Raw genomic sequence first — 44,220 nt, 5'->3', positions numbered from 1 at the left:
GGGTGCACACCTCTTACGTGCAGACCGGGGCCAACACCGGGCGTATGGCCTCCGCGGATCCAAACCTGCAGAACATTCCGATCCGCTCTGAAGAAGGCCGCCGCATTCGCGAAGCCTTTGTGGCGGAAGAAGGCAACGTGCTCTTGGCGCTCGACTACAGCCAGATTGAACTGCGCATTCTCGCCCATATGGCAGGGATTGATAGTCTCAAACAGGCCTTCGCCGATGGGCAGGACATTCACGCCATGACCGCCTCGGAGATGTTCAATGTGCCACTCGCGGAAATGACCCCAGAGATCCGCAGACAGGCCAAAGCGATCAACTTTGGTGTGATTTACGGCATTTCGGGGTTTGGCCTGGCGCGGAATCTACGCATTCCACGTGCCGAAGCACAGGGCTTCATTGATCGCTATTTCGAACGGTTCCCGGGCATTCGCCGCTATATGGACGAAACCGTCGCCTTCGCAAAAGAGCACGGCTATGTGCAGACGCTGTTTGGCCGAAAGATCCATACGCCAGAAATCGCCGCCAAAGGACCGCGCGCCGGATTTGCAAAACGGGCTGCCATCAACGCTCCGATCCAGGGCACCGCAGCGGATGTGATCCGCAGGGCCATGATCCGGATGCCTGCCGCGATTGCGCATCTGCCCGCGCGTATGCTATTGCAGGTCCACGATGAACTGTTGTTCGAAGTGCCGGAATCTGCTGCGGACGACACCATCGCCGTTGCCCGCAAGGTCATGGAGACTGCCGCAGACCCCGCTGTGCATCTGGATGTCAAACTGGTGGCGGATGCAGGTCGTGGTCTGAACTGGGCCGAAGCACACTAGCGCAGGATCACCTGATCTTGGGGCGCCCGTAGCCAGTTTTACGGGCGTCCCTACACTTTGATACGCTGTGCGGCTCTTGATCACGAGCCCCTATTAGCCCGTCTGTGTTAGCTATTGGCGCTTGCCATCTGTGTCCCGCACAAGGCGCGCAACCAATCGCCGCACCGCCGGGGCCACAAACAACACCACAGCAAAAGCAACCGGCCAGCTAAAGCTCCATGAACTCATCCAGGACGCCACAAAATCCCGGCTGAAACCAACGGTTTTCAGCGTCGCGACACCAGTCACGATACAGGACATGATCCCGGACAGGATCAAACCAAAGAGCACCGGGGCAAAACGGGCTGGCAACATTGCATTCTCCACTGCCGTTCTTTTCCCAAGGCTATGGGCCAAAACTCGGAGGCAATTCAACTCACGAAATCGTTGCCGACGGTGGTCTTTCCTGCTGCGTCACGGCTTCCATCAGCGTCGGCGCTGCCCGAGCTATCGGCGCATCCAGGCCAGGCTGTCTTCGGTGCGGCGGGTTGATGGCGTGTATTCTGCGCTGACCCAACCAGCATAGGAACTGGCATCAATTGCCGCAAACAGCTCTTCGAAATCCACAGGGCCCGTCCCCGGCTCACAACGTCCTGGTGCTGCGCCGATCTGCACATGCACGGCCCGATCTCCAAAAGCGTCCCAGACTTTCACCGCATCACCGTGGATCAGCTGCGCGTGATAGGCATCATACTGCAAGCCCACGTTTGGCCGGTCCACGGACTCCAGGACCTCTACCGCCAGATTGTAATCATCCAAAAAATACCCCGGCTGATCACCGGCGTTCAACGGTTCGATGGTGAACTGCTGGCCAGGCGCAAAATCCGCCGCCCATTTCAGATTGTCGATCAGTGTTTTCTTGGCGACCTCGCCTTTTGCGTATCCAGCCATGATGTGGATCATCTTGGGGCGCAACACGTCCGCATAACGGAGCACCCGTCGAATATCGCGTTGGAACCGATCCGTGCCCATCGGAAGGGCGGCATAGCCGGGCATACCCCCGGTATAGTTGGGCGGCGGCGCATTAATCAGCAACAGATCCAAACCGTTGGCCAACAAGGCCCGCTGGGTTTCTTTGGCAGCCAATTCATAGGGAAACAGGATTTCAACCGCATCAAACCCTGCCTGCATCGCGGCGGGAAACCGTTCCAGATAGGGCAATTCAGCAAACAGCAGCGAAAGGTTGGCTGCGAATTTCGGCATGGGCTCTCTCCTCTGACGCCACCAGATACCCGGCGGCCCTGCTCTCGCGTCGGAGGTTCATTGTGTCCTTATGTGGTCAGATCCTATGGGCAGCCGGACCGCAAACCACAACGCCCCCCAGCGTCTATCCGCAATCTGCCTCAGATCTTTCCGGTTTTTGAGCGGCTTTTCCGTCGAATTTTCTATAAATTGACACGACCGCTCAAAAACGGCGACTTCCCGCGCAAACCACCCGTCGAAGCGGCCATAAATTGCCGCGGTCAGATCAGGTCACGGATCCAGCAGCTCTTCCGACGGGATCACCTGAAAAAACACCCCCCCAGACCAAAGCCCGAACCACCCGTCGTGATGCGTGCCAAGGTCGATCAGACGATAAAAGCTCTTCCTGTCGATCAAGGCTTCCAAACCATCTCGCACCAAGATGTACGGCGATGGCTCGCCGGTGGTTTCATCCCTCACCACCCGAATGGGGTGGCTGGCAGAGGCCGTGATTTCGTCGCCAACATGGGTGACAAATGCCAGGTCCTGGCCTTGCCCCTCGCCCACTGCATCGAAATCCACCGCCACGAAAGGCGCGTCATCAACCGTGATCCCAACCTTTTCCACCGGGGTCACAAGAAAGTATTTTCCGTCCTCCAGTTTCAGGATGGATGAAAACAATTTCACCAGTTCAAACCGGCCAATCGGCGTGCCGAGATAGAACCAGGTGCCATCCCGCGCGATGCGCATGTCCAGATCGCCGCAAAACGGCGGATTCCACAGATGTACCGGAGGTTTGCCGCTTTTGCTCGCAACCTTCGCAGCCGCAGCGAGGCCCTCTGCGCTTGGCTGTTGGGATGCGCCATTTGCACCATTTACCGCTGGTGTTTGCGGTTCATCGGAGTCGGGGGTCACGGGATTTTGTCCGCTCATTGCTTTTGCCATTTTCTGTCAACGCGATACAGTAAGACCATATATTCGCCTATGAGGGAAAGTCATGTCAGGACCCGACGATCTACTGGCCGAAATTGAAGCGCTGGAACAAAAGTTGTCAGAGGCGAAAGCCTCCATCACGCGGCGCTTCATCGGACAGGAGCGCGTGGTGGACCTCACGCTCAGCACCTTGCTGTGCGGTGGACATGGACTGTTGATTGGCCTTCCTGGTCTGGGCAAAACTCGATTGGTGGAAACATTGTCGACAGTGATGGGGCTGTCTGGCAATCGTGTCCAATTCACCCCGGATCTCATGCCTGCGGATATCCTCGGATCAGAGGTGCTGGAAACAGCCAGCGATGGCAGCCGCGGCTTCCGCTTCATGCCCGGGCCGATTTTTTGCCAATTGCTGATGGCCGATGAAATTAACCGCGCCAGCCCGCGGACCCAATCAGCCTTGCTACAAGCGATGCAAGAACGGATCGTCACCGTCGCAGGTGCAGACAGGCCATTGGGGAAACCGTTTCACGTTTTGGCCACCCAGAACCCGATTGAACAGGAAGGCACCTACCCGCTGCCAGAGGCACAGTTGGACCGTTTCTTGTTGCAGATCGACGTGCCCTTCCCGACCCGTGACACCGAACGCGACATCTTGTTGGCCACCACTGGCGTCGAAGAAGCAGAGGTCCACGAAGTGTTCACCGCCGACGAGTTGGTCATGGCTCAGACACTGCTACGCCGGATGCCCGTGGGCGACAGCATCGTCGAGATGATCCTCGACCTGGTGCGTATTTTCCGCCCAACCGAACCGGAGGCAACAGAGCGCGTTCGCCAGACGGTTGCCTGGGGTCCCGGCCCCCGCGCTGCGCAAGCGCTGATGCTTGCGGTGCGCGCACGCGCCCTGCTGCAGGGACGCCTGGCACCGAACGCTGATGACGTGCTGGACATGGCGCAACCGGTGCTCAGCCATCGGATGGCTTTGAACTTCTCTGCACGCGCCCGCGGCGACAGTCTGGCAGATCTCATCTCCATAACCGCCAGTGAACTCAACCATCAAGGAGCCGCCGCGTGAGCGACCGCCTTGCCACCCCAAAAGCCGAGGCGGCCATAACGCCGCCCACCGGCCAATTGCGGCGGCAAGCCGAAGCAGAAGCCAGCCGGCTGCCGCCTCTGTTGGTTCAGGCGAAACACCTGGCGAGTTCCGTCATTCTGGGTGAACACGGGCGTCGACGCGCCGGGATGGGCGATGATTTCTGGCAATACCGCCCGGTTCAGATCGGCGACAGCCGCCGGATGATCGACCATCGCCAATCCGCCAAAAGTGACCAGCAATTTGTGCGCGAACGTGAATGGCAGATTGCGCAGACGGTGCACCTCTGGGTGGATCAGGGGCGATCTATGCAGTTCAGCGCAGACCCAAACCAACCCACAAAGCTGGATCGAGCCCGCATCCTGGCCCTTGCGGTGTCGATCCTGATGCTCCGTGGCGGGGAACGCGTGGGCCTGACAGGGGGCCGCTTGCCCGCACGACGGGGGCAGACACAGATCATGCGGTTGGCCGAACATTTCAGCGTTGAGGACCATAGCCAGGATTACGCCCCACCAGAGGATCGCGGATTGCATCCGCAGTCGCGCGTTGTGTTTGTCTCTGACTTTCTGGGACCCTCTGAGGCCTTGCAGCAAGCACTGGCCAAAGCCGCAGACAGGGGTGTGCAAGGCGTATTGCTGCAGATTTTGGACCCGAGCGAAGAAACATTTCCGTTCGAAGGTCGCACGATTTTCGAAGGCGTCTCGGGCACTCTGCGGCACGAAACCCTGAAAGCCGCCGCTCTGAAGGAGCGTTATCTCGCGCGACTAGCAGAACGCCGGGACATGCTGGATGCGCTCTGTCGATCCGCAGGCTGGCAATTCGGTGTGCACCATACCGGTGAAAACGCGCAGACCGCTTTGATGTGGCTGTTTCATGCTCTCCAACGAGGGCGCGCATAATGGCTTTTTTCGGCATAGGATTTGCAACCCCCTGGTTGCTATCCGCGCTGGTCATGCTGCCGGTGCTATGGTGGCTTTTGCGCGCCGTGCCCCCTGCGCCGAAACGGCTGTATTTCCCGGCAGTGACATTGCTGTTGGGCTTGCGCGATGACGACAGCCTGTCTGATCGCACCCCTTGGTGGCTGATGCTGCTGCGGATGATCATCGTGGCGGCGGCAATTATCGGATTGTCCGGGCCCGTACTGAACCCGCAGGCGGAAACATCCAGCCGTACCCCGTTGCTGCTGGTGCTCGACAGCACCTGGGCCGGGGCTCCGAATTGGACGCGCACACAAGAAGAGCTGGATCAAATCCTCACCTCTGCCGGTCGCGCCGAACGGCCCGTGGCCTTGCTTCGCCTGACCGCGCCGGAACCGGTGGTGTTTCAATCAGCCAACCGCTGGCAGCAGCAGATCGTCGGCGCGGTGCCGCTTCCCTGGTCGCCAGCTGGCGACAGTTTAACGGCTGCACAGGATGCGATCACTGCACTTGATGGCCCGCTTGAAACGTTGTGGTTCAGCGATGGGCTGGACTTCCCTGGACGCCGCGATCTGGTGGACCTTCTCTCTGACAAAGGCGCGGTGACGGTCTATCAGCATCCCACTGCGACCGTTGCGCTGCACCCCGTTCGGACCGTTGATGGCACGCTTGACATCAGCGTCACGCGCGCCGGTTCGGGGCCTGGTGCAGCAGCTGAGGACAGCAGCCAGATATCCGCGGGCACTGCCCCAGGGCAAAGCGACCAGATCACGGTTTTGGCGCGGGGGCCGGATCCCAATGGGACGCCACGCACCCTAGGTTCGGTAACGATAGATTTCGCCACAGCACAGTCTCCAGACATCGCCAGCGCCCGGCTGTCCATGCCCGCTGAACTGCGTGCCCGTGTACGCCAGTTTCAAATCCAGGGCATCGAGAGTGCAGGCGCAACCGTACTGAGCGATGACAGCTTGCAACGCCGCAAAGTGGCGCTGATTTCTTCACAAAGCGGGAATGAAGGGCTCGCCCTTTTGTCGCCGCTCCACTACCTGCGCAAAGCGCTGGAACCAACCGCCACCATTCTTGACGGTGGGTTGACGGATCTGTTGCCCGCCAACCCCGATGTAATCGTCCTGGCCGATACAGCGCGATTGCCAACTGATCTTGAAAACCAACTCATCGATTGGATCGACACAGGCGGCGTACTCTTGCGCTTTGCGGGACCGAAATTGGCCGCCAGCGATGCCGCAAGGGAAAGCGACACGCCACTGTTGCCCGTCCGCTTGCGCGCCGGGGGCCGCAGCGTCGGCGGTGCCATGAGCTGGGGGGAAGAGAAAACCCTGGCGCCATTCCGCGAAACCTCATCGTTTTTTGGCCTTGCGATCCCACCAGATGTTACCGTCAGCTCACAGGTCGTCGCGCAACCGGATCCGGACCTCGCAGACCGGGTGATCGCGGAATTGAGTGATGGCACACCTCTGGTCACGCGCAAGGCAATCGGCGCGGGACAGGTCGTGCTGTTTCATGTCACTGCCAATGCAGAATGGAGCTCGCTACCGCTGTCAGGGCTGTTTGTGCAAATGCTGGAGCGGCTCTCCATCGCCAGCGGGATCAACGCGCCAACCGCCATAGAAATGGAGGGCAGCACCTGGTCACCCGTTCAGGTGCTGGATGGGTTCGGCACTTTGCAGGAGGCAGACGCGCTGCCCGGCGTTGCAGGACCAGATTTGATCACCGCCACGATTGGTCCGGACCTTCGGCCAGGCCTGTACCAGAATGGTGATCGCCAGATTGCCCGCAACATCCTGCAACCGGATGAACGCTTGCAGCCCGCCACCTGGCCCTCTTCAATCCCTGTCAATCGCTACGGGACCAACCCCGAAACAGACCTGAGCGGCCTCTTGCTCAGTCTGGCGCTGATCGCACTGGCGCTGGATGCGATTGCAACGCTGGCATTGTCAGGGAAACTGCGGCGTGGATCGAGCAATACACCCCGTCCTTCTGCGGGCCAGGCCACATTGACCATGGCGATGCTGGGTCTACTGTTGGTTGGGTTGTTGCTGCCCGCAGGCAAAGCACAGGCACAGGATACAGCCCAGGGCACGGCCCCAACTTCAGCCGCGCCAAACTCAGCCGCACAAGACCAAAGCGACCTGGATAACTCGCTGGCTGCGCTGTTGGCCTCGGAATTGACACTCGCGCATGTCATCACGGGCGACAGCCGCGTCGACCAGCTTGCACGCGATGGGCTGCGCGGGCTGTCAAACACTCTGCGCTTTCGCACGTCTGTTGAACCTGCTGAACCTGTTGGCGTTGATCTCAACCGGGACGAACTATCGTTTTTCCCAATCCTTTATTGGCCTGTGACCGCAAACCAGAAGATGCCATCGGGTGAAGCCTACGACAGGTTGAACACCTATTTGCGCACTGGCGGCATGATCCTGTTTGACACCCGCGATGCAGATCTCACCCTGTCGGGCGCCAGCAGCGCAGCCGGGCGACGCCTGCAACAATTGGCGCTGCGGCTGGATATTCCACCGCTTGAACCAGTGCCGCGCGATCATGTGCTGACGCGCACCTTCTATCTCTTGCAGGATTTCCCCGGCCGCCATACCCGCGGCACCGTCTGGGTCGAAGCCGCGCCAGAAGACGCAGAACAGATCGAAGGGCTTCCGTTCCGCAACCTCAACGATGGGGTCACACCTGTCATCATAGGTGGCAATGACTGGGCAGGGGCCTGGGCGATTGATACCAACGGCCGCCCACTGCTGCCAGTCGGGCGCGGCTATGCAGGGGAGCGGCAACGAGAATTGGCCAACCGGTTTGGGATCAACCTGGTGATGCATGTGCTGACCGGAAACTATAAATCGGACCAGGTCCATGTTCCGGCACTTCTGGACAGGCTCGGGCAATGAGGCGCGCAGGATGACACAGGTTGTGCTTTTTGACCCGATGGTGCCCTGGGCTGTCCTCTGGGTTCTGGCGTTTGTTTCGCTGGCCGCAACCGTGCTTGCGATATGGCGGCGCTTGATCGGCTGGCCACTGCGGGCGTTAGCGGCAGCCGTCATTCTGGCAGCCTTGAGCGGCCCGGTCATTCAAACCGAAGACCGCGCCACCTTGAACGATATTGTCGTGGTGCTGGACGACCAGACAGCCAGCCAACAACTGGCAGACCGGCCCGCGCAAATGCAAGACGCCCGCGCCGCCGTGCAAGCCGCTCTGAACAACCGGGCCAACACAGACGTACGCTGGGTGGACATCGACAATCAAAACAGCGACGGCGGCACCGACGACAACAGCGGCACAACACTGATGGGAACGCTGCGCGATACATTGGCAGACCTGCCCAGCAACCGTGTTGCTGGGATCATCGCGCTCAGCGATGGGCAGATCCATGATGCCCCGCTGGCACCCGATCTTCCCGCGCCTCTGCATCTGTTGATGACCGGCCAACCCGATGACTGGGACCGCAGGCTGATCGTCAAGAACGCGCCCAGCTTCGCCATTATTGGCGAACCCGTTACCCTTACGCTGCGGATCGAAGATCAAGGGGCGGCACCCGCCGGTTCAGACTTGGCCGTCTTGGCAATTTCCATCGGTGGCGAGCCGCCTCAGCGCTACACTTTGCCCACGGGCGTTGATCTGGAATTGCCGGTCACCCTGCCCCATGGCGGCCGCAACGTCATTCAATTCACTGTTCCAACCGCCGAGAATGAACTGACAGATCGCAACAACACCGCCTTGGTGCAGATAAATGGTGTGCGAGACAGGCTACGGGTCTTGCTGGTATCCGGGGAGCCACATCCGGGCGGGCGCACCTGGCGCAACCTTCTCAAATCGGACAGCTCCGTTGATCTGGTCCATTTCACGATCCTTCGGCCACCGGAAAAGCAGGATGGCGTCCCCGTAGACGAGCTGTCCCTGATCGCGTTTCCGACACGCGAATTGTTTCTGGAGAAGATCGACGATTTCGATCTGATCATCTTTGATCGCTACCAGCGTCGGGGTATTCTGCCAGCCATCTACCTCAGCAATGTCGCAGATTATGTGATGAACGGAGGGGCTGTATTGGTCGCTGCCGGCCCAGATTTTGCAAGTGCCGACAGCATCTATCGGTCGCCACTGTCGTCTGTTCTGCCCGCAAACCCATCGGCACGGGTCTTTGAACAGGCCTTTCTTCCGCAAATCACCGACCTCGGTAACCGCCACCCGGTGACCGCTGATCTGGATACTGCAGACACCTGGGGACGCTGGTTGCGCCAGATTGATGTCGCCGCCACACAAGGCCAGACCTTGATGAACGGGATCGACGAACGCCCCCTGTTGATCCTGGACCGTGTTGGCGAGGGCAGAGTGGCGCTGTTGGCCTCCGATCATGCCTGGCTCTGGAGCCGCGGCTATGAAGGGGGAGGGCCCCAGCTAGAACTGCTGCGACGTCTCGCTCATTGGATGATGAAAGAGCCCGAATTAGAAGAGGATGTCCTCACCGCCGACGCCAGTGGGCAGTCCATGCGCATCCAACGGCGCAGCCTGGGGGATGATATCGGCGCCGTCACGATCACCAACCCGGATGGCAGCACCCAGGACATCACCCTGTCCGAGCGCGCCCCGGGCCGTTGGGAAGGCAATTACGAGGGCCCAGAGCCGGGTTTGTACCGTTTGTCAGAGGGCGATCAGAACACCGTCATTGGCCTTGGTCCGGCAGCACCCAGAGAGTTTGAACAAACCATCGCAACCGGCGACGTGATGGCCGCGGCCGTGGCCAGCACCCGAGGTGGTATTCGCGCCATGTCGGAGGGCATACCCATTTTGCGCGATGTCCGCCCTGGACGGGTGGCAGCCGGTCGCGGCTGGATCGGGCTGACACCGCGTGATGCCTATCGCACCGTTTCAGTCAGACAGATGCCTCTTTTGCCGGGATGGATTGTCCTTGCTCTGTCGTCCCTCCTGCTGATTGGTGGTTGGCTGCGCGAAGGTCGCCGCTGAGGCGCAATCCACCAGCCTGCAGGAACACCCGCGCTGCTGGGCAACGTCAGAACAGTCATTCTGATGCACCTGATCACTTGTCTATGCATAGCGATCTGGAACCTGAGTTTAAGACAAGCGGTGCAGACATCAGCCAAACACCCTGCCAGAAACCAACAAAAGTTTAACCAGTTTACGGCTGCTGTTTCTGCCAATTCAACCATAGGCTTAAATCACTCCGAAGGAGGACACGTTGGCACCACCGCTAATCTCAATTTAATATCTCAGCCGCATTTTGGGAGGCTGACACCGGTTGGTAGATTCTGGAGACCGCAGGGATGAACCTTGCAGAGAAGCTAATGGAAGAGCGACGCGCGCGTCTCGCCGCGGAACGCCTGCTTGAGCTCAAGCAGGCTGAACTCTCCGCTGCCAACCGGAAGCTCGGCCGCCATGCCCTTGCCCTCACACGACAAATTGGCGCAACCCAGGCAGAGGTTGCCAAAACCCGAGATGAAAACAAAAAGGTCAAACTCGATCTCAGCACCGCCAACGAAAAAGTCGAAAAAGCAGAGCAGCGCCTGTGGGATTCGCTTGGTGCGATCGAGGATGGATTCGCCTTTTTCGATTCTGACGGCAAGCTGATCAGCGCAAATGACGCTTACCTGAACCTCTTTGATGGTCTCGAAGAGGTCACGCCCGGCGTGTCCTATGTGCGTTTGCTGCAAATTCTCACCGACGAGGGGCTGGTTAATACCGCTGATCAGGATCCGGATCTCTGGCGCGCGCAGATGAACGAGCGTTGGCTGTCACCAAATCCCGAACCCATCGTCGTTCGAATGTGGGATGATCGCTATCTGCGCCTGCTGGATCAGCGTGGCAAATCCGGGGATATGGTCAGCATGGCCTTGGATATCACCACCACGGTTCAATACGAAGAGGAGCTGCAAACCGCGCGGGAGCGCGCAGAGGCCGCCAACCGCGCGAAATCCGCGTTTCTCGCCAACATGTCCCATGAAATCCGCACCCCGATGAATGGGGTCGTGGGGATGGCAGAATTGCTGTGCGACACCGGGTTGAGCGAAGAGCAAAGGCTCTATGCGCAGACCATCAAAAACTCCGGCGAAGCGCTGTTGGTGATCATCAATGACGTGCTCGATTATTCGAAGATCGAAGCGCAGAAGCTGATTTTGCACCCCGAACCCTTCAACCTGGAGCGCTGCGTCCACGAGGTGTTGATGCTCTTGCAGCCAACGGCCAAGGACAAGGGGCTGACGCTGCTGCTTGATTACGACCTGTTCCTGCCCAACACATTTGTCGGCGACCCTGGTCGCATTCGTCAGGTTCTGACCAATCTGGTTGGCAATGCTGTAAAATTCACCAACACAGGTCATGTGGCGCTGCAAATCACCGGCATCGGTGACCCAGACGAAGGCACCTGCTCGGTGCATATCACCATCGAAGACACCGGCATCGGAATTCCCGAAGAAAAAGTTCAGCACATCTTTGGCGAATTCAATCAGGTCGAAGATGAAAGGAACCGTCAGTTCGAAGGCACCGGCCTTGGCCTGGCGATCTCCAAACGGCTGCTGGAGCTGATGGGCGGGGAAATCTGGGTCGAAAGCGAAGAAGGCAAAGGATCCTGCTTTGGCTTCCGGATCGAACTGCCCGTTGTGGCCGACAGTGACACATCGATCCCACCAATGCCACCGGGCCTCCACCGTGTCATGGTTGTCGACCAGCCGTCGGTGATGCGGGATATCCTGAACAAACAACTGGCCATGCTCGGGCTGGAGGTAACCCTGATTGACGATGGGGCCAGCGCACTGGCCACGTTGAGCGGCGATATTGATCTGGTTGTCTGCGATGAACATCTCGCCGATCAGGAGGGTGCGGATTTCTGCCAGCAGCTGCGTTCCGGAAGCTGGTCGAACACGCCTGTTTTGATGCTGTCCAGCGATCCGGTCGCGGTTGCAGATCCGCGCAATCAATCGATCACGAATGGCATGTTGCTGAAACCGATCCAGCGGCAGGAATTGTTCAACCGGTTGGCCACGCTGCATGATGATCCCGTACAGGCATCACCGCCGGAGCCCCTGCCAGGCGCTGCTCCCCCCGCTGCCCCAGCGCAGACAGGTCCAGCTGCTACAGAAAACGTCACCCCGCTGCCCTGCGGGCGACGCAAAATGCGGGTCCTCGCAGCCGAAGACAACCGCACCAATCAATTGGTCTTCCGCAAGATGGTGAAGGATCTGAACATCGATCTCCAATTTGCGATGAACGGGATCGAAGCCGTGGAAGCCTATAAGAGCTTTCAGCCAGACCTGATCTTTATGGATATTTCAATGCCATTGATGGACGGCAAGGAAGCCACGCAAAAGATCCGCGAGTTGGAATATGGCACGGAAACCTATGTGCCGGTGGTGGCGCTGACTGCCCACGCCATGACAGGGGATTCCGATGGGATTTTGGCAGCAGGTTTGGACCACTACCTGACCAAACCCCTGCGCAAAGCGCTGATCCACGAACGCATCCACGCCTATCTGCCGGCAGAAGCGGCCCCTCTGATGGACGATCACGCAGCACAATCAGGGGCAGCGTGATCTTACTCGAAGGGGCCTGAGCTTTTTGGCCTAACGCCACATGTTGCCGGTTCCAAACGCTCAATAAAAAAGGCCAGACAGTGTCTGACCTTTGGTAGCTAGGTGTCCAGGCGACCAGTCACGCAGCGGATCGCAGAAACACCGGCTTGTCAGGTTCGGACAGGTCCGGCATGTGGCGATACCCACCGCTATCAAAAGCCAACAGCGACGCCGCATCGGTCAACCGATTTTGAATGATGAAACGCGCCATCGCTCCACGTGCACGTTTGGCGTAGAAACTGACCACCTTTGGCGTGCCATTCTTATCTTCCATGAACACCGGAGTGATAACCCGTGGTTTCAACGCGGACAGATCTACCGCACCGAAATACTCCTGACTTGCGCAGTTCACCAGGATATCGCTCTCCACCGAAGCCGCCTGCGCATTCAGAGCCTCTGCGATCTCTGCACCCCAATATTCATAGAGGTTTTTGCCCTTTGACGTCTTCAGACGTGACCCCATTTCCAGACGGTAGGCCTGCATCGCGTCAAGCGGGCGCAAAAGCCCGTAGAGCCCAGAAAGAATGCGATAATGATCCTGCGCCCAGGCCATCTCCTCAGCGTCCAGTGACGCTGCTTCCAGGCCCTGATAGGTGTCGCCTGCAAACGCCAGCGCGGCCGGGCGGATTTGCTCTGCACTTGGATCTGCCGCAAAATTCTGGAACCGCTCATGGTTCAATGCAGCCAGATCTTCGCTGATGTGCATCAGCTTCATCAGATCAGCCACCGACAGATCGCGGGCCTGCGCCGCCAGATCAACCGCAGCATCATGCAAAGCGGGCCAGGTCATTTCAACCTGCCGCTCGCTCCAATCCAGCTTCTTGGCCGGAGAAGTCACTACCAGCATTTTCTGCCCCCGTTTGGTTCTTGAAATTACTTAGGTCGCGGCACGCAGAACGTCCAGAAAGGCCGCCGCAAAACGTTCCGCACGCCGGTCGCCTAACAGCCTTGTGATGGCCACTTCGTCCTGCGGTCGCATCTGGGCCAATTTCGCAAGCTGCGCAGCCGAACAGCTTAGCGGTTTTTGGGTACCACAGGCACCACGTCCCAGCTGCGCCTGAGCTTCCAGCAGCTCATCATAAACCGAACCGGCATCCCGCCCCGCCAGCTTCCGACGCATCGGGTGCAATTGGGCGGTTTCACCGGTGATCACGCTCAGGAAGTCAGACCCGTAGCGTTCCAGTTTTTTGGCACCCACACCGCCAATCCGTGCCAGTTGATCCAGTGACTGCGGGCGGCTTTCGGCCATTTCGATCAAGGTGCGGTCGTTGAAGATCACATAAGCAGGGACTTTTTGTGCCTCTGCCAATGCACGCCGCTTTGCTTTCAGCGCTGACAAAAGCGGAGCGTCTTCGTCTGACACCAACGCCTTGACCGCTGGGCTGCGTTTGGCAGAGGTGATAGTGTCCCGTCGCAACGCGACATCCTGCTCACCTTTCAGCACCGGCAGCGCGGCTTCTGTCATCCGCAACGCACCGTGACGCTCTGGATCAGGTCGGACCAGATCATGGCCCATCATCTGGCGAAACACGGCCTGCCACTGGCGCTTGCCATATTCCTTGCCGCAGGCAAAAACCGACAGTTCGTCATGCCGCTTTTCCCGCACCCGATCCGTTTCATTGCCAACCAGAATGTCGATCAAATGGCCGGAGCCATAGGTTTCGCTGGTGCGCAGGATCGCCGACAACGCTTTGCGCACAGCCGTGGTGCCGTCAAACACATCCACGGGCTGATCGCAGAGATCGCAGTTGCCGCAGGGTTCTGCGGTTTCTCCAAAATATGACAACAACGTCTGGCGGCGGCATTTCAACGCTTCCGCAAGCCCCAAGAGCGCGTTCAATCGCGCGTGGTCTGCGCCCCGCCGCTCTGCTGGTGCCAACCCTTCATCAATCTGGCTGCGCCGCAACCGGATGTCTTCCGGGCCAAACAGCGTCAACGTCTCCGCCGGAGCCCCATCTCGCCCAGCCCTGCCGATTTCCTGATAATAGGCTTCAATTGATTTGGGCAGATCTGCATGGGCCACCCAGCGAATGTCCGGCTTATCGATGCCCATCCCAAACGCCACAGTAGCCACAACAATCAGGCCATCTTCCCGCGCAAACCGCGTTTCAACAGCGCGCCGATCCTCGGCTTCCATGCCACCATGATAATGGCAGGCCGTGTGCCCCGCCTCGCGCAGACCAGCCGCCAGAGCTTCGGTCTTGGCCCGAGTTCCACAGTAAACAATGCCAGACTGCCCTTTGCGCGCTGCTGCAAAATCCAGGATCTGGCGTCGCGGGCTGTCTTTGACGCCAAAGGCAAGATGGATATTTGGCCGATCAAACCCCCGCAGGAAACTGCGCGGAGCTGTCCCATCAAACAGTTTTTGAACAATCTCTTCGCGGGTTTCCTGGTCGGCGGTGGCCGTAAACGCCGCCAGCGGCACCTGCAGAGCCTGTCGCAACTCACCGATACGCAGATAATCAGGGCGAAAATCATGGCCCCACTGGCTGACACAATGGGCTTCATCAACGGCAATCAGACTGACACCAATCCGCCGCAACATCCCCAGCGCCGATCCAGACGCCAGCCGCTCGGGCGCCATATACAGCAGCTTCAGCCGACCCTCTTCGATCGCGTGCCAGACGGCTTCGGTTTCCTCTTCGGTATTGCCCGATGTCAGGGCACCCGCCGAAACACCCACCTCTTGCAGGGCGCGCACCTGATCGCGCATCAAGGCAATCAAAGGAGAAATCACCACCGTGATCCCATCCCGCATCAGCGCAGGCAGTTGATAGCACAGCGATTTGCCGCCACCAGTTGGCATAATCGCAAGCACGTTCTCCCCTGCCGTGACGGCATCAACGATCTCCCCCTGTCCGGGTCGGAAATCGTCGAAACCAAAAATTTCACGCAGGAGCGGCGTCGCACCTAGAGGGGCGCTCGTTTCCGGCTGGAGTGCGGACATGGGGGCGGTGGGCCTCGTTTTGGGTCATCTGCTCGTCTTGGCAGACACAATCCCACAGACCGAATCGGGCGGCAAGAGGCTCTCGCAAATGCCGCAGCCTTCAGATACGAAAACCGCCGCGCAGAACGTCGCGGCGGTGCCGGGCCAAATGGCAGACCAGAACGAAAGCTGTCAGTAGAACAGCGCTATGTTGTTGGCCAAGATAATCCGCAGCGCATAGACACCGATCAGCACCACCAAAGGCGCCAGGTCCAACCCCTGCATATTTGGCAAAATGCGACGCACCGGGCCATAAAGCGGCTCTAACAAGCGGTTCAGGCTATACCAGATCTGCGCCACAAACTGTTGGTTGAGGTTCAGAACCTGGAAATTGATCAACCAACTCATGATCACATGCGCAATGATGAAGAACCAGACGATATCCAGGATCAGCATCAGAATTTGAAACAGCGACAGCATTTCGTCTTTCCCTTTTTGGAGCTTGTCCACAGGTAAGCCGGGTGCAGCAAAATCGCAAGGCTGCCGCAAGGTTGAGGTTGACGCGCTGTAAACGCAAAGCAACACCCTGAGGCCGGTTTCGAGGAGTGTCGCCACATGTTTCCAATCGTTCGCCTGATCAAAGATGTCATTGTCGCCAGCCGTATGTCGCGCTTGCCTCTGACGGGAACCCATGTGTCGCGCCACATCTGCTGGCCTTGGGATCTGGATATCTGGCTGGAGCTGAACAACGGGCGCGCCATGACGCTTTATGATCTGGGGCGCACCATGCTGGCCCAGCGCGTCGGGCTAATCACGACACTGCGCAAGCGCCGTTGGGGGTTGACCGTTGCGGGCACCTCGGTGCGGTTTCGCCGCCGGATCCGCGGCTTTGAACGGTTTGAAATGCGCACCCGAACCGTGGCTTGGGATGATCGCTTCATCTACCTTGAGCAGTCGATGTGGAAACGCAATGGCGAGTGCGCGAGCCATGTGATGTTGCGCACTGCCGTCACCGACGCCCGTGGCATCGTGGCCCCAACCGAGGTTCTGGCCGCACTGGGCCAACCTCCGCAAACCAGCCCAGCGATGCCTGATTGGATCCAAGGATGGTGCGAAACCGATGCACAGCGCCCCTGGCCGCCCATGCAGGATGGCCATGAACGCGGCCTGTAAACTGACCCGCAAAATATTGCGATTTAATGCCCCTGTTGAATGCCCCGCATCGCAGCGCGCAGGATCATACCGCGCCTGTGTCGGCGGCTCCCTGCCCAAAGGATAAACACCGCATGCTTGCCTAAACCCCTGCGGCCCTGTCATACCAGAAACAGTCGAACCGGACAGAAACACGAACGCCGGTCTCGGCACACGGATAAGTGGCCGCAGATGCACCCGCCCCTAGGCGAAGCATCCTGCAGGTTGGGTAATGAGGGACAGGGCGAGCATGACGCAGGTTTCCATGCGAAAACGCATTTGGGGATGGTGGGCCTTTGATTGGGCGAGCCAGCCGTATCATACGCTTCTCATCACATTCATCTTTGGCCCCTTCTTTGCAGAGGTGGCGACAAACACTTTCATCGGTCAGGGCCTGTCGGAATCGGCGGCGAAGGCACAGGCGCAATCCACCTGGTCGCTATGTCTAACCCTTGCGGGACTGACGATCGGGATCTGCGCGCCGTTCCTTGGCGCTTTGGCCGACATATCCGGGCGGCGCAAACCCTGGGTGTTTCTGTTTTCGCTGATGTATGTCTGCGGCGCTGCTGGGCTTTGGTTCATGGATCCAGGCGGTTCAAACCTGCACCTGATGCTTTTGGTTTTCGGACTTGGCTTCCTCGGCGCAGAATTTGCACTGATCTGTGTGAACGGCCAATTGCCATCCTTGGGCGAACGCGAAAACGTTGGCACCTTGTCAGGCTTTGGCTTTGCCATTGGCTACCTTGGCGGCGTCTGTGCCCTGATCCTGATGCTCACACTGTTTGTCGAACAATCAACAGGGCGCACAATCATCGGGTTAGAGCCTATTTTCGGTCTTGATCCTGCGGCACGCGAAGGCACACGCGCTGTTGGCCCGATCACAGCACTCTGGTTCGCCGTGTTCATCATTCCCTACTTCCTGTGGGTACAAGAGGCCCAGCAACCAAAGGCCAGGGCAACCTTGCGTGACGCTGTTGGTTCCGTCGTGCGAGCGGTCAAAAATCTGCGGTACCGGCTTAGCCTCAGCTGCTACCTTGGCTCTTCCATGCTGTATCGCGATGCGCTCAACGGTCTCTATACCTTCGGCGGGATCTATGCGGCGCTGGTGCTGGATTGGCCGATCACGCTGATCGGCATCTTTGGGATCATTTCTGCCATTTCCGCGGCCTTCTTCTGCTGGGCCGGAGGTCTGGCAGACCGCCGTTTTGGCCCCAAGCCGGTGATCCGGGTCTCCATTCTGGTGCTGGTGCTTGTCTGCATTCTCGTTGTCAGCATGTCGAGAGAGCAGATTTTTGGCCTCCCGCTTCCCGCCGGATCCACCCTGCCAGACTATCTGTTTTTCTTGTGCGGTGTTCTGATTGGTGGTTTCGGCGGCATCCTGCAGGCCTCCAGCCGCAGCCTAATGGTGCGCCACACAACCGCCGACACTGCCACAGAAGCATTTGGGCTCTATGGCCTTTCGGGGCGCGCAACTGCCTTCCTTGCGCCCGCTTTGATCGGCCTGGCCACCACACTCAGCGGCAGCGCACGGCTCGGCATCACCCCAGTTATTTTCCTGTTCCTCGCAGGTCTGTTGATCCTGCGCTGGGTCAATTCCGAAGGAGACCAAGTATGAAACACCTGCTTGCCTGCCTTATTGCCACCCTGATCTGCACGACACCATTGCACGCGGACACCCCTGCAAAGCAGCTCTTTGGTGCCAAACAGCAGGGCTCGGCCCAGGCTCCCGAACCACATGGCTCCTATGCCAAAGGCTGCGTGGCCGGGGCCATCGAACTGCCAGAAACGGGACCAACCTGGCAGGCCATGCGCCTGTCGCGCAACCGCAACTGGGCCCATCCGGAAGCCGTCGACTTTGTCCAGGACCTCAGCCGCTTTGCAGCGCGCCAACCAGGCTGGAATGGTCTCTATGTCGGCGATATGAGCCAGCCCCGCGGCGGGCCGATGCTATCAGGGCACCGCAGCCACCAAACTGGTCTTGATGTTGATATCTGGATGCGACCAGCACAGCGGCTGGACCTGACAAAAAGCCAGCGGGAGTCTTTGTCTTCAATTTCCATGCGCCGCGCCAAAGGGGCGTATGTGAATGAAAATTGGACCCCAGAACATCACGCCATTCTCCGCGCGGCCGCCAAAGACAGGCGGGTGACCCGGATCTTTGTTTTCCCTGGCGCCAAGGTCCAGATGTGCAACGACGAAAAAGGCAACCGACGCTGGCTGCGCAAAATCCGGCCCTGGTGGGGGCACCACTATCATTTCCACGTCAGATTGGCCTGCCCGCGTGGCGCAACAGGATGTATCGCCCAGGACCCGCCACCACGTGGTGATGGTTGCGAGGAAGCCGAAACCTGGGTTCGCGACATCGTGGATCCACCAAAACCCGATCCAAACGCACCCAAAGCCACACCCAAACCTCGCCGCGAATATGTTCTGACCGATCTGCCAACCCAATGCGCCGCCGTCCTGAAATCCGACTAGGTCTTGGCCTGACCGCAGCAATCGCCCTCTGCGTCTTGGGGGTGGTGCTGGCCGTATTGGCGCAAAGGTCCCTTTCCCCGATCGCCGCAGCGACTGCCGCCACACCGCAACAGTCGGCGCACCTCTTGGCAAGCTACCGCTGGGAGCACCCAGCCAAATGGTTCGGCGGCTTCTCGGCCCTGGCTCTTTCCCGTGATGGCAGTCGCATGACCGTGATCAGTGACCGGGCAACCATTGTCACAGCCGATATCGCGCGCAGCAACACGCCATCTGCAACGATCACCGATATCACCACCCGCAAGGCCAACAAGCTGCGCGCCTCCAATGGATCCACCTTGCGTGGCCGCATCGTGGATGCCGAAGGGCTGGCAATTGGCCGAGATGGCACCCTGTTCATTTCTTTCGAAGGCATCTCAAGGGTTGCCCGCCACAGCCGCGGCGACAGCCGTGCGGAAATCCTGCCAAGGCCGAAGGGTTTTCGCAGCCTGCCTCTGAACAAGGCACTTGAGGCCCTTGCCATAGATGATCGCGGGCGTCTGTACACCCTCCCCGAGCGCGCGCTGACAGATGCTGGCACCATACCGGTTTGGCGCTGGAACGGCCGCAGATGGAGCCGGCCATTTGATCTGCCCAGTCGCGGTGATTTTCTCCCGGTCGGCGCAGACTTCGGCCCGGATGGTCGCCTCTACCTGCTGGAGCGGGATTTTGGCCTGATCGGCTTTCGCAGCCGTTTGCGCCGATTTGACATCGGCTCCAAAGGCCCGAGTGGCGAAACCATTCTGCTGGAAACCGGTCTGGGCCTGCACGACAACCTCGAAGGTATCTCGGTGTGGCGCGACGCGACGGGGCATCTGCGGGCAACCATGGTCTCTGATGACAACTTCTTTTCGATCCAGCGCACGGAATTGGTCGAATACCGCCTGCCGGATTAAGCCCGCTGAACCGGCAGCGCCCCACTTGCATCGACACCACAATCTCCGCTACACCACGGGATCTTTCGCGCCGCGAAACAAGTCTCCGCGACCTTGTCTAAAAAACGGACCATTGACATGACACGCTCTTATCTTCCTGGCATCCTCGCCATGGCTGCCATTGTGGTGGCCTCCAATATCCTGGTGCAATTCCTGTTTGGCCAATGGCTGACCTGGGGTGCCTTCACCTATCCAATCGCCTTTTTGGTCACCGACATCACAAACCGGATCTACGGCACCGGCCCCGCGCGTAAAGTGGTCTTCGCTGGCTTCCTCGTTGGCGTGCTCTGCTCACTCATCGGGACGCAAATCATGGGTGAGTTCGGTCCTCTGGTCACGCTGCGGATTGCCATCGGATCCGGTCTGGCGTTTCTCACGGCGCAATTGCTCGATGTGTCGATCTTTGCCGCCCTGCGCAATGGCACCTGGTGGCGGGCCCCGTTGGCCTCCACCTTGATTGGTGCCACCGTGGACACAGCCCTGTTTTTCTCCATCGCCTTCTCGGCAAGCCTCAGCTGGATTGACCCGGCCACAGATGTATCCTGGGCTGGCGAACTGCTGCCAATCCTGGGCAGCGGTCCGATTGCTCCGCTCTGGGTGTCGCTGGCTGTGGCCGATTGGGGCGTCAAAATCAGCTTGGCTCTGCTAGCGCTGATCCCGTTTCGCCTGATCGTCGGGCATCTGCTACGCGGCGAAACCAAAGCCCACTAGTCCTGGGAATTTTTTATTTTGACAAAGCGCCAGACTGTGCCACCTTCTGTCTCAACGGAAACAGATAGAAAAGGAGGTGATCCAGTGTCTAGAAAGGTATTGGAGCAAGGCGCAGCAACAACCGGAGCGGCCCGCCTCTGAGGCAGCCCTCCAAGGCAGTGGTCACCCGGCTGGGACATGTCCCTAACCTGCCTTTGCTCTTACAGACTTTCGAAGGGGCCGCTTGGAAAACGAGCGGCCCTTTTTGCATCTTTCGCGCCCCTCGCCCGCCCCCTCACCCGCTGTCATCAGATGCGTGATCACAACGACCCTTGGAGCCAGATCGCCTGGACAGTATGCTGACCCCATGTTGCGGATTTCAGATGATATCATCCTGCAGGACTGGGAAATGACCGAGAGCTTCATCAGAGCCTCGGGCCCCGGTGGGCAGAATGTGAACAAGGTGGCCACAGCCGTCGAACTACGCTTCGAAGCGGCGCGATCCCCAGGGCTGACACCTGCGGTCAAGGCCCGGCTGAAACGCCTCGCCGGTCGTCGCTGGACCAAAGAAGGCGCCATCATCCTGTCCTGTGATGAAACGCGCTCACAGACCCGCAACCGGGATATCATCCGCGACCGGCTGGCAGAGTTGATCCGCAAAGCGCTGGTCGCACCCAAGCGCCGGATCGCCACCAAACCAACGCGCGGATCCGTGCGTCGACGGTTGGACGCCAAACGCCAACGCAGCGATCTGAAATCGACCCGCGGGAAAATCGACCTCGACTAGCGCGCTGGTTGCGCTGCCCTCCAATCCCGGCCAAGCTGCGACAAAGCCAAGGGAGGAGACCAGCCATGCGTCTGGAGGGAAAGCGCGCCATCGTCACCGGCGGGGCGTCGGGGTTTGGGGCCGGGATTGTCGATAAATTTCTGCAGGAAGGGGCTCAGGTGATGATCGCGGACATCAACCAGGACGGCGCCCAATCCGCCGCTGCCACTGCCTGCGCCAGCTATGGCGCCGACCGCGCACTGGCCCAGACCGTCGATGTATCTAATCGCAGGTCTGTTTCAACCATGGCAGACGCAGCCATGGACCACTTCGGTCAGGTCGACATTCTGGTGAACAATGCAGGCGTCACCCACAGCCCCACCCCGCTGGAGCAGGTCAGCGAAGACGACTTCGACCGGGTTTTTGCGGTCAATATGAAATCGGTCTACCTGACGGCTCAGGCGCTGGTGCCTGCGATGAAATCGCGCAAATCCGGCGTCATCCTCAATGTGGCCTCCACCGCAGGGGTGTCACCGCGCCCCAACCTCAATTGGTACAACGCCTCCAAAGGCTGGATGATCACGGCCACACGCACCATGGCCGTCGAACTTGCCCCCTGCGGCATTCGCGTCAATGCGCTGAACCCCGTTGCCGGAGAAACCCCGCTTCTGAAAAGCTTCATGGGCGAAGACACACCCGAAATGCGGGCCAAATTCCTCTCCACCATTCCCATCGGCCGGTTTTCAACCCCACAGGACATGGGCAATGCGGCCTGCTACCTCTGCTCGGACGAAGCCAGCATGGTCACAGGCGTCGCCCTCGAAGTCGACGGTGGCCGCTGTATCTGACGACACAGGCACGCACCCTTTGTCATCTTTCCCCAAATACTCCCGCCGGAGGCCGCGCGCCCTGGCGCGCTCATCAAAAAGGACAGCTGCCATGACCCCCGGTCGCAAGAATCTGATCACGGATGTCGCTAGTCTGAGGGTCGGCAATGCCCAGGACCAAAACCTGAAATCCGGCACCACTGTGCTGACCGCAGATCGCCCATTTACCGCGGCCGTTCATGTCATGGGCGGGGCACCGGGCACTCGGGAAACGGACCTGCTGGCGCCAGACAAATCTGTGACGCAGGTGGATGCTCTGGTGCTGTCGGGTGGATCAGCCTTCGGGTTGGACGCCTGCTCCGGCGTGGTTGCGGGCCTGCGGGATGCGGGCCGCGGGTTCGCCGTGGGCCCTGCGCGTGTGCCGATCGTGCCCGGGGCCATCCTGTTTGATCTGCTGAATGGCGGCGACAAAGCCTGGCGTGAAAATCCCTATGCCGCCTTGGGCCGCAGCGCCCTGGAAGAGGCCTCAGACCAATTCGATCTCGGCACTGTGGGGGCAGGCACAGGCGCGCTGGCCGCACGCGTCAAGGGCGGGCTTGGATCGGCCTCTTTTGTGCTCCCCAGCGGGGTGACCGTCGGCGCGCTGGTGGCAGCAAATCCTCTTGGTTCTGTCACAACACCAGGAGATCGCCATTTTTGGGCTGCACCTTTTGAGATCGGAAATGAATTTGGCGGTCTGGGGGCAGATCCCCGCAGCGGCTTTGCCACCCCCGAACCCAGCTTGAAAATCGCTGCCATGTTGGACTTGGCCGCAGCTTCGACGTTACCGGCAGAAGGCAGCAATACAACCATCGCCATCGTCGCCACTGATGCACCCTTGACCAAATCGCAGTGTCAGCGCCTGGCAATTGCCGCCCATGACGGCATTGCCCGCGCGATTGTGCCTGCCCATTCTCCCGGCGATGGAGATCTTGTCTTTGCGCTCAGCACCGCGGATGAAGCGCAGGAACAAGAACAAAACGATCTGCAGATGGATCTGGGAGAGCTGTGCCATGCCGCCGCGCTCAGCCTCAGCCGCGCGATTGCCCGCTCTGTCGCTCTGGCAACACCGGAACCAGGTGATCTCTTGCCCTGCTGGCAGGAGCAGAACGCCAAAACGCCCTGACCACATTTCGCGCCAAGGTCAAAGCCCAGCAGAGCCGCCCAATGACCAATTGATGCGGCAAGACGCGCATTTGACTCCTCGGCGAGCACAGCGCCAAGTGCGCAGACAGCAACACAACCGGAGCGCGCCGACATGAAGCTTGGTCCCATCATTGCAACCCTCAGCCTGCTGAGTACACCGGTCTTCGCCGCTGGGGATGCGGCCAAAGGCGAGCAGGGGTTCGCCAAATGCAAAGCCTGCCACAGAATCGTTTCCGATGAGGGCGAGGTGATCGTCAAAGGGGGCAGAACCGGGCCGAACCTCTGGGGTATTGCCGGACGCCCTGCCGCCTCGGCAGAGGACTATCGCTATGGTCAGGGGCTGAAGGATGCCAAGGCCAAGGGGCTGATCTGGACCGCAGAGCATTTTGCTGCGTTCACCACAGATCCACGTGGCTTTCTGCGCGTCTTTCTCGATGACGAGAAGGCAAAATCGAAAATGGCCTTTCGCCTAAAAAACGGCGCAGACGACATTTTTTCCTTCCTGGCACAACACGGTCCAGATGACGTTGATGTCGCAGGGGATGGCCCCACAACTGATTGATCTTGAACCCAGGTTTCAACTGAACCCGCCAAAACGAGCGTTGCGCGGCGTTTCGTGCAATTGCAATCAGGCAAGGTGAGGGCTATCTCACCGGTCTGCAGGGGCGGCGGACACCCTCGTCCCTGCAACGGCAGTACCGCGGCATGTCACCCACTATTGGGTCAAGACGCCGCCTGCGACCCGGACGACACAGCGCAACTTTCTCCTTTGACGAGGGACCAAGATGGACAATATGATCCCCGCCTGGGTCGATGGCACGTTGACCCCCGTCGACAAAATGGCGGTCCACGAACAGGGCCTGAAACACAAAGCTGTCTCTGTTTTTGTGGTGAAGGGCAGCGATATCCTGATGCAACGCCGGGCGCTCAGCAAATATCACACCCCTGGGCAATGGGCGAACACCTGCTGCACTCATCCCCATTGGCAAGAGGACGCCGCCCGCTGCGCCGTCCGCCGTATGAACGAGGAATTGGGGATCACCGGGCTCTATCCGGAGTTTCGCCAAACGCTTGAATATCGCGCCGAGGTCGGCAATGGGCTGGTGGAACATGAGGTGGTGGATGTCTTTCTGGCCCATGCCCATCGCGATCTGGAGCTGTCACCAAATCCTGACGAGGTGATGGAAACACGCTGGGTCAATTATCACGATCTCCTCGCCGAAGTGCATCGCCATCCAAGCCGCTTCACCCCGTGGGTCAAAATTTATCTTGATCGCTATGCCGATGTGATCTTTGGCCCCGCACTTTGCCTGAACAGCGCCTGATACCGTGATCCGCTGATCATCTGGCTGCCCTGACTGTCTGACCACCTGTTCCGCGCGGCCAAGCGCGGTTGCAGCCAATCCGCCCGCCACCCTTGCCCCGCCAAGGCCCACGTGGTTCTTTGGTGTGGCGACAACAGGCAAGGGGCCATGCGATGACTGTCCTGATTTCCGGCGCCGGCATTGCCGGTCTGACCCTTGGGCTGACGTTGCAGGAACTCGGCATCCCCTTTCACATCTTTGAAAGCACGAAGACCCTGAAACCAATGGGTGTGGGCATCAACCTGCAGCCCAACGCTGTGCGTGAACTCTTCGACCTCGGGCTGGAGGCGCCGCTGTCGGCCATTGGCGTGCGGACCCGGCAGTTGGGGTTCTACTCCAAACGCGGCCATACGATCTGGGAGGAACCGCGTGGACAGGCCGCAGGCTACCATTGGCCACAATTCTCGGTTCACCGCGGCGCCCTACAAATGATGCTCTATCACGCACTGCTGGAGCGCGCCGGACCCTCGGTCATCACCACCGGCGCGCGCGCTGTTGGGTATGTTCATGAAGAGCAGGGCGTTGCCCTTCGGCTCGAGGATGGCAGCACCCATCTGGGACGTCTCTTGATTGGGGCCAACGGTATTCATTCGGCCATCCGCGCCCAGATGTACCCAGAGGAAGGAGCCCCGATCTGGAACGGTCGCACCCTGTGGCGCGCAACCACACGTGCACCGGTTTTCCACGGCGGCGCGGCCATGGCGATGATCGGCCATGACCACCTGCGCCTTGTGGCCTATCCGATCAGCCAACCCGATGCCGACGGGCAGGCAACCATCAACTGGATCGCTGAAAAGCAGATCCATCAAACGGCGGCTCAGGCAGGTGCCAACTGGAGCCGCGCCGCAGAGGCAAATGATATCCTGCCGGATTTCGCCAGTTGGACATTCGACTGGCTGGATGTGCCCGCGCTGATCCGCGGGGCCGAGGTCATCTATGACTACCCGATGGTGGATCGAGACCCGTTGCCGACATGGCAGGACGGCGCTGTCTCTCTGATGGGCGACGCTGCCCATCCCACCTATCCCGTTGGCTCCAACGGGGCGAGCCAAGCCATCGTGGATGCCCGCATCATCGGGGCGCAGATGCTACGCCATGGTATCACGTCGACAGCGCTCAGCGCCTATGAGGCAGAGGTGCGGCCCACCACCACCGCTGTGGCACAGGCCAACCGTGCAGGGGGTGGACCCGATGGCATCCTGCAGCAGGTCGAGGATCTTTGCGGTGGGGAATTCACCGACATCAACACCGTGATCCCGCATGAGGATTTGGCCAACCACGCTGCAAAATACAAATCCATCGCAGGCTTCTCCATCGAAGCACTCAACGCGCGTCCCAAAACACTCCCACCAGGTGCAAGGATCGGCTGAACCCGTACAGGCGCACAGAAAAACGCCGCGCAATGCGCGGCGCCACCCCCAACTGTGGGGGTCTTTCTTTGAAAGGGCGCAAACAGGCGGGAGATCCTGCCGCCTGCAATGGCCACCCGCAATGGCCGCCCGCAATGAGGTGTTACACCCCAATCACCGCCTCAACCGCGCGTTTCCAACGTGCATAGGCCGCTTGCCGGGTGTCCGCGTCCATCTCTGGCGTGAATTGGCGTTCCAACGCCCAGGTCGCGGCAAAGCCCGGCTGATCCGGATAGAGACCTGCCCGCATGCCAGCCAACCACGCAGCGCCCAGCGCCGTGGTCTCCTGCATCACCGGCCGATCAACCGCAGCCCCCAGCAGATCTGCCAGACTTTGCATGGTCCAATCGCTTGCGCTCATGCCGCCGTCCACCCGCAGCGTCACCTGGGTGTCCCCCTCCCAATCTGCCCGCATCGCCTCCCACAGATCACAGGTCTGATAGGCCACCGATTGCAACGCCGCGCGGGCGAACTCCGCAGGGCCAGAACTGCGCGTCAGGCCAAACATCCCACCACGACAATCCGGCTTCCAATAGGGCGCGCCCAAGCCTGTGAACGCAGGCACCAAAATCACATCCTGTCCCGGATCTGCACTGGCAGCCAATGCGCCCGTTTCCGCCGCCGATTCGATAACCCCCAGACCATCGCGCAGCCATTGCACAGCCGCCCCTGCGATAAAGATCGAACCTTCCAACGCATAGGTGGGCGTGCCGTCCAGCTGATAGGCAATGGTCGTCAGCATCCGGTTTTTCGACACCACCGGCGTGTCACCGGTATTAAGCAGAGCAAAACACCCGGTGCCATAGGTGGATTTCATCATGCCAGGTTCGAAACAAGCCTGCCCGATCGTTGCCGCCTGCTGATCGCCCGCCACGCCGAGGATGGCGATGGCACCGCCGAGAAACTCCGGCTTTGTGGTGCCAAAATCTGCAGCACAGTCCTGAACCTCCGGCAGCATCGCACGCGGAACGTCAAGCAAACCACAGATCTCACTGCTCCAGCGGCCCTTGCGAATGTCATACATCAGGGTCCGCGCTGCATTGGTCGCATCGGTCACATGGGAGTCACCCCCCGTAAGCCGCCAGATCAGGAAGCTATCAACGGTTCCAAACAGCAGATCCCCCGCTGCGGCGCGTGCCCGAGCATCCGGCACCGTGTCCAAGATCCATTTCAGCTTGGTGCCAGAAAAATAGGGGTCCAACAGCAGACCGGTTTTCTGGCGCACAGTGTCCTCATGGCCCGCAGCCCTCAACTCTTCGCAGATGGCACTGGTGCGACGGTCCTGCCAGACAATCGCGTTATGGATCGGCGCACCGGTGTGTCGGTCCCAGACAACGGTGCTTTCGCGCTGGTTGGTGATACCAATACCGGCAATCTCTGCCGCACTGACACCTTGCTCTGCCATTGCCTTGCGGCAAACCTCCAGCGTCGAGGTCCAGAGATCCTCTGGATCATGCTCGACCCAACCGGCCTGCGGGAAATGCTGGGTGAACTCCTGCTGCGCTGTCCGCACCGCCTGCATCTTTTCATCAAACAGGATTGCGCGGGTCGAGGTCGTGCCCTGATCGATCGCCAGAATATATCTCATCAATGCCCCTCCCTGGGTCGTGTCGGAGCAGAGATTAGACCTAAAAGCGGTATCGCTACCAGCCCTTACTAATCAATTAGTTCGCTTGTCTCGGTCGGGTGTGGATCCACCGCGATGTTGTCGATCAACCGGATCCCATCCAGCCAGGCGGCCACCAACAGGCGGGCCGGGCGGTCCAGCCGCTCCATAGGCTGCAAGCTGTCCGCACACCGCAGATCCAAATACTCTGGCGCATCAAACCCCGCCGCCAGCAAACGCGCCTTGGCATCGGGCAGCAGTGCCGCATAGTCCGCCCCGGCAATGAGCTGATCGGCCAAATTCCGCAACACGGGATAAAGCTGACCCGCCTTGCCCAGCGCCTCCGGCGACAGGCGCAGATTGCGCGATGACATCGCCAAGCCCGACGGTTCGCGCACAGTGGCGCAGCCCCGCACCGCAATCGGGATATCCAGATCGCGCGCCATTCGGCTCACCACCATCAACTGCTGATAGTCCTTTTCGCCAAAAAACGCTTCGTCCGCGCCGCACTGCAGGAACAGTTTGGCCACCACAGTGGCCACACCGTCAAAATGGCCTGGGCGGAATTCGCCTTCCATCACATCGGTCAACCCGGCGACTGATACGGTTGTGGCGTAGCCCTCCGGGTAAATCTGATCCGGATCCGGCACATAAATGGCATCCACTCCAAAAGGCGCCAGCTTTGCCGCATCGTCCAATTCAGTGCGCGGGTATTTTGCCAGATCTTCGGCGTTGTTGAATTGCTTGGGATTGACAAAAATCGTGACGATCACCCGATCACAACGCGCCTTGGCGGCCGCGACCAGCGACAGATGCCCATCGTGCAGCGCCCCCATGGTGGGCACGAGGCCAATCCGCGCGCCGTCTCGACGCCAGGTAGCATGCAGCGCACGCAAGTCGCTCAGGCGGCGCAGAATAGGTGCAGTCATGTTGGTTCAGTCCTTTTGCGAGGCCGCGCTGCGCGCCGCGGTCTTCGCGGCGGGGGCCGTATCGGCAAACACATGTTCGGGCGCGGGAAAGCTCCGCGCGCGCACCTCGGCTGCATACTCGGAAATGGCCGCCTCTGCCAAGGGACCAAGATCGGTATAGCGTTTCACGAACTTCGGCTTGAACGCGGTGAAGAACCCCAACATGTCATCCACCACCAGGATCTGGCCGTCACACCCGGCGCTGGCGCCAATGCCAATGGTCGGGATTGCGACCTCTGCAGTGATCCGGTCAGCCAGCCCCTGCGGCACCTTCTCCAGCACCACGGAAAACGCCCCTGCCTCTGCCACCGCCTGGGCATCTGCCAAAACAGCCTCGGCCTGATCGTCACGGCCTTGCACCTTGTAACCACCAAGCGTGTTGATCGATTGAGGCGTCAGTCCGATATGCGCCATCACCGGAATGCCGCGCTTCACGAGAAAGCGGATGGTTTCCGCCATCTCAACACCGCCCTCCAGCTTCACCGCACCCGCGCCGGTCTCTGCCATCAGCCGGGCCGCATTGCGAAACGCCTGCGCGGGGCCTTCTTCATAGCTGGCAAAGGGCATATCAATGACCAGCATCGCCTGGTTCAACCCGCGCGCGACAGCCTGCCCATGGAGGATCATCATCTCCATCGTGACACCCAAGGTCGACGTCAGCCCATGCAACACCATGCCAACGCTGTCCCCGACCAGCACAAAATCACAATGCGGATCCATCAACTTCGCCATCGGCGTGGTATAGGCGGTCAGGCTCACCAATGGCGTTCCGCCTTTCCGCGCACGCAAATCTTCGGCGTTTGGGGCGGTCTTTCGGGCTGTGGCGCTCATTTCGACGTCCTTTCGTTCGAATAGCGAACGGCTAGCAATTTCCGGGCCCTGCTTCTAGAGGGCGAAAATACCTACAAGCCTTGATTACCCGAGGGAAAACCGGAACACTTTCCCGCAATGGGCGGATGACACCGTCCGCTTGCAGCCCAGACCTGCACCGACCAGGGAGAATTCAAAATGACCAGACCGTCTTTTCTGCTCGCCGCTGGCACCTCATTGGCTCTGATGGCCAGTGCCGCAACCGCGCGTGACACCTTAACCGTAGCCCTGCAGCTGGAGCCACCGCATCTGGATCCCACCAGCGCCGCCGCCGGAGCCATTGACCAGGTGCTGTATGCCAACGTCTTCGAGGGGCTGACCCGGTTCACCAGCGATGGATCGGTTGTGCCCGGTCTCGCCCAAAGCTGGCAGATCTCGGAGGATGGACTGACCTATACCTTCACCCTGCAGGATGGCGTGACCTTTCATGACGGCACCACCATGGACGCCGAAGATGTGAAATTCAGCCTGGATCGCGCCCGCGCCGAAGACAGCACAAACGCACAGAAGGCCCTGTTTGCAGATATCGCAAGTGTGGATGTGGTTGATCCGCTGACCGTGACGCTCACGCTCGCGCAGCCCAACGGCAACCTGCTGTTCAACCTGGCGTGGGGGGATGCTGTGATCGTCGCCCCGGAGAGCATTGATACGATCAAGACTGCCCCAATCGGCACTGGTGCCTTCACCTTCACCAATTGGGTGCAGGGCGACCGTATCGATCTGACCCGCAACCCGGACTATTGGGGCGCGGCCCCGGCACTCAGCGGGGCAACCTTCAAGTTCATCTCTGATCCGACAGCCGCTTTTGCAGCGATGATGGCCGAAGATATCGATGCTTTCTCTGGCTTCCCAGCGCCCGAAAACCTGCCCCAGTTCGAGGCAGATCCCCGCTTTCAGGTCCTCGTCGGTTCAACCGAAGGGGAGACCATCCTGTCGATCAACAACAAACAAGCCCCCTTCGACAATCCCAAGGTCCGCGCCGCAGTGGCCCACGCGATTGACCGTCAGGCCATCATTGATGGCGCGATGTTTGGCTACGGCACACCAATCGGCAGCCATTTTGCCCCGCATAATCCCGCCTATGTCGACCTGACCGGCACCAGCGCCCATGACCCGGACAAGGCCCGCGCCTTGCTGGCAGAGGCAGGCTTGCCTGATGGCTTCGCCACCACGCTGCATCTGCCACCGCCCTCTTATGCCCGCCGCGGTGGGGAGATCATCGCAGCCCAATTGGCCGAAGTGGGCATCACCGCAGAGATCATCAATGTGGAATGGGCCCAGTGGCTGGAAACAGTATTCAGGGGCAAGACCTTCGGGCTCTCCATCGTCAGCCACACGGAACCGATGGACATCGGCATCTATGCCCGTCCCGATTACTACTTCCAGTATGACAACCCTGCCTTTCAGGATCTGATGGCCGAGCTGACCCGCACCACCGATCCACAGGCCCGCACCCGGATGATGCAACAGGCACAGGAAATGATTGCCGCCGACCATGTGAACGGCTTCCTGTTCCAGCTCGCCGCGCTGAGCGTGGCCAGGGCGGATTTGCAGGGCCTGTGGGCCAACTCTCCCACACAGGCCACCGACCTGACAGCGGTCAGCTGGGCCAACTAGGCCGAAATACCTGTATTAGAGCCGAAAGCAGCGCCCAACCCGGGCGTTGCTATCCAGCCCCCATCATCCATCCAAGCCACGTCGGCGGCGCAGTATGGCAACCGACTCGCAGATCTGATCGCGCAGCGGGCCGGGGCGCGGATCATCACGCAATGTGGTGAACCAATGCTCTGGCGGGTTGCGCCCCAAACGATGTCCTTTGAACTCAAGCGCCCGCAACACCGCCTCCGCCTCAAGGGGCAGCCGGTCCGGGATCTCCTGCTCATTGAGGGTCGCCCAAACCCCAGTCCACAAGCGACCAACCGACCAGGGATTGTAGCCGCCACCCCCCAACACAAGATAGCGCGGCGCCAATGAACGCAGCGCAGACACCACCGCCCAATGAGCGTTGTTTGACAGGTCTAGATGGGCCAGCGGATCTTCGGTCACCGCATCCGCACCACATTGCAGGACCACCGCATCCGGCGCGAAATCCGCCACCGCAGGCAGGATCAACTCTTCCAGGATGTAGGCCATTTCGCTGTCATTGAAGCCACGCGGCACCGGCAGGTTCAGCGCGCTGCCCCCAGCGTCATCTGTCAGTGTCCCGGTCTTGGGCCAGAGATTTTCCTCATGGGTCGAAATCATCAGCACGTCGGGATCCCCGGCAAAGCCATGCTCCACCCCATCGGCGTGATGTGCATCAATATCGACGTAGGCAATCCGCTGCGCGCCGTGATGGCGCAGGGACAGCATCGCAAGCACAGGATCATTGAGATAGCAAAACCCATTGGCACGATCCGGCATCCCGTGATGGGTGCCACCAGCCGGGTTGTAGATCACGCCCCCATCCGCCAACAGCTCTCCCGAGAGGATAGAGCCGCCCGCTGCCGTCGCAGGCCTGCGAAAGATCTCGGGGAACACTGGGTTCGAAATTGTCCCGATATTGAACCGCGCCTTGACCTCTTCGCTGACCTCCTGCGCCGCCTCAGCCGCCTGCAAAGCGGCGATATAGTCAGGGCTGTGCCAGCTGTGCAACGCGGAGGGTTTTGCCCGGGGCGAGTTGCGATACTGCTCCGTCGGCAGCCAGCCCAGCGCCCGCGACAGATCCATCACCGTGGACACCCGCGGCACCCGCAAGGGATGGCTGCGACCATAGCTGGAGCCGCGATAGATCTCTGATCCGACAAACATCGGCACGGCACCAAGGCGACTGTCAGGCGATGGATCATCCAGGCCTGCGCGCACAGGCACTGCTGGTTCGGGGCTGGCCGTCAACGGACGACTGGCGTTTGGGGGCATATCTGTCATGCGCCCAGAACTAGCCCAGTTCGACCCCATGCCAATCCACCAAATCGCGGCAAGCCGCCAAATTATCTGCTGCGCGATAGTCGCACATCTTCGCCCATAGGGTACTGTAGGCCCCTGTGGAACCAAAACAATTTTGGATTTTGCCCCTTTGCGGCCTGCGCAGGCTCTGGACCGGATCGCAACGGCCCCCTAACCTGCCGGTGATGGGACGCTATTTCGCCAAACGCCTGCTGTCGTTGTTCGTCAGCCTGCTGGTTGCCTCGTGGGTGATCTTTTTTGTGGTCGAAATCGCCCCCGGCGATCCTGCGTCCTTCATGCTGGGGATCAACGCCCAACCCGACACAATCGCAGCTTTGCGCAGCGAACTGGGCCTGGATCAGAGCAAACTCGCCCGCTACATCAGTTGGGTTGGCGGCATGCTGACAGGTGATTTCGGCACCTCCTATACCTACCGCACCCCGGTGGCGCAGATGGTGGCAGATCGGCTCTGGGTATCGCTGCCACTGGCTCTGTTTGCCCTGATCCTGTCGACACTGATTGCGCTGCCCGCAGGGATTTTCGCAGCCTCCCATCCCGGCAAATCCGGCGATATCGCGGTCATGAGCGCAACCCAGCTGGGCATTGCTGTCCCGAATTTCTGGTTTGCCATGATGCTGGTTCTGATCTTTGCCATCAACCTGCGCTGGTTCAGTGCCGGTGGCTTTGCGGGTTGGGACGCCGGAGCCTGGGCTGCACTTCGCTCGCTCACCCTGCCCGCGATTGCCCTGGCTCTGCCCCAGGCCGCCATTCTTGCTCGTGTCATGCGATCCGCTCTTCTGGATATTCTGGGCGAAGATTTCATCCGCACCGCTCGTGCCAAAGGGCTCAGCCAACGGCAGGTCCTGTGGCGCCACGGTTTGCGCAATGCACTGATCCCGGTGCTCACGATCATCGGGTTGCAGTTTTCCTTCCTGCTGGCGGGGGCGATCATCATCGAACAGGTCTTTTACCTGCCAGGGTTGGGCCGACTGGTGTTTCAGGCAATTTCCGCCCGTGATCTGATTGTCGTGGAAAGCGTGGTGATGCTGCTGGTGTTTGCAGTGATCCTGGTCAATTTCCTCGTTGATCTGACCTACGCACTGGTCGACCCGAGACTGCGGGGCACCCGATGACACTGCCCCGTCCAGCCATCACACCAGCCCCGAACAACGGAGACGGACGATGAGCCGCAGCCTTGTCCTTGGCGGGGTGCTGACCGGATTGGTGCTGATGATGGCTGCGCTGTCATTTGTTTGGACGCCGTTTGACCATACCGCGATGAACATCCCCACCAAACTACAGGCCCCAGGTGCGGAGCATTGGCTCGGCAGCGATCATTTTGGCCGCGACATCCTGTCAATGATCATGGTGGGCGCGCGCACCTCTATTGCGGTGGCGCTGGTGGCCGTTGGCATCGGCATGGGGATCGGCGTGCCTCTTGGTCTGGCGGCCGCGGCCAAGCGTGGTTCCTGGCTGGACGAGGTCATCATGCGCGCCAATGATCTGGTCTTCGCCTTCCCGTCTCTGGTGATCGCGATCCTGATCACCGCTATCCTTGGCGCGGGCGCAATCAACGCCATCCTCGCCATTGGCATTTTCAACATCCCCGTTTTTGCCCGTGTCACCCGTGGCGCGGCGCTGTCGCTCTGGCAGCGCGATTTCATCCTGGCCGCCCGCGTCGCTGGGAAAGGCCGTGCCAGAATTTCGGTTGAACATATCCTGCCGAATGTCGCCAACCTCCTGATCGTACAAGGTACCATCCAGTTTTCGCTGGGCATTCTGGCCGAAGCCGGGCTCAGCTATGTGGGCCTGGGTGCACAACCTCCGGTGCCAAGCTGGGGGCGGATGCTGGCGGATGCGCAGACCATGGTCAGCCTGGCCCCGCATCTGGCCCTGGTGCCCGGCAGCGCCATCATCGTGACGGTTCTGGGGCTCAACCTGCTTGGCGATGGGCTGCGCGACTGGCTGGACCCAAAACTACAGCGGGGCCGCACATGACATTGTTGGACATCACCAACCTATCGCTGTCCATTGGCGCCTTTCCCATCCTGCGTGATGTGTCTCTTTCGGTGCAGACTGGCGAAATCCTTGCCATCACGGGCGAAAGCGGATCAGGCAAATCACTGACGGCCCTGGCCATCCTGCGCCTTTTGCCCCGCTGCACGCAGGTGACGGGCCACCTTCACTTTGAAGACCAGGACCTGCTGGCGATGAGCGAAGCGCAGATGTGTGATCTGCGCGGCGGCCAAATCGGCATGGTATTTCAAGAACCGATGACAGCGCTGAACCCGGTGCAGACCATCGGGGCACAAGTGATGGAGACCCTGCAGCAGCACAGCACCCTCAGCCGCGCCGAGGCCCGCGAGGAAGCCCGCCGCCTGCTGACACGGGTTGGTCTGCCGCCCGACCGCTTTCCGCTCAGCCGCTATCCGCATGAACTGTCGGGCGGGCAGCGCCAACGGGTGGTGATCGCCATGGCCATCGCCATGCGGCCCAAGCTGCTGATCGCCGATGAACCCACAACTGCATTGGATGTCACAACACAGGCTCAGATCCTCGATCTGCTGCGCGATCTGGTCCACGACTATGGCATGGGCATGATCATCATCACCCATGACCTGGCCGTGGTTGCAGATCTGGCCGATCGGATCGTTGTCATGCGCAAAGGCGAAGTGGTGGAAACCGGCAGCACGCCACAGCTGCTGGCCGCCCGCAGGCATCCCTACACCGAACGGCTCTTTGCTGCGTCCAAACACCGCCCGACCCTCCCGGCACGACCACCGGCAAATCCCGCCCAGCCCCCGTTGCTGGAACTGCGCAACGTGGTGAAAGACCACCCACTGCCGCGCCGCCATCTGTTGGCACGGGCAGAGCATCTGCGCGCAGTCGATCACGTCAGCTTCACCCTGCACCCCGGTGAACGGCTGGGATTGGTCGGGGAGTCCGGCTGCGGGAAATCGACCCTAACACGGGCTATTTTGGGGCTTGAACCCTGCCAAGGTGGAGAGATCCTGCTGCATGGCACGCCGATTGATCCCACCGGGCTGACAGCGCAGCAGCGGCGCAAAATGCAGGTGGTGTTTCAAGATCCCTTCGGCAGTTTCAACCCCCGCCATCAGGTGGCCCGGCTGATCACCGAACCCTTCCACAGCGTCACAGATGCCCCCGTGGGCCAGGAACGCAGCGATCTGGTGGCTGAAACGCTACGCGCTGTCGGTCTTACGCCAGAGGATGCCCATCGCTACATCCATCAGTTCTCTGGCGGGCAACGTCAGCGGATTGCCATCGCCCGCGCGCTGATCACCCGGCCAGACCTGATCCTCTTTGATGAGGCTGTTTCAGCACTGGATGTTTCGGTGCGGGCACAGATCCTCGATCTGCTGGCAGAACTCTGCACGGCCTATGGGCTCAGCTACCTGTTCATCAGCCATGATCTCCATGTGGTGCGCAGCATGACCGACCGCTGTCTGGTGATGCAATCCGGCCGGATCGTGGAACAGGGCCTGACCGAAGATCTGTTCGCCGATCCGCAACATCCATACACGCAACGACTGATCGCCGCCGCACCGGTGCTGCCCGATCTGCAAACGGGGGCAGCATGAGCTTTCGACTGACATTGATCCTGCCGCGGGAACGCGCCCGCCTCGCCACGGCGCTGACACGGTATTTCTCTGAAATCGCGCCAACACTGCGGATTGATCCAAGCGAACGTGCAGGCCAGATGCTGCACCGCAAAGATGTGACCGCGTTCTGGATCCGGCAGGGCGATGACCACATCGGCTTTGCGATTGTGCTTAACCTGCCCGATGACCGACGGGAGTTGTCGGAGTTCTACATCGATCCAACCTATCGCAGGCAAGGCCTGGGTCATGCGGCGGCCAGCCTGATCTTTGATGAATTTCCTGGTTATTGGCGCATGGGCATATCTGCGGGATCACCCAATGCGGTTGCATTCTGGGGCACCTGCCTGAGCGCGCTGAAGGGCGTGGAACAGCTGCGCGATGGCGCGCCTTTCACAGAGCATCAGATCAAGAGTTACAGCTTTTTCATCGCAGGAGCCCAGAATGACTGACGCCGCACCGCTTTGGTTTGATCCGGAACTCTGCCTGATCAGCGGGCAGTGGCAACCCGCGACAGATGGCGCAACGCTCGAACTGACCGACCCCTCCAACGGCCGCAGCCTGTGCCGGATCAGCCGGGGTACGGGCGCCGACATCGATGCCGCTGTTGCCGCCGCGCGCGATAGCCTGCAGGGCAGTTGGGGTGCATTGACCGCAACCGAACGGGGCCGCCTGCTGAGCCGGATGGGTCAACTGGTTCTGGAACGCGTCGATACACTGGCAGAGCTGGAGGCCCGGGACGTTGGCAAACCCCTGACACAGGCGCGCGCGGATGCGGTGGCACTGGCCCGTTATCTGGAATTCTACGGTGGCGCCGCAGACAAGGTCCATGGGGACACCCTGCCCTATCAAGCTGGCTACACCGTCTATACGCTGCGCGAACCTCATGGGGTGACCGGCCATATCGTGCCGTGGAACTATCCGATGCAAATCATCGGGCGATCGGTCGGAGCGGCCTTGGCCATGGGCAACGCCTGTGTTTTGAAACCCGCAGAAGAAGCCTGCCTGACGGCTCTGGCCTTTGCTCATATCGCAGTCGAGGCAGGTCTGCCCGATGGCGCGCTGAATGTGGTGCCTGGCCTTGGCGCAGAGGCCGGTGCCGCGCTGGCCTCCCATCCGGGTGTTGACCATATCTCTTTTACCGGTTCGGTGCGGACCGGGATGCTGGTGCAGCAGGCCGCTGGCGCCAATGTGGTGCCCGTCACGCTGGAGCTCGGCGGGAAATCTCCACAACTGGTGTTTGACGATGCCGATCTCACAGCTGCGCTTCCGTTCCTGGTGAATGCGGGGATCCAGAACGCAGGTCAAACCTGTTCGGCAGCCTCGCGCATTTTGGTTCAGCGTGGTGTCTATGATCAGGTCCGTGACGCCATGGCCGCCGCATATGACAAGCTAACAGTTGGGCCGGCGCTGGCGGATCTGCAACTGGGACCGCTGATTTCTGCCCGACAGAAACAGATCGTCGAGACATATCTGGCCAAAGGCGCTGACCTGCAAATCGCAGGCCAAGGCCATCTGAGCGAGACCGCAGAACAGACAGGCAGCTATGTCCGGCCAACGCTGTTTGCTGATGTGCCGCCTGACCATGTGCTGGCTCAGGAAGAGATCTTTGGCCCGGTGCAAGTGCTGATCCCCTTTGACACCGAAGACGAGGCGCTCACCATTGCCAATGCCACGGAGTATGGGCTGGTTGCGGGCGTCTGGACCCGCGATGGCGGGCGACAAATGCGGCTGGCAAAACGTCTGCGCGCCGGGCAGGTGTTTGTGAACAACTACGGGGCTGGCGGCGGAGTGGAATTGCCATTTGGCGGCGTCGGAAAATCTGGCCATGGCCGCGAAAAAGGGTTCGAAGCGCTCTATGGATTTTCGCAATTGAAAACCGTGGCAACCCACCACGGCTGATCATAGCCGCGCAGCAGATTGGGTCAGCATCTGTTACGCGTTGTTTCGCACGCGAAACATTGGGGCAGAGCTGCTGCCGCAACTTATGGAAGAATCTGCAAATCCCGCCCCAAAATCGGCGAAGTGTTTCTAAACTATGACCGCCTGGCTGGCCTGCGCGCCGACGCCAAAAACCCGTTTGTAGCGGTCGATTTCCGTCTCAGGTCCCATCGCTTTTTCCGGGTTGTCGGAGAGTTTCACCGTTGGCTTACCGTTGGCAGCCACTGCTTTGCACACCAGCGAAAAGGGCGCGAGCGCGTCATCTGGCACCAGACCGCGGAAGTCATTGGTCAACAGGGTGCCCCAGCCAAACGAGATCTTTGTGCGGCCCGAAAACTGCGCATGCAGCTCTTTGATCTTGGCAACATCCAGACCATCGGAAAAGATCACACGCTTCTGTTGCGGATCCTCACCGCGCGCCTGCCACCAGCGGATCGCGGTTTCCGCACCCTCCGCCGGATCGCCGCTGTCGATGCGAATACCGGTCCAGCCTGCCAGCCAATCCGGAGCCCGTTCCAGGAACCCTTCGGTGCCGTAGGTGTCCGGCAGAATAATCCGCAAGTTGCCATCATGTTCGTCATGCCAGTCAGACAGCACCTCATAGGGAGCTTGCGCCAACCCGGCGTCATCCTCCGCCAGTGCCGAGTAGACCATCGGCAACTCATGGGCGTTGGTGCCAATCGCCTCCACCTCGCGACGCATGGCGATCAGGCAGTTCGAGGTGCCGGTGAATTTGTCGCCAAGCCCCTCCTGCATGGCCTGCACGCACCAATCCTGCCAGAGAAACCCATGGCGACGGCGGGTGCCGAAATCCGCGATGCTGAGCCCGTCGATCTCCCGCAGGTGTTCGATTTTTTCCCAAACCCGGGTCATCGCGCGGGCATAGAGCACCTGCAGTTCAAACCGACCCATGCTGTTGATGACCGCACGGGAGCGCAGTTCCATCAGCACCGCCAGCGCCGGGATCTCCCACAGCATGACCTCTGGCCATTTGCCTTCAAAGGTCAGTTCGTACTGATCGCCCTTACGTTCCAGCTCATAGGGTGGCAGGCGCAATCCTTCGAACCATTCCATGAAATCGGGACGAAACATCTGGCGTTTGCCGTAGAAGGTATTGCCCCGCAACCATGTGCTTTCACCACGCGACAGCGACAGCGACCGGATATGATCAAGCTGCTCGCGCAGCTCTGCTTCGTCGATCAGATGCGCCAGCGGTATGTGCTTTGAACGGTTTATCAGCGAAAACCGCACCTCGGTGTCCGGCTTGTTGCGATACACCGACTGGCACATCAGGAGTTTGTAGAAATCCGTATCGATCAACGATCTGACAATCGGATCAATCTTCCACTTGTGGTTATAGACGCGGGTTGCAATGTCCACCGGCGGGCCTCATCCATGGCGTTTCAAGGGTTGATAAAACAGCACTGGCGCAGGGGCAAAGAAATTCCGTGTCAGGCCTGTTTCAGCACCTTTGGTGCGTAGCGGCGCAACGCCTGCAGAAGGTCGGAGCGGTTCACCGGTTTGCTGAGAAAATCGTCCATTCCCGCATCCAGGCAGGCCTCGCGGTCGGAGTCAAACGCATTGGCTGTCAGCGCGGTGATCACCGGTTGGCGCAGATCCATGGTGCGGATCTGTTCGGTGGCCTCCAGCCCGTTCATCACCGGCATCGACATATCCATCAAGATCACGTCTGGATCAAAGGAGCGCGCCATTTCCACAGCCTCTGCACCATCGACCGCGAATTCCAGTGTGATAGGCTCCTCCTGCAGGTATTTGCGCATCAACAGGCGGTTGATCTTATTGTCCTCGGCCACCAGGATACGCATGCCATCCAGTGTCGCGCTGTCATCTGCGGCGGCGGCAAAGCCAGCAGACACCACCTGTTCACTGTCAGAGCCAACCGCGTGGTTCATCCGCAAATGCACCGCGAAACAGGCCCCTTCTCCGAGGGTCGAGGTGACCGAGATATCGCCGCCCATCGCCTCACACAGGAGCCGCGCAATGGTCAGCCCCAAACCGGTGCCGCCAAACCGGCGGGTGATGGCGGCATCTGCCTGAGAAAACCGTTCAAAGATATGATCGAGTTTGTTGCGGGCGATCCCGATACCCGTGTCTGTCACGCTGAACTCAAGCCGCAGATGATCAGCGCTCTGCTGGGCGGAGACGGCAACCTTCACCCCGCCCTCATCGGTGAATTTCACTGCATTGCCAACAAGGTTCAACACCACCTGGCGCAGGCGTCGGTCATCCCCGTTGATCCGCTCGGGCACATCCTCTGCAACATCGAGCGCAAGGGAGATACCTTTCTCGCGGGCCTGTGGTTCAAACAGGTTCAGGGTTTGCTGAAAACAGCTGCGCAAATCGAAATCAACATTGCTGAGTTCGACCTGCCCGGCATCCATTTTGGAAAGATCCAGCACATCATTGATCAGCGACAACAATGTACGGGCGGACCCGAGAATGGTGTCGGCATAGAGTTTCTGCTCTTCGTCCAGATTGGTGCGTTCCAACATCTGGGCCATGCCAATCACCCCATTCATCGGGGTGCGGATTTCATGGCTCATGGTGGCGAGAAACTCGGACTTCACCCGCGCGCCCTCTTCGGCGGCGATCCGGGCGTCTTTCAACTGCTGTTCATAGCGTTTTGCCGCGGTCACATCGCGTTCCACCGCGATCACAGTTTCTACGGTGCCATCCTCGCGCAACATAGGAACCTGATTGGTTTCCAGCCAAAGAGTTTGCCCGTCCTTGCGGCGGTTGCAGATTTCCAGTCGAAATGGCTTACCGGTGGCGCGGCCCTGCTCCAACGCCCGTATCACCGTTTGGTCAGTGACATCCGCGTTCAACAGATCCCCGGGCTGCTGACCAATGGCTTCGGAATATTGATAGCCGGTGATCCGGGTAAACGCCTCATTGACCCAGGTGATCCGCCCGGTAGCATCCATCAGAAACACGCTGTCATTGGCGTTCTCGGCGACCACAGCCAGGCGTTCCGACTGCAACTGCTGCGCCTGCAGTTTGGCATTGGTCTGCTGCAGCTGTTTATGCTGCAACGCCACCGCCAACGTATTCTTGCGGGAGCGCTGGAAGCGGGAGTTGATGAAGCTGACAAAAAACACGGTGCTGACATAGAGCACCCCCAGACCGGCCAACTGGAAACCATGAAAAGTCTCCAGCTTCTGGATTTCCATACTGGTCGTCAGCACGGCCAAAACCGGCGCGGCGGCAAATATCAGAAGCCGCAGAATGCCAGCGGCCGGGTGATAAGGCAGGATCACCGCGGAATCGACCGCAGCACCGATCAGGATACCCATGGTGAACAAAGAGGTTTCATCCGCAAACTGCAGCTGCGAGTCCGGATTGCTCATGAACAGGGTGGGCGCGCAGGCCAGCACCGCCAGGGAAAACGCCTGCAGCCCGGCCGTTCCGGTGCTGACGGTCAGGACCCGCCGGATCGATCGGCCCCGCCGCAGTGATGACATCCGGGTGATATACAGGGTATCAAGCGTGTCGCCGAAAAACGCCAGCAGGAAGACCGCCACACCGACCTCAGGCGACAGCAAAACAGTGATCATCGCGGAGACAACAACAACGGTGAGCTGCCGATACAGGAAATACCGACGCCGACCCGCCGCATACCGCTTCAGCAGGCCACGCCGACTGTAGCGTCGATGATAGGTTTCAAGCGGGCCATCCCCAGCAAGATCAACCTGTTCAGTCACTATTTAACACCCTCGCAGACACCACTGTATAGTCGTATCACGAAGACCTTAACAACTCATCGCTGATCTGTCGGCACCAAATTGACCCCTGCCGCGATCATCTGATCCAAAGCGGCCTGCAGTGAACCATCCAGATCAATACCGCGGCAGGCCCGCAGATCCACTGTGACCTCATACCCCAGACGGGCAGCATCCAGGGCCGAGTATGCAACGCAGAAATCCGTTGCCAAACCAACCAATGTCAGCTTGGTCAGCCCACGGTCCTGCAGATAACCATGCAGCCCTGTTTGCGTCGTCTGGTCGTTTTCGAAGAAGGCGGAATAGCTGTCGATCTGCGGGCGGAAGCCTTTGCGCAGGATCAGATCACTTGTGGTCACCAGATCGCTGTGAAATGCTGCCCCTGCAGTGTCGATGATGCAGTGATCCGGCCAGAGCACCTGTGGCCCATAGGGCATGCCGATCACATCATAGGGTGCATGCCCCGGGTGGCTGGAGGCAAAAGAGCTGTGTCCCGAGGGATGCCAGTCCTGCGTTAGCACAACCGCATCAAACTGCGCCATCATGGCATTGATCGGCTGCACAACCGCATCGCCATCCGGCACCGCAAGCGCGCCACCGGGACAAAAGTCATTTTGCACATCAATTACGATCAAGGCCTGGGTCATCAAACTCTCCTGCGGTTTGTGCATCAGGGGTACGCCCCACATCTGTGTTCGTCAATTGCACTGTCGGATCTCGGCGGCAGACCCGCTTGCAGCGTCGCGGTCCGTTGGTGTAAGCCCCTCTTATGTATACGATTGCCGCACTCTACCATTTCACCCGTTTTGACGATCCTGCAACCATCAAGCCTGCGCTGCTGGAGCTGTGCACAGCAAATGACGTCAAAGGATCTTTGCTACTCGCAAGAGAGGGTATCAATGGCACTATCGCAGGTCCCCGAAGCGGGATCGATGCGGTGCTGGCGCATGTGCGCGCTTTGCCCGGCTGCGCTGATCTGGAGTGGAAAGAAGCGCGAAGCGATCATCCACCCTTTGGCCGCATGAAGGTTCGGCTGAAGAAAGAGATCGTCACCATGGGTCAACCGGATGTCGACCCGCGCGCCAGCGTTGGCCACTATGTAGAACCGGCAGAATGGAACGACCTGATCCGCAGCGACGACGTTGTGGTGATCGACACACGCAATGACTATGAAGTGGCGATCGGCACGTTCGAAGGCGCGATCGATCCGGAAACCGCAAGCTTCCGCGAGTTTCCCGCCTGGTGGGACGCCAACAAGGAGCGGTTCCACAACAAACGCGTGGCGATGTTCTGCACCGGTGGGATCCGCTGCGAGAAATCGACCAATTTCCTGATCGGCCAAGGGGTTGAGGATGTCTACCACCTGAAAGGCGGTATTCTGCGTTACCTCGAAGAGATGCCCGAGGAGAACAGCACCTGGCAGGGGGAGTGTTTCGTCTTCGACAACCGCGTCTCCGTCGGCCACGGTCTGGCAGAAGGCCCACATGAGCTGTGCAACGGGTGTCGGCGCCCAATCCTGCCGCAAGACAAGGCCAACCCCGCCTATGAGGCCGGCGTGTCCTGTCACCAATGTATCGAAACCACATCCGAAGCCGACAAAGCCCGATTCCGGGAGCGGCAGAAACAGATGAAATTGGCACGCGACCGCGGCGAGGATCACCTGGGCCACCTGCAACTCGGCTGACAGGTCCCGCCTGGAGTCCAGACAAGACCATGGTGCGTATCGGGTGAACCTAAAGGTTCAGAGCCCTCGCAATCACATGAATAAGCCGATCATGCACCGCTTTGCGATCTGCACCCTGTGGATCGGTGCAGATTGGATCATCGCGCTCCTCCTCAAGCAATGTGGCGGCACCGGGCTTGCAAGTCCCCAGAAAGGTGAAGTGATTTGCTTGTTTTCAAGACTTAACTGGAACTGCCCTCGTGTGACCGCCTTGCGTCCCGTTTCCTCTCGGCCGCGCTTTCAAACACCTTCCAAACACCCCCACTTACTTCCGTCGCGTTTCCAGTGCCGAAGTAAAAGACGGACAGCTGTATGCCGCTCACGAGGACGGAAGCCTGCTACCGTTTTATGAGCGATGATCTCGGTCGCTATCTGATCGGAAAGCGCCCGCGTTGGGGCGGGGCTTTCTAAACTCCCACAATGTTTCC

37 protein-coding genes are annotated in these 44,220 nt (G+C 59.9%); 24 read left to right on the top strand and 13 right to left on the bottom strand.

Going from position 1 to position 44,220, the window contains the following annotated elements; all coding sequences use genetic code 11:
• Window positions 1-830, top strand: an 830-nt coding sequence (locus Q0C28_RS12055; protein ID WP_293576103.1) for a DNA polymerase, incomplete at its 5' end; no start/stop codon positions are given.
• A gap of 111 nt (window positions 831-941) precedes the next feature.
• Here the strand turns inward: Q0C28_RS12055 and Q0C28_RS12050 are convergent.
• The 3 genes from Q0C28_RS12050 to Q0C28_RS12040 all read right to left on the bottom strand — a co-directional run bounded on the left by Q0C28_RS12050 (window position 942) and on the right by Q0C28_RS12040 (window position 2,984).
• Window positions 942-1,184 (bottom strand): DUF2798 domain-containing protein, encoded by a 243-nt coding sequence (locus Q0C28_RS12050; RefSeq protein WP_293576102.1) that lies wholly within the window; start codon window positions 1,182-1,184, stop codon window positions 942-944.
• Between the two features lie 132 nt (window positions 1,185-1,316).
• Entirely contained in the window at window positions 1,317-2,072 is a 756-nt protein-coding gene (locus Q0C28_RS12045) for a TIM barrel protein (RefSeq protein WP_293576101.1), read from the bottom strand.
• A gap of 270 nt (window positions 2,073-2,342) precedes the next feature.
• Entirely contained in the window at window positions 2,343-2,984 is a 642-nt protein-coding gene (locus Q0C28_RS12040) for a DUF1285 domain-containing protein (RefSeq protein WP_293576100.1), read from the bottom strand.
• 64 nt (window positions 2,985-3,048) lie between these two features.
• Between Q0C28_RS12040 and Q0C28_RS12035 the strand changes: the two genes are divergently transcribed.
• The 5 genes from Q0C28_RS12035 (at window position 3,049) to Q0C28_RS12015 (ending at window position 12,553) form a co-directional block, all read left to right on the top strand.
• Window positions 3,049-4,056 (top strand): MoxR family ATPase, encoded by a 1,008-nt coding sequence (locus Q0C28_RS12035; protein ID WP_293576098.1) that lies wholly within the window; start codon window positions 3,049-3,051, stop codon window positions 4,054-4,056.
• Window positions 4,053-4,973 (top strand): DUF58 domain-containing protein, encoded by a 921-nt coding sequence (locus Q0C28_RS12030; protein WP_293576096.1) that lies wholly within the window; start codon window positions 4,053-4,055, stop codon window positions 4,971-4,973. The genes Q0C28_RS12035 and Q0C28_RS12030 overlap by 4 nt, the downstream gene beginning before the upstream one ends.
• Entirely contained in the window at window positions 4,973-7,903 is a 2,931-nt protein-coding gene (locus Q0C28_RS12025) for a DUF4159 domain-containing protein (RefSeq protein ID WP_293576094.1), read from the top strand. Before Q0C28_RS12030 ends, Q0C28_RS12025 begins: the two co-directional genes overlap by 1 nt.
• A gap of 10 nt (window positions 7,904-7,913) precedes the next feature.
• A complete protein-coding gene (locus tag Q0C28_RS12020; RefSeq protein WP_293576092.1) occupies window positions 7,914-9,974 on the top strand; it encodes a hypothetical protein in 2,061 nt (686 codons plus the stop codon).
• Window positions 9,975-10,291: 317 nt separating this feature from the next.
• The gene (locus tag Q0C28_RS12015; RefSeq protein WP_293576091.1) at window positions 10,292-12,553 is read left to right on the top strand and encodes a response regulator; all 2,262 of its coding nucleotides are present in this window, start codon (window positions 10,292-10,294) and stop codon (window positions 12,551-12,553) included.
• 118 nt (window positions 12,554-12,671) lie between these two features.
• Here Q0C28_RS12015 and yaaA read toward each other — a convergent pair whose 3' ends face one another.
• The 3 genes from yaaA to Q0C28_RS12000 all read right to left on the bottom strand — a co-directional run bounded on the left by yaaA (window position 12,672) and on the right by Q0C28_RS12000 (window position 15,998).
• Window positions 12,672-13,439 carry a peroxide stress protein YaaA gene (yaaA, locus tag Q0C28_RS12010; protein ID WP_293576089.1) on the bottom strand — a complete coding sequence of 256 codons (768 nt, stop codon included), beginning with the start codon at window positions 13,437-13,439 and terminating at the stop codon, window positions 12,672-12,674.
• A 30-nt stretch (window positions 13,440-13,469) separates the two neighbouring features.
• Window positions 13,470-15,539 carry a DNA helicase RecQ gene (recQ, locus tag Q0C28_RS12005; RefSeq protein ID WP_293576087.1) on the bottom strand — a complete coding sequence of 690 codons (2,070 nt, stop codon included), beginning with the start codon at window positions 15,537-15,539 and terminating at the stop codon, window positions 13,470-13,472.
• A gap of 171 nt (window positions 15,540-15,710) precedes the next feature.
• Window positions 15,711-15,998, bottom strand: coding sequence for a YggT family protein (locus Q0C28_RS12000; RefSeq protein WP_293576085.1), 288 nt, complete (start codon window positions 15,996-15,998; stop codon window positions 15,711-15,713).
• 135 nt (window positions 15,999-16,133) lie between these two features.
• On the opposite strand from Q0C28_RS12000, the gene Q0C28_RS11995 reads away from it, so the two are divergent.
• The 11 genes from Q0C28_RS11995 to Q0C28_RS11945 all read left to right on the top strand — a co-directional run bounded on the left by Q0C28_RS11995 (window position 16,134) and on the right by Q0C28_RS11945 (window position 26,360).
• Complete coding sequence (locus Q0C28_RS11995; RefSeq protein ID WP_293576083.1) at window positions 16,134-16,691, top strand: acyl-CoA thioesterase; 558 nt, start codon at window positions 16,134-16,136, stop codon at window positions 16,689-16,691.
• A 268-nt stretch (window positions 16,692-16,959) separates the two neighbouring features.
• Window positions 16,960-18,324, top strand: coding sequence for an MFS transporter (locus tag Q0C28_RS11990; protein ID WP_293576081.1), 1,365 nt, complete (start codon window positions 16,960-16,962; stop codon window positions 18,322-18,324).
• Window positions 18,321-19,187, top strand: a complete 867-nt coding sequence (gene mepA, locus Q0C28_RS11985) for a penicillin-insensitive murein endopeptidase (RefSeq protein WP_293576079.1) — start codon at window positions 18,321-18,323, stop codon at window positions 19,185-19,187. The genes Q0C28_RS11990 and mepA overlap by 4 nt, the downstream gene beginning before the upstream one ends.
• Entirely contained in the window at window positions 19,160-20,119 is a 960-nt protein-coding gene (locus Q0C28_RS11980) for an esterase-like activity of phytase family protein (RefSeq protein ID WP_293576078.1), read from the top strand. Before mepA ends, Q0C28_RS11980 begins: the two co-directional genes overlap by 28 nt.
• Before the next feature lie 117 nt (window positions 20,120-20,236).
• Window positions 20,237-20,869, top strand: a complete 633-nt coding sequence (locus Q0C28_RS11975; protein WP_293576076.1) for a queuosine precursor transporter — start codon at window positions 20,237-20,239, stop codon at window positions 20,867-20,869.
• Window positions 20,870-21,215: 346 nt separating this feature from the next.
• Entirely contained in the window at window positions 21,216-21,635 is a 420-nt protein-coding gene (gene arfB / locus Q0C28_RS11970; RefSeq protein ID WP_293576074.1) for an alternative ribosome rescue aminoacyl-tRNA hydrolase ArfB, read from the top strand.
• 65 nt (window positions 21,636-21,700) lie between these two features.
• On the top strand, window positions 21,701-22,462 hold the full coding sequence (locus tag Q0C28_RS11965; RefSeq protein ID WP_293576072.1) for an SDR family oxidoreductase: 762 nt from the start codon (window positions 21,701-21,703) through the stop codon (window positions 22,460-22,462).
• 91 nt (window positions 22,463-22,553) lie between these two features.
• Complete coding sequence (locus tag Q0C28_RS11960; RefSeq protein WP_293576070.1) at window positions 22,554-23,606, top strand: P1 family peptidase; 1,053 nt, start codon at window positions 22,554-22,556, stop codon at window positions 23,604-23,606.
• 132 nt (window positions 23,607-23,738) lie between these two features.
• On the top strand, window positions 23,739-24,188 hold the full coding sequence (locus Q0C28_RS11955; RefSeq protein WP_293576069.1) for a c-type cytochrome: 450 nt from the start codon (window positions 23,739-23,741) through the stop codon (window positions 24,186-24,188).
• A gap of 223 nt (window positions 24,189-24,411) precedes the next feature.
• Complete coding sequence (gene idi / locus Q0C28_RS11950; RefSeq protein ID WP_293576067.1) at window positions 24,412-24,951, top strand: isopentenyl-diphosphate Delta-isomerase; 540 nt, start codon at window positions 24,412-24,414, stop codon at window positions 24,949-24,951.
• A gap of 152 nt (window positions 24,952-25,103) precedes the next feature.
• On the top strand, window positions 25,104-26,360 hold the full coding sequence (locus Q0C28_RS11945) for a flavin-dependent oxidoreductase (RefSeq protein WP_293576065.1): 1,257 nt from the start codon (window positions 25,104-25,106) through the stop codon (window positions 26,358-26,360).
• Between the two features lie 142 nt (window positions 26,361-26,502).
• On the opposite strand, the gene glpK is transcribed toward Q0C28_RS11945, so the two are convergent.
• The 3 genes from glpK to panB all read right to left on the bottom strand — a co-directional run bounded on the left by glpK (window position 26,503) and on the right by panB (window position 29,804).
• Complete coding sequence (glpK, locus tag Q0C28_RS11940; RefSeq protein WP_293576063.1) at window positions 26,503-27,987, bottom strand: glycerol kinase GlpK; 1,485 nt, start codon at window positions 27,985-27,987, stop codon at window positions 26,503-26,505.
• A 68-nt stretch (window positions 27,988-28,055) separates the two neighbouring features.
• Window positions 28,056-28,934: a pantoate--beta-alanine ligase gene (panC, locus tag Q0C28_RS11935; RefSeq protein WP_293576061.1), complete on the bottom strand. Its 879-nt coding sequence runs from the start codon at window positions 28,932-28,934 to the stop codon at window positions 28,056-28,058.
• Window positions 28,935-28,940: 6 nt separating this feature from the next.
• Window positions 28,941-29,804, bottom strand: coding sequence for a 3-methyl-2-oxobutanoate hydroxymethyltransferase (panB, locus tag Q0C28_RS11930; RefSeq protein ID WP_293576059.1), 864 nt, complete (start codon window positions 29,802-29,804; stop codon window positions 28,941-28,943).
• Window positions 29,805-29,981: 177 nt separating this feature from the next.
• Here panB and Q0C28_RS11925 point away from each other — a divergent pair, with 177 nt between their 5' ends.
• Window positions 29,982-31,460, top strand: coding sequence for an ABC transporter substrate-binding protein (locus Q0C28_RS11925; RefSeq protein WP_293576057.1), 1,479 nt, complete (start codon window positions 29,982-29,984; stop codon window positions 31,458-31,460).
• A 63-nt stretch (window positions 31,461-31,523) separates the two neighbouring features.
• Here Q0C28_RS11925 and Q0C28_RS11920 read toward each other — a convergent pair whose 3' ends face one another.
• Window positions 31,524-32,633, bottom strand: coding sequence for an acetoin utilization protein AcuC (locus tag Q0C28_RS11920; RefSeq protein ID WP_293576104.1), 1,110 nt, complete (start codon window positions 32,631-32,633; stop codon window positions 31,524-31,526).
• 320 nt (window positions 32,634-32,953) lie between these two features.
• Here Q0C28_RS11920 and Q0C28_RS11915 point away from each other — a divergent pair, with 320 nt between their 5' ends.
• The 5 genes from Q0C28_RS11915 to Q0C28_RS11895 are packed head-to-tail and all read left to right on the top strand — an operon-like array spanning window position 32,954 to window position 38,290.
• The gene (locus Q0C28_RS11915) at window positions 32,954-33,901 is read left to right on the top strand and encodes an ABC transporter permease (protein WP_293576055.1); all 948 of its coding nucleotides are present in this window, start codon (window positions 32,954-32,956) and stop codon (window positions 33,899-33,901) included.
• Window positions 33,902-33,950: 49 nt separating this feature from the next.
• Window positions 33,951-34,766, top strand: a complete 816-nt coding sequence (locus tag Q0C28_RS11910) for an ABC transporter permease (protein WP_293576053.1) — start codon at window positions 33,951-33,953, stop codon at window positions 34,764-34,766.
• Window positions 34,763-36,370: an ABC transporter ATP-binding protein gene (locus tag Q0C28_RS11905; RefSeq protein ID WP_293576051.1), complete on the top strand. Its 1,608-nt coding sequence runs from the start codon at window positions 34,763-34,765 to the stop codon at window positions 36,368-36,370. The genes Q0C28_RS11910 and Q0C28_RS11905 overlap by 4 nt, the downstream gene beginning before the upstream one ends.
• Complete coding sequence (locus Q0C28_RS11900) at window positions 36,367-36,840, top strand: GNAT family N-acetyltransferase (RefSeq protein ID WP_293576050.1); 474 nt, start codon at window positions 36,367-36,369, stop codon at window positions 36,838-36,840. The genes Q0C28_RS11905 and Q0C28_RS11900 overlap by 4 nt, the downstream gene beginning before the upstream one ends.
• On the top strand, window positions 36,833-38,290 hold the full coding sequence (locus Q0C28_RS11895; RefSeq protein ID WP_293576048.1) for an aldehyde dehydrogenase family protein: 1,458 nt from the start codon (window positions 36,833-36,835) through the stop codon (window positions 38,288-38,290). Before Q0C28_RS11900 ends, Q0C28_RS11895 begins: the two co-directional genes overlap by 8 nt.
• A 129-nt stretch (window positions 38,291-38,419) precedes the next feature.
• Here Q0C28_RS11895 and pncB read toward each other — a convergent pair whose 3' ends face one another.
• The 3 genes from pncB to pncA all read right to left on the bottom strand — a co-directional run bounded on the left by pncB (window position 38,420) and on the right by pncA (window position 42,716).
• A complete protein-coding gene (gene pncB / locus Q0C28_RS11890; RefSeq protein ID WP_293576046.1) occupies window positions 38,420-39,709 on the bottom strand; it encodes a nicotinate phosphoribosyltransferase in 1,290 nt (429 codons plus the stop codon).
• 71 nt (window positions 39,710-39,780) lie between these two features.
• Window positions 39,781-42,051 (bottom strand): ATP-binding protein, encoded by a 2,271-nt coding sequence (locus Q0C28_RS11885; RefSeq protein WP_293576044.1) that lies wholly within the window; start codon window positions 42,049-42,051, stop codon window positions 39,781-39,783.
• Window positions 42,052-42,107: 56 nt separating this feature from the next.
• Window positions 42,108-42,716: a bifunctional nicotinamidase/pyrazinamidase gene (pncA, locus tag Q0C28_RS11880; protein WP_293576042.1), complete on the bottom strand. Its 609-nt coding sequence runs from the start codon at window positions 42,714-42,716 to the stop codon at window positions 42,108-42,110.
• A gap of 122 nt (window positions 42,717-42,838) precedes the next feature.
• Between pncA and Q0C28_RS11875 the strand changes: the two genes are divergently transcribed.
• Window positions 42,839-43,753, top strand: a complete 915-nt coding sequence (locus Q0C28_RS11875; protein ID WP_293576040.1) for a rhodanese-related sulfurtransferase — start codon at window positions 42,839-42,841, stop codon at window positions 43,751-43,753.
• Window positions 43,754-44,220 lie beyond the last annotated feature (467 nt).

The sequence above is a fragment of the Phaeobacter sp. genome (assembly GCF_022825805.1).
Lineage (GTDB): Bacteria > Pseudomonadota > Alphaproteobacteria > Rhodobacterales > Rhodobacteraceae > Phaeobacter.
Note: the sequence above shows the minus strand (reverse complement) of the source record. Positions and strands in the feature narration are given on the sequence as shown.

Coding starts and splice junctions, on each gene's coding strand:
- Q0C28_RS11980 (WP_293576078.1), top strand. CDS start 19,160: ATGCGCCGCCGTCCTGAAATCCGACTAGGTCTTGGCCTGACCGCAGCA.
- Q0C28_RS12045 (WP_293576101.1), bottom strand. CDS start 2,072: ATGCCGAAATTCGCAGCCAACCTTTCGCTGCTGTTTGCTGAATTGCCC.
- Q0C28_RS12000 (WP_293576085.1), bottom strand. CDS start 15,998: ATGCTGTCGCTGTTTCAAATTCTGATGCTGATCCTGGATATCGTCTGG.
- pncA (WP_293576042.1), bottom strand. CDS start 42,716: ATGACCCAGGCCTTGATCGTAATTGATGTGCAAAATGACTTTTGTCCC.
- Q0C28_RS12050 (WP_293576102.1), bottom strand. CDS start 1,184: ATGTTGCCAGCCCGTTTTGCCCCGGTGCTCTTTGGTTTGATCCTGTCC.
- Q0C28_RS12015 (WP_293576091.1), top strand. CDS start 10,292: ATGAACCTTGCAGAGAAGCTAATGGAAGAGCGACGCGCGCGTCTCGCC.
- Q0C28_RS11910 (WP_293576053.1), top strand. CDS start 33,951: ATGAGCCGCAGCCTTGTCCTTGGCGGGGTGCTGACCGGATTGGTGCTG.
- Q0C28_RS11905 (WP_293576051.1), top strand. CDS start 34,763: ATGACATTGTTGGACATCACCAACCTATCGCTGTCCATTGGCGCCTTT.
- Q0C28_RS11975 (WP_293576076.1), top strand. CDS start 20,237: ATGACACGCTCTTATCTTCCTGGCATCCTCGCCATGGCTGCCATTGTG.
- Q0C28_RS12040 (WP_293576100.1), bottom strand. CDS start 2,984: ATGAGCGGACAAAATCCCGTGACCCCCGACTCCGATGAACCGCAAACA.
- Q0C28_RS11945 (WP_293576065.1), top strand. CDS start 25,104: ATGACTGTCCTGATTTCCGGCGCCGGCATTGCCGGTCTGACCCTTGGG.
- Q0C28_RS12035 (WP_293576098.1), top strand. CDS start 3,049: ATGTCAGGACCCGACGATCTACTGGCCGAAATTGAAGCGCTGGAACAA.
- idi (WP_293576067.1), top strand. CDS start 24,412: ATGGACAATATGATCCCCGCCTGGGTCGATGGCACGTTGACCCCCGTC.
- Q0C28_RS11900 (WP_293576050.1), top strand. CDS start 36,367: ATGAGCTTTCGACTGACATTGATCCTGCCGCGGGAACGCGCCCGCCTC.
- recQ (WP_293576087.1), bottom strand. CDS start 15,539: ATGTCCGCACTCCAGCCGGAAACGAGCGCCCCTCTAGGTGCGACGCCG.
- Q0C28_RS11925 (WP_293576057.1), top strand. CDS start 29,982: ATGACCAGACCGTCTTTTCTGCTCGCCGCTGGCACCTCATTGGCTCTG.
- Q0C28_RS11955 (WP_293576069.1), top strand. CDS start 23,739: ATGAAGCTTGGTCCCATCATTGCAACCCTCAGCCTGCTGAGTACACCG.
- yaaA (WP_293576089.1), bottom strand. CDS start 13,439: ATGCTGGTAGTGACTTCTCCGGCCAAGAAGCTGGATTGGAGCGAGCGG.
- Q0C28_RS12020 (WP_293576092.1), top strand. CDS start 7,914: ATGACACAGGTTGTGCTTTTTGACCCGATGGTGCCCTGGGCTGTCCTC.
- glpK (WP_293576063.1), bottom strand. CDS start 27,987: ATGAGATATATTCTGGCGATCGATCAGGGCACGACCTCGACCCGCGCA.
- arfB (WP_293576074.1), top strand. CDS start 21,216: ATGTTGCGGATTTCAGATGATATCATCCTGCAGGACTGGGAAATGACC.
- Q0C28_RS11895 (WP_293576048.1), top strand. CDS start 36,833: ATGACTGACGCCGCACCGCTTTGGTTTGATCCGGAACTCTGCCTGATC.
- Q0C28_RS11875 (WP_293576040.1), top strand. CDS start 42,839: ATGTATACGATTGCCGCACTCTACCATTTCACCCGTTTTGACGATCCT.
- Q0C28_RS11915 (WP_293576055.1), top strand. CDS start 32,954: ATGGGACGCTATTTCGCCAAACGCCTGCTGTCGTTGTTCGTCAGCCTG.
- Q0C28_RS12025 (WP_293576094.1), top strand. CDS start 4,973: ATGGCTTTTTTCGGCATAGGATTTGCAACCCCCTGGTTGCTATCCGCG.
- Q0C28_RS11990 (WP_293576081.1), top strand. CDS start 16,960: ATGACGCAGGTTTCCATGCGAAAACGCATTTGGGGATGGTGGGCCTTT.
- Q0C28_RS11995 (WP_293576083.1), top strand. CDS start 16,134: ATGTTTCCAATCGTTCGCCTGATCAAAGATGTCATTGTCGCCAGCCGT.
- Q0C28_RS11920 (WP_293576104.1), bottom strand. CDS start 32,633: ATGTTTGTCGGATCAGAGATCTATCGCGGCTCCAGCTATGGTCGCAGC.
- Q0C28_RS11965 (WP_293576072.1), top strand. CDS start 21,701: ATGCGTCTGGAGGGAAAGCGCGCCATCGTCACCGGCGGGGCGTCGGGG.
- panB (WP_293576059.1), bottom strand. CDS start 29,804: ATGAGCGCCACAGCCCGAAAGACCGCCCCAAACGCCGAAGATTTGCGT.
- panC (WP_293576061.1), bottom strand. CDS start 28,934: ATGACTGCACCTATTCTGCGCCGCCTGAGCGACTTGCGTGCGCTGCAT.
- mepA (WP_293576079.1), top strand. CDS start 18,321: ATGAAACACCTGCTTGCCTGCCTTATTGCCACCCTGATCTGCACGACA.
- Q0C28_RS11960 (WP_293576070.1), top strand. CDS start 22,554: ATGACCCCCGGTCGCAAGAATCTGATCACGGATGTCGCTAGTCTGAGG.